Annotated in this window: 54 protein-coding genes, 3 tRNA genes, 1 rRNA gene and 3 pseudogenes (1 of these 61 running past the window's edge); 22 read left to right on the plus strand and 39 right to left on the minus strand. The window is 49.7% G+C overall.

The window, feature by feature from the left end:
• The 4 genes from ecpC to ACJHYW_RS15970 form a co-directional block, all read left to right on the plus strand.
• Nucleotides 1-1352: the 3' portion of a fimbrial usher EcpC gene (gene ecpC, locus ACJHYW_RS15955; protein WP_061092847.1), read on the plus strand. 1174 nt of this gene lie to the left of the window's left edge; the window shows 1352 of its 2526 coding nt (coding positions 1175-2526); its start codon lies beyond the left edge, outside the window; its stop codon occupies nt 1350-1352.
• Nucleotides 1342-2985 (plus strand): fimbrial adhesin EcpD, encoded by a 1644-nt coding sequence (gene ecpD / locus ACJHYW_RS15960; protein WP_001265646.1) that lies wholly within the window; start codon nt 1342-1344, stop codon nt 2983-2985. The genes ecpC and ecpD overlap by 11 nt, the downstream gene beginning before the upstream one ends.
• Nucleotides 2954-3664 (plus strand): fimbrial chaperone EcpE, encoded by a 711-nt coding sequence (gene ecpE / locus ACJHYW_RS15965; RefSeq protein ID WP_001361803.1) that lies wholly within the window; start codon nt 2954-2956, stop codon nt 3662-3664. Before ecpD ends, ecpE begins: the two co-directional genes overlap by 32 nt.
• A gap of 312 nt (nt 3665-3976) precedes the next feature.
• On the plus strand, nt 3977-4306 hold the full coding sequence (locus ACJHYW_RS15970) for a YkgJ family cysteine cluster protein (RefSeq protein ID WP_001303809.1): 330 nt from the start codon (nt 3977-3979) through the stop codon (nt 4304-4306).
• 249 nt (nt 4307-4555) lie between these two features.
• Here ACJHYW_RS15970 and ACJHYW_RS15975 read toward each other — a convergent pair whose 3' ends face one another.
• Together ACJHYW_RS15975 and ACJHYW_RS15980 are read right to left on the minus strand one after the other, a co-directional pair.
• Complete coding sequence (locus ACJHYW_RS15975) at nt 4556-5170, minus strand: YagU family protein (RefSeq protein WP_001019920.1); 615 nt, start codon at nt 5168-5170, stop codon at nt 4556-4558.
• A 214-nt stretch (nt 5171-5384) separates the two neighbouring features.
• Nucleotides 5385-5570 carry a hypothetical protein gene (locus ACJHYW_RS15980; RefSeq protein ID WP_061092846.1) on the minus strand — a complete coding sequence of 62 codons (186 nt, stop codon included), beginning with the start codon at nt 5568-5570 and terminating at the stop codon, nt 5385-5387.
• 23 nt (nt 5571-5593) lie between these two features.
• Between ACJHYW_RS15980 and ACJHYW_RS15985 the strand changes: the two are divergent.
• Together ACJHYW_RS15985 and ACJHYW_RS15990 are read left to right on the plus strand one after the other, a co-directional pair.
• Nucleotides 5594-5705: pseudogene (locus tag ACJHYW_RS15985) on the plus strand (integrase); the annotation flags it as partial.
• A gap of 208 nt (nt 5706-5913) precedes the next feature.
• The gene (locus ACJHYW_RS15990; protein WP_061092844.1) at nt 5914-7119 is read left to right on the plus strand and encodes a site-specific integrase; all 1206 of its coding nucleotides are present in this window, start codon (nt 5914-5916) and stop codon (nt 7117-7119) included.
• On the opposite strand, the gene ACJHYW_RS15995 is transcribed toward ACJHYW_RS15990, so the two are convergent.
• From ACJHYW_RS15995 to ACJHYW_RS16045, 11 genes are all read right to left on the minus strand, one after another.
• Nucleotides 7100-7678 (minus strand): GNAT family N-acetyltransferase, encoded by a 579-nt coding sequence (locus ACJHYW_RS15995; protein WP_061092843.1) that lies wholly within the window; start codon nt 7676-7678, stop codon nt 7100-7102. The two genes, ACJHYW_RS15990 and ACJHYW_RS15995, sit on opposite strands and share 20 nt — an antisense overlap.
• A 30-nt stretch (nt 7679-7708) precedes the next feature.
• Complete coding sequence (locus ACJHYW_RS16000) at nt 7709-7867, minus strand: hypothetical protein (protein WP_163444586.1); 159 nt, start codon at nt 7865-7867, stop codon at nt 7709-7711.
• 159 nt (nt 7868-8026) lie between these two features.
• Nucleotides 8027-8230 (minus strand): hypothetical protein, encoded by a 204-nt coding sequence (locus ACJHYW_RS16005; RefSeq protein ID WP_061092842.1) that lies wholly within the window; start codon nt 8228-8230, stop codon nt 8027-8029.
• Between the two features lie 81 nt (nt 8231-8311).
• Nucleotides 8312-9346, minus strand: coding sequence for a major capsid protein (locus ACJHYW_RS16010; RefSeq protein ID WP_061092841.1), 1035 nt, complete (start codon nt 9344-9346; stop codon nt 8312-8314).
• Between the two features lie 18 nt (nt 9347-9364).
• Nucleotides 9365-9706 carry a hypothetical protein gene (locus ACJHYW_RS16015; RefSeq protein ID WP_061092840.1) on the minus strand — a complete coding sequence of 114 codons (342 nt, stop codon included), beginning with the start codon at nt 9704-9706 and terminating at the stop codon, nt 9365-9367.
• Nucleotides 9707-10274: 568 nt separating this feature from the next.
• Entirely contained in the window at nt 10275-12422 is a 2148-nt protein-coding gene (locus ACJHYW_RS16020) for a hypothetical protein (protein ID WP_061092839.1), read from the minus strand.
• Nucleotides 12422-12754: a hypothetical protein gene (locus ACJHYW_RS16025; protein ID WP_061092838.1), complete on the minus strand. Its 333-nt coding sequence runs from the start codon at nt 12752-12754 to the stop codon at nt 12422-12424. Before ACJHYW_RS16025 ends, ACJHYW_RS16020 begins: the two co-directional genes overlap by 1 nt.
• A 165-nt stretch (nt 12755-12919) precedes the next feature.
• Nucleotides 12920-13285 carry a hypothetical protein gene (locus tag ACJHYW_RS16030; RefSeq protein ID WP_124053570.1) on the minus strand — a complete coding sequence of 122 codons (366 nt, stop codon included), beginning with the start codon at nt 13283-13285 and terminating at the stop codon, nt 12920-12922.
• A 123-nt stretch (nt 13286-13408) separates the two neighbouring features.
• The gene (locus ACJHYW_RS16035) at nt 13409-14209 is read right to left on the minus strand and encodes a DUF6945 domain-containing protein (RefSeq protein ID WP_061092837.1); all 801 of its coding nucleotides are present in this window, start codon (nt 14207-14209) and stop codon (nt 13409-13411) included.
• Nucleotides 14184-14375 carry a hypothetical protein gene (locus tag ACJHYW_RS16040; RefSeq protein WP_047719264.1) on the minus strand — a complete coding sequence of 64 codons (192 nt, stop codon included), beginning with the start codon at nt 14373-14375 and terminating at the stop codon, nt 14184-14186. Before ACJHYW_RS16040 ends, ACJHYW_RS16035 begins: the two co-directional genes overlap by 26 nt.
• Nucleotides 14376-14504: 129 nt before the next feature.
• Nucleotides 14505-14933 (minus strand): hypothetical protein, encoded by a 429-nt coding sequence (locus tag ACJHYW_RS16045; RefSeq protein WP_023300778.1) that lies wholly within the window; start codon nt 14931-14933, stop codon nt 14505-14507.
• Nucleotides 14934-15683: 750 nt separating this feature from the next.
• On the opposite strand from ACJHYW_RS16045, the gene ACJHYW_RS16050 reads away from it, so the two are divergent.
• From ACJHYW_RS16050 to ACJHYW_RS16060, 3 genes are all read left to right on the plus strand, one after another.
• Complete coding sequence (locus ACJHYW_RS16050) at nt 15684-16055, plus strand: hypothetical protein (RefSeq protein ID WP_061092836.1); 372 nt, start codon at nt 15684-15686, stop codon at nt 16053-16055.
• A 980-nt stretch (nt 16056-17035) separates the two neighbouring features.
• Nucleotides 17036-17245 (plus strand): hypothetical protein, encoded by a 210-nt coding sequence (locus tag ACJHYW_RS16055; protein WP_061092835.1) that lies wholly within the window; start codon nt 17036-17038, stop codon nt 17243-17245.
• A gap of 53 nt (nt 17246-17298) precedes the next feature.
• On the plus strand, nt 17299-18087 hold the full coding sequence (locus tag ACJHYW_RS16060) for a hypothetical protein (RefSeq protein ID WP_061092834.1): 789 nt from the start codon (nt 17299-17301) through the stop codon (nt 18085-18087).
• Nucleotides 18088-18112: 25 nt separating this feature from the next.
• On the opposite strand, the gene ACJHYW_RS16065 is transcribed toward ACJHYW_RS16060, so the two are convergent.
• The 4 genes from ACJHYW_RS16065 to proB form a co-directional block, all read right to left on the minus strand.
• On the minus strand, nt 18113-18748 hold the full coding sequence (locus ACJHYW_RS16065; protein ID WP_061092833.1) for a DUF4145 domain-containing protein: 636 nt from the start codon (nt 18746-18748) through the stop codon (nt 18113-18115).
• 595 nt (nt 18749-19343) lie between these two features.
• A tRNA-Thr gene (locus ACJHYW_RS16070) sits at nt 19344-19416 on the minus strand.
• Between the two features lie 114 nt (nt 19417-19530).
• A complete protein-coding gene (gene proA, locus ACJHYW_RS16075) occupies nt 19531-20784 on the minus strand; it encodes a glutamate-5-semialdehyde dehydrogenase (protein ID WP_000893289.1) in 1254 nt (417 codons plus the stop codon).
• Nucleotides 20785-20795: 11 nt separating this feature from the next.
• Nucleotides 20796-21899, minus strand: a complete 1104-nt coding sequence (gene proB, locus ACJHYW_RS16080) for a glutamate 5-kinase (RefSeq protein ID WP_022645229.1) — start codon at nt 21897-21899, stop codon at nt 20796-20798.
• Nucleotides 21900-22186: 287 nt separating this feature from the next.
• Between proB and phoE the strand changes: the two genes are divergently transcribed.
• Nucleotides 22187-23242 (plus strand): phosphoporin PhoE, encoded by a 1056-nt coding sequence (phoE, locus tag ACJHYW_RS16085; protein WP_022645228.1) that lies wholly within the window; start codon nt 22187-22189, stop codon nt 23240-23242.
• A gap of 38 nt (nt 23243-23280) precedes the next feature.
• Here the strand turns inward: phoE and crl are convergent, their stop codons facing one another.
• From crl to gpt, 3 genes are all read right to left on the minus strand, one after another.
• The gene (crl, locus tag ACJHYW_RS16090) at nt 23281-23682 is read right to left on the minus strand and encodes a sigma factor-binding protein Crl (RefSeq protein ID WP_000174682.1); all 402 of its coding nucleotides are present in this window, start codon (nt 23680-23682) and stop codon (nt 23281-23283) included.
• 57 nt (nt 23683-23739) lie between these two features.
• Nucleotides 23740-24984: an esterase FrsA gene (gene frsA / locus ACJHYW_RS16095; protein ID WP_000189541.1), complete on the minus strand. Its 1245-nt coding sequence runs from the start codon at nt 24982-24984 to the stop codon at nt 23740-23742.
• A 91-nt stretch (nt 24985-25075) separates the two neighbouring features.
• On the minus strand, nt 25076-25534 hold the full coding sequence (gene gpt / locus ACJHYW_RS16100) for a xanthine phosphoribosyltransferase (protein WP_001291990.1): 459 nt from the start codon (nt 25532-25534) through the stop codon (nt 25076-25078).
• 260 nt (nt 25535-25794) lie between these two features.
• Between gpt and pepD the strand changes: the two genes are divergently transcribed.
• Both pepD and ACJHYW_RS16110 read left to right on the plus strand, forming a co-directional pair.
• Nucleotides 25795-27252, plus strand: coding sequence for a cytosol nonspecific dipeptidase (gene pepD, locus ACJHYW_RS16105; protein ID WP_001293009.1), 1458 nt, complete (start codon nt 25795-25797; stop codon nt 27250-27252).
• A 47-nt stretch (nt 27253-27299) separates the two neighbouring features.
• Nucleotides 27300-27542, plus strand: a complete 243-nt coding sequence (locus tag ACJHYW_RS16110; RefSeq protein WP_001029361.1) for a hypothetical protein — start codon at nt 27300-27302, stop codon at nt 27540-27542.
• A gap of 16 nt (nt 27543-27558) precedes the next feature.
• Here ACJHYW_RS16110 and ACJHYW_RS16115 read toward each other — a convergent pair whose 3' ends face one another.
• From ACJHYW_RS16115 to lafU, 6 genes are all read right to left on the minus strand, one after another.
• Nucleotides 27559-28068 carry a metal-dependent hydrolase gene (locus ACJHYW_RS16115; RefSeq protein WP_001361775.1) on the minus strand — a complete coding sequence of 170 codons (510 nt, stop codon included), beginning with the start codon at nt 28066-28068 and terminating at the stop codon, nt 27559-27561.
• A gap of 61 nt (nt 28069-28129) precedes the next feature.
• A complete protein-coding gene (gene prfH, locus ACJHYW_RS16120) occupies nt 28130-28744 on the minus strand; it encodes a peptide chain release factor H (RefSeq protein WP_000602130.1) in 615 nt (204 codons plus the stop codon).
• On the minus strand, nt 28741-29880 hold the full coding sequence (locus ACJHYW_RS16125) for an RNA ligase RtcB family protein (RefSeq protein ID WP_000521546.1): 1140 nt from the start codon (nt 29878-29880) through the stop codon (nt 28741-28743). The genes prfH and ACJHYW_RS16125 overlap by 4 nt, the downstream gene beginning before the upstream one ends.
• Nucleotides 29881-30070: 190 nt before the next feature.
• Nucleotides 30071-30523, minus strand: coding sequence for a GNAT family N-acetyltransferase (locus tag ACJHYW_RS16130; protein WP_001059893.1), 453 nt, complete (start codon nt 30521-30523; stop codon nt 30071-30073).
• Entirely contained in the window at nt 30520-31575 is a 1056-nt protein-coding gene (gene dinB, locus ACJHYW_RS16135; protein WP_001226167.1) for a DNA polymerase IV, read from the minus strand. Before dinB ends, ACJHYW_RS16130 begins: the two co-directional genes overlap by 4 nt.
• 70 nt (nt 31576-31645) lie before the next feature.
• Entirely contained in the window at nt 31646-32431 is a 786-nt protein-coding gene (gene lafU, locus ACJHYW_RS16140) for a putative lateral flagellar export/assembly protein LafU (RefSeq protein ID WP_072275300.1), read from the minus strand.
• Here lafU and ACJHYW_RS16145 point away from each other — a divergent pair.
• Nucleotides 32397-34115 (plus strand): annotated as a pseudogene (locus ACJHYW_RS16145) (flagellar biosynthesis protein FlhA); the annotation flags it as partial. The gene lafU and the pseudogene ACJHYW_RS16145 overlap by 35 nt on opposite strands.
• A 111-nt stretch (nt 34116-34226) precedes the next feature.
• Here ACJHYW_RS16145 and ACJHYW_RS16150 read toward each other — a convergent pair.
• Entirely contained in the window at nt 34227-34724 is a 498-nt protein-coding gene (locus ACJHYW_RS16150) for an REP-associated tyrosine transposase (RefSeq protein WP_000006244.1), read from the minus strand.
• 175 nt (nt 34725-34899) lie between these two features.
• A complete protein-coding gene (locus ACJHYW_RS16155; protein ID WP_010349174.1) occupies nt 34900-35649 on the minus strand; it encodes a C40 family peptidase in 750 nt (249 codons plus the stop codon).
• Between the two features lie 209 nt (nt 35650-35858).
• Between ACJHYW_RS16155 and dinJ the strand changes: the two genes are divergently transcribed.
• The 3 genes and pseudogenes from dinJ (at nt 35859) to dpaA (ending at nt 37295) form a co-directional block, all read left to right on the plus strand.
• On the plus strand, nt 35859-36119 hold the full coding sequence (gene dinJ / locus ACJHYW_RS16160) for a type II toxin-antitoxin system antitoxin DinJ (protein ID WP_000729708.1): 261 nt from the start codon (nt 35859-35861) through the stop codon (nt 36117-36119).
• 2 nt (nt 36120-36121) lie between these two features.
• A pseudogene (gene yafQ, locus ACJHYW_RS16165) lies at nt 36122-36399 on the plus strand (type II toxin-antitoxin system mRNA interferase toxin YafQ).
• Between the two features lie 155 nt (nt 36400-36554).
• The gene (dpaA, locus tag ACJHYW_RS16170) at nt 36555-37295 is read left to right on the plus strand and encodes a peptidoglycan meso-diaminopimelic acid protein amidase (protein ID WP_001225679.1); all 741 of its coding nucleotides are present in this window, start codon (nt 36555-36557) and stop codon (nt 37293-37295) included.
• Here the strand turns inward: dpaA and ACJHYW_RS16175 are convergent.
• Nucleotides 37266-38033 (minus strand): class II glutamine amidotransferase, encoded by a 768-nt coding sequence (locus ACJHYW_RS16175; RefSeq protein WP_000333380.1) that lies wholly within the window; start codon nt 38031-38033, stop codon nt 37266-37268. The two genes, dpaA and ACJHYW_RS16175, sit on opposite strands and share 30 nt — an antisense overlap.
• A 115-nt stretch (nt 38034-38148) precedes the next feature.
• Nucleotides 38149-38727, minus strand: coding sequence for a D-sedoheptulose 7-phosphate isomerase (gene lpcA, locus ACJHYW_RS16180; protein WP_001361926.1), 579 nt, complete (start codon nt 38725-38727; stop codon nt 38149-38151).
• Between the two features lie 239 nt (nt 38728-38966).
• On the opposite strand from lpcA, the gene fadE reads away from it, so the two are divergent.
• Entirely contained in the window at nt 38967-41411 is a 2445-nt protein-coding gene (gene fadE, locus ACJHYW_RS16185) for an acyl-CoA dehydrogenase FadE (protein ID WP_000973084.1), read from the plus strand.
• Nucleotides 41412-41453: 42 nt separating this feature from the next.
• Here fadE and ivy read toward each other — a convergent pair whose 3' ends face one another.
• A complete protein-coding gene (gene ivy, locus ACJHYW_RS16190; protein ID WP_001308392.1) occupies nt 41454-41900 on the minus strand; it encodes an Ivy family C-type lysozyme inhibitor in 447 nt (148 codons plus the stop codon).
• 180 nt (nt 41901-42080) lie between these two features.
• Here ivy and yafV point away from each other — a divergent pair, with 180 nt between their 5' ends.
• Nucleotides 42081-42851 (plus strand): 2-oxoglutaramate amidase, encoded by a 771-nt coding sequence (yafV, locus tag ACJHYW_RS16195; RefSeq protein WP_001118056.1) that lies wholly within the window; start codon nt 42081-42083, stop codon nt 42849-42851.
• A 98-nt stretch (nt 42852-42949) separates the two neighbouring features.
• Here the strand turns inward: yafV and ACJHYW_RS16200 are convergent.
• Both ACJHYW_RS16200 and dnaQ read right to left on the minus strand, forming a co-directional pair.
• Nucleotides 42950-43026: transfer RNA gene (locus ACJHYW_RS16200), tRNA-Asp, on the minus strand.
• Nucleotides 43027-43158: 132 nt separating this feature from the next.
• Nucleotides 43159-43890: a DNA polymerase III subunit epsilon gene (dnaQ, locus tag ACJHYW_RS16205; protein ID WP_001366128.1), complete on the minus strand. Its 732-nt coding sequence runs from the start codon at nt 43888-43890 to the stop codon at nt 43159-43161.
• A 64-nt stretch (nt 43891-43954) separates the two neighbouring features.
• Here dnaQ and rnhA point away from each other — a divergent pair, with 64 nt between their 5' ends.
• Nucleotides 43955-44422: a ribonuclease HI gene (gene rnhA / locus ACJHYW_RS16210; RefSeq protein WP_000917883.1), complete on the plus strand. Its 468-nt coding sequence runs from the start codon at nt 43955-43957 to the stop codon at nt 44420-44422.
• Here the strand turns inward: rnhA and ACJHYW_RS16215 are convergent.
• Complete coding sequence (locus ACJHYW_RS16215; protein WP_001295200.1) at nt 44419-45141, minus strand: class I SAM-dependent methyltransferase; 723 nt, start codon at nt 45139-45141, stop codon at nt 44419-44421. The genes rnhA and ACJHYW_RS16215 overlap by 4 nt on opposite strands.
• Nucleotides 45142-45174: 33 nt before the next feature.
• On the opposite strand from ACJHYW_RS16215, the gene gloB reads away from it, so the two are divergent.
• Both gloB and mltD read left to right on the plus strand, forming a co-directional pair.
• On the plus strand, nt 45175-45930 hold the full coding sequence (gloB, locus tag ACJHYW_RS16220) for a hydroxyacylglutathione hydrolase (RefSeq protein WP_001052707.1): 756 nt from the start codon (nt 45175-45177) through the stop codon (nt 45928-45930).
• A 71-nt stretch (nt 45931-46001) separates the two neighbouring features.
• On the plus strand, nt 46002-47360 hold the full coding sequence (gene mltD / locus ACJHYW_RS16225) for a murein transglycosylase D (RefSeq protein ID WP_000644685.1): 1359 nt from the start codon (nt 46002-46004) through the stop codon (nt 47358-47360).
• 47 nt (nt 47361-47407) lie between these two features.
• Here the strand turns inward: mltD and ACJHYW_RS16230 are convergent, their stop codons facing one another.
• Both ACJHYW_RS16230 and ACJHYW_RS16235 read right to left on the minus strand, forming a co-directional pair.
• Nucleotides 47408-48178: a class I SAM-dependent methyltransferase gene (locus tag ACJHYW_RS16230; RefSeq protein WP_000211702.1), complete on the minus strand. Its 771-nt coding sequence runs from the start codon at nt 48176-48178 to the stop codon at nt 47408-47410.
• Between the two features lie 76 nt (nt 48179-48254).
• Entirely contained in the window at nt 48255-49055 is an 801-nt protein-coding gene (locus tag ACJHYW_RS16235; protein WP_001230983.1) for an endonuclease/exonuclease/phosphatase family protein, read from the minus strand.
• Nucleotides 49056-49295: 240 nt separating this feature from the next.
• Between ACJHYW_RS16235 and yafC the strand changes: the two genes are divergently transcribed.
• Nucleotides 49296-50210: a DNA-binding transcriptional regulator YafC gene (gene yafC / locus ACJHYW_RS16240; RefSeq protein WP_000648568.1), complete on the plus strand. Its 915-nt coding sequence runs from the start codon at nt 49296-49298 to the stop codon at nt 50208-50210.
• On the opposite strand, the gene dkgB is transcribed toward yafC, so the two are convergent.
• The 3 genes from dkgB to rrf form a co-directional block, all read right to left on the minus strand.
• Nucleotides 50207-51010 carry a 2,5-didehydrogluconate reductase DkgB gene (dkgB, locus tag ACJHYW_RS16245; protein WP_000997062.1) on the minus strand — a complete coding sequence of 268 codons (804 nt, stop codon included), beginning with the start codon at nt 51008-51010 and terminating at the stop codon, nt 50207-50209. The two genes, yafC and dkgB, sit on opposite strands and share 4 nt — an antisense overlap.
• Nucleotides 51011-51172: 162 nt before the next feature.
• A tRNA-Asp gene (locus ACJHYW_RS16250) sits at nt 51173-51249 on the minus strand.
• A gap of 54 nt (nt 51250-51303) precedes the next feature.
• Nucleotides 51304-51400: ribosomal RNA gene (gene rrf / locus ACJHYW_RS16255) — 5S ribosomal RNA — on the minus strand; the annotation flags it as partial.

A 51400-nucleotide genomic window follows, 5' to 3' on the forward strand; every position in this document is an offset into this window, starting at 1 on the left:
CAGGTGCCTCGACCTCCGGCTCACTGAGTACGTTTAGCTGGGCGGCAACGGGATATGGATACGATAATCAGGCGGTGGGTGAAACCCGTCTGACGCTGCCGCTTGGGGGGGCGATCAACGTTAACCTGCAAAACATGCTGGCCAGTGACAGCTCATGGAGCAACATCGCCAGCATCAGCGCCACTCTACCTGGAGGCTTCAGTTCGCTGTGGGTTAACCAGGAAAAAACCCGCATTGGCAATCAATTGCGACGTAGCGATGCCGACAACCGTGCAATCGGCGGCACACTCAACCTGAACTCACTGTGGTCGAAGCTGGGTACGTTCAGCATCAGCTACAATGATGACCGCCGCTACAACAGCCATTATTACACGGCAGATTACTATCAAAGTGTCTACAGCGGTACCTTTGGTTCGCTTGGCCTGCGGGCCGGTATTCAGCGCTATAACAACGGCGACAGCAGCGCCAATACAGGGAAATATATCGCTCTCGATCTCTCGCTACCACTGGGCAACTGGTTTAGCGCAGGGATGACCCATCAAAACGGCTACACCATGGCAAACCTGTCAGCACGCAAACAGTTTGATGAAGGAACCATTCGCACTGTTGGTGCCAATCTGTCACGAGCCATCTCCGGCGATACCGGTGATGACAAAACCCTCAGCGGTGGGGCGTATGCACAGTTCGACGCTCGTTACGCCAGCGGAACGCTGAACGTCAATAGCGCGGCGGACGGCTACATCAATACTAATTTGACCGCCAACGGCAGCGTCGGCTGGCAGGGTAAAAACATCGCTGCCAGCGGGCGGACCGATGGCAACGCTGGGGTGATATTCGACACTGGCCTGGAGAACGATGGTCAGATCAGCGCCAAAATCAACGGGCGGATTTTCCCGCTTAACGGCAAGCGTAACTATCTCCCGCTCTCTCCCTATGGAAGATATGAGGTGGAGTTGCAGAACAGCAAAAACTCACTCGACAGTTACGATATCGTCAGCGGTCGCAAAAGTCATCTGACTCTCTATCCAGGCAATGTCGCTGTCATTGAGCCAGAGGTGAAGCAGATGGTTACCGTCTCCGGTCGTATCCGTGCGGAAGACGGCACACTGCTGGCTAACGCACGGATTAACAACCATATCGGCCGAACCCGAACCGATGAAAACGGCGAGTTTGTCATGGACGTGGATAAGAAATACCCCACTATCGATTTTCGCTACAGTGGCAATAAAACCTGCGAAGTGGCACTGGAACTCAACCAGGCGCGCGGTGCCGTCTGGGTCGGTGATGTGGTCTGCAGCGGCCTCTCATCGTGGGCGGCGGTGACGCAGACAGGAGAAGAGAATGAGAGTTAACCTACTGATAGCGATGATAATCTTTGCGCTAATCTGGCCTGCAACCGCGCTCAGAGCGGCAGTGAGCAAAACAACCTGGGCGGATGCTCCGGCACGCGAGTTTGTGTTTGTCGAAAACAACTCAGACGACAACTTTTTCGTCACTCCTGGCGGGGCGCTGGATCCGCGCCTGACCGGTGCCAACCGCTGGACCGGTTTAAAATACAATGGTTCAGGAACCATCTATCAGCAAAGCCTCGGCTACATTGATAACGGTTACAACACCGGCCTTTATACCAACTGGAAGTTTGATATGTGGCTGGAAAATTCACCAGTTTCATCTCCTTTAACTGGCTTGCGCTGCATCAACTGGTACGCAGGGTGTAATATGACCACCAGTCTTATCCTGCCGCAAACCACCGACGCCAGTGGATTTTATGGCGCGACGGTGACCAGCGGCGGCGCGAAATGGATGCACGGCATGTTGTCAGACGCGTTTTACCAGTATCTGCAACAAATGCCCGTCGGCAGCAGCTTTACAATGACCATCAATGCCTGCCAGACCTCTGTGAACTATGACGCCAGCAGCGGCGCACGCTGTAAGGATCAGGCCTCCGGCAACTGGTATGTTCGCAACGTCACCCATACGAAAGCAGCAAATCTACGGTTGATAAATACCCACTCGCTGGCGGAAGTATTTATCAACAGCGACGGAGTACCGACTCTGGGCGAAGGGAACGCCGACTGCCGGACGCAAACCATCGGCAGCCGTTCAGGATTAAGTTGTAAGATGGTTAACTATACCCTGCAAACAAACGGACTCAGCAACACCTCAATCCATATATTCCCTGCGATCGCCAACTCGTCGTTAGCCTCGGCCGTCGGGGCGTACGATATGCAGTTCAGTCTGAATGGCAGTTCATGGAAACCGGTGAGCAATACCGCCTATTACTACACCTTCAACGAGATGAAGAGCGCAGACTCGATCTATGTTTTCTTCTCGAGCAATTTCTTTAAGCAGATGGTGAACCTCGGGATCAGCGATATCAATACCAAAGATCTGTTCAACTTTCGCTTTCAGAACACCACATCACCGGAGTCTGGCTGGTATGAATTTTCTACCTCCAACACGCTGATTATCAAACCCCGTGATTTCAGCATCAGTATTATCTCCGATGAATATACTCAGACACCGTCGCGGGAGGGATATGTTGGCAGCGGCGAGTCGGCACTCGATTTCGGCTATATCGTAACCACCAGCGGTAAAACAGCTGCTGACGAAGTGCTGATCAAGGTGACCGGACCCGCGCAGGTGATTGGCGGGCGCTCCTATTGTGTCTTCAGCTCCGATGACGGTAAGGCGAAAGTACCGTTCCCGGCGACGCTTTCCTTTATTACCCGCAACGGAGCTACAAAAACCTACGATGCCGGGTGCGATGATAGCTGGCGGGATATGACCGATGCGCTGTGGCTGACTACACCGTGGACTGATATCTCTGGCGAAGTGGGGCAGATGGATAAGACCACAGTCAAATTTTCGATTCCAATGGATAACGCCATTTCGCTGCGTACGGTAGATGATAACGGCTGGTTTGGCGAAGTCAGCGCTTCAGGAGAGATTCATGTTCAGGCGACGTGGCGTAACATTAACTAAGGCCCTGCTGACAGTGGTCTGTATGCTGGCGGCACCTTTGACACAGGCGATTTCGGTCGGCAATCTGACATTTTCGCTGCCGTCCGAGACTGACTTTGTCAGCAAACGTGTAGTGAATAACAACAAAAGCGCGCGGATATACCGTATTGCCATCAGTGCTATCGATAGCCCGGGCAGCAGTGAATTGCGCACTCGACCGGTGGATGGTGAACTGCTTTTCGCCCCCCGCCAGCTGGCGTTGCAGGCTGGTGAGAGCGAGTATTTTAAATTTTACTATCATGGTCCACAGGATAACCGCGAGCGCTACTACCGGGTCTCATTTCGCGAGGTCCCCACTCGCAACCAGACAAGACGTAGCCCAACCGGCGGCGAGGTCAGCACAGAGCCGGTGGTGGTGATGGATACCATTCTGGTAGTACGACCACGTCAGGTTCAGTTTAAATGGTCCTTCGACCAGGTGACAGGAACGGTAAGTAACACCGGCAACACGTGGTTTAAGCTACTGATTAAACCAGGATGTGATTCGACCGAAGAGGAAGGCGACGCCTGGTATCTACGTCCGGGAGACGTGGTTCATCAGCCTGAGTTACGTCAGCCGGGGAATCACTATCTGGTCTATAACGACAAATTCATTAAGATTAGCGATTCCTGTCCGGCTAAGCCCCCTTCGGCGGACTAAGACTTATCCATCAGACGAGGGAAGAATTCCACCTCAGAGACTCAAAAATCGTTTAAATGATGTGGAAGCGATCGTCAATGTCACCTGTAACGATGAGCTTTCTCATATGCACACCACAGTGTTCAGGAGACACGGAAAGGTACCAGGCGGCCTGCTAACGAGTGGTTTCTTCACGAATTAGGACGTAAAATCGGTAACGGCTGGAAATCATTCAATACTCACACTATCGAAAGTACACCAGCCAACCGCGATACGTCCCTGCATACGACGTACCGCAGTTCTCTTTACGATTTATAGCTGTACTGGTGAATTATGAGCAATCTGAATCCATGCATGACGTGTGGTGCCTGTTGTGCATTTTTCCGCGTCTCTTTTTACTGGGCCGAAGCCGACGATGCTGGCGGTACCATTCCCGCCAGGCTCACTGAACAAATATCCCCTTTTCACCGATGCATGAGCGGTACCAATCAGAAAAACCCCCGATGTATTGCCCTTGCAGGAACACCGGGCAAAAATGCCTGCTGCACGATATATAAAAATCGATCTTCCACGTGCAGAGAATTCGCCATGTCTGGTGAGAACGGAGTCGTCAATGAGGCTTGCAATCGTGCAAGAGCTAAATACGGGCTGACACCGTTATAAATATGCAATAATTAATTGCACTGCCCCGCCAGCTATAATCGCGGGGCTTCGTTTTTCAGGGATAACAAAACCCGAAACTTCTTCCATCTGCCAGCAACAATGCCTCTTCCTCTATAGTGTTCTCCGGATCTACAGCATCCTGAAGTAGCGCGATGTACTCACTGGCTATCTGCCATCAGAAAGTTAAAAACAATGTTTTTAACCTATAAAAATGGCGCTGTATTTGCGCCATTTTTATCATTCAATGCATTATCTGTTTGAGCCTAAAGGGATCTCAGGGTCTGGCTCATGAGTAATTCTGTTTCGTAAATCTCTGCGAATAATTTCAATGGACCAGAACCAGACTAAATGTCCAAAAATTTCAGAAACATTCTCATACCACGGGAGATCAAACAGAGGTGGCGTCAGTCCCATGAGAGGGAATGAAATCATATGAACAAAAAGTTGGGCTAAAGCACCTGCCAGTAAGCCCTGCCAGAGTTTAATTTTTGGAAATACTTCAGCGACCACACAATAACCGACAGCAAACACTATCGAAAAGATAATGTGCGTAACACCAACCCAGTTAAAGACATGCCCGGCAAAGGTATAAACAGCCGCATTGGGATCTGTCAGCCCCAGCCAGTCTCGAAGAAAAATATACGGAGGATTGAGAAAATTACGGGAGCAATCAATTTGCCCAGCAGCCCTGATTAATGATTCCGGACCACACGCTGCATTAAACATATCCACCGGGCTACGTGGCGGCAATGGAACTTCAGCCCCCCACTTCACAAATGCGGAAACAACGCCAGCAATCAGCCCAATGAATGCAGCAAGACCATAACGTCTGCGGTTCGGTGGAGTTTGTTCAAATATATTCATATTTACCCTGTTTGTTTAATTATGTTGTACACCTCTTCAGGAGTATTCATAAAACAAGACAAATGTAAAGAACTGTATTGTTTTGTATAACCACATGGTTACCTAATCGCCAATTAATATAAGCTCCATTATTTCTCCATATTTTTATGTTAGAAGTGACAAGGAGAAATGTAATGTTTCTCTCAGAGAATATAAATCATTCCTTTTGCCCACCTTAATGGTGGGCTTTTTTATGCAAAACCTGAACGTCCTGTGGTATTCCTCTGGCATAATGATTTTCGCGATTAACCAACAACCAGACCAGCAAAGACGCCACCACAAGCACAGCAACATCCTTCAGGCTTGCCACACCCCATACGTGCGGCTCAAAGCCGCCATGGCATATTAATCCGCTTGCCATTTTCGAACAGCTGATTGGTTTAGTCCGGTGTTTCCCTGCTTGCACTTAAAAATGAGCGGATGGGAAACTCTCGAAATGGTTCGTCGATATGCTCACCTTTCAGTCAGGCATTTCACCGCGCACGCGAGCAAAATCAAAGGCACAAGAGGAGAACGTAGTTTACTGAAATGTGAGGTAACTTATTGATTTAAATGGTGCCGATAATAGGAGTCGAACCTACGACCTTCGATTCCAATGACGTGTTTCACAAGTCATTGATTCTTCGAACCGTATGCGCTGCTCCTGAAAGGCAAAACTGACACAACTGATCACAGTTGCCCCTGAATATTAGATCGGGGGAAAGATGAAATACAAGCCTAATGCGTACCTTGTTAAAGAAAACTCTTCGGTGTACTCCGTCAAGGTCACTATTCCGCCTTATATGCGTTCCCTTTTTGGGAATCGAACAGCATTCATGCGTACAACTGGCACGGCAGATATCAGGGAAGCCCGAATCATTCGTGACAAAGTCATGCACGAATTTTTTGCTATCAGAGACCGACTCAAGCCAAAACCCCAACGTAACAGTGTCGATCGCGTCCTGGTGGAACTGCGCTCTATCAACCAGCATGTAAGCCAAAATAATGGGATAGACTTCGCCACGGCTCGTGTGTGTCCCTCCCTTGTTCAACTGCGGGATGAATTTATTGTCCAACACAGTGACAGGCGCAAGCTGTCTACCCTGAGCAAGTACATTAAGGCGGTGGAGGTCTTCACGGCTCATTTCCGGCGTAAGGATTTCCAGTTGCAGGAAATCAACAGGACTATGGTCACCGATTGGTTAGACAGCGCCAAGCAGGAGAAAGCCAGCCAGACACTGGCGAATTATCTTGGCTGTCTGTCCCAACTAGTGGCACAAGCCCAAAACCGCTATCACGACGCACCGAAAGCCAATGTATTCACGGGCCACAAACTGGACGTGCGCCATGATCGAGAAAGCTACGAACCCTTTAGCGGTGACGAACTGGCTAAGGTGTATGCGATGCTTGATGAAGAGATGAAAGCCGTTGCGATAGTGGGAATGTATAGCGGTATGCGCCTTAACGAAATCTGCTCTCTGCAAATCAGCAATATCAAAACCGTTGAGGGGGTATGGTGTTTCGATGTGACGGAGGGTAAGACACGCAATGCGGCTCGCCTGGTTCCAATTCATAGCCGATTGACGAAACTGATTAAAAACCTCATCCAGAACAACCACAACGGCTTTCTGTTCTACCATGCCAGCATCACCGAACGTGCAGACGGCAAGCGCTCAACGTGGCATACACAGCGATTTACACGGGCTAAACGTAAAGCGTTGGGTGAGAAAGGCACGGAGCGGAAGGTGTTTCATAGTCTGCGAGGAATGTTTATCAGCCAGCTTGATCGGCATGGTGTACCAGAAGACAGGATCGCCCTAATCGTGGGCCATGAGCGAGGCAAAACGGAGAGTTTCAGAACGTACAGCGCTGGCGCGGGGATGAGGGAGCTATCGGGGTATGTGGAGATGATCAGTTTTCAAGTAATGTGAAAAGATCGATGAACATTATGGGGTGGTCAGCCTCTTGATTTTCTTGCGTATCAAGAAGCTCCATCCCTTTTTTATAATAAAAATCCATGGCACTTCTCTTAGCATCGGTTATCAAGAACCTGCACCCAACCATAGGGCGAATATCATCCAATGACATTAATAAGGCGTATTCGAACAGCATTGAACCGATCCCGCCAGTCCGACACTTTGCATCCACAGCTAAACGGGCAATCTTGACGGCAGGTAAGTACTCATACGTATTTGCACGAACACAGTCCCCTAAGTCATATTCTTTAAGGTTAACTTGGCTGCAAGTCAGCGTTATATAACCTAATACTTTATGAGGGAATGTTTCGAGAGGCTCTTCTTTATCCTTCCGCATGTTGTCATCAACAACAACATAAGTTTGAGCTATACAACCATCTTGAAATAATAAAGCATCTTTCTGAAGAAAAGATTTAAGAGGTTGGAATTCTTCTGAACCACTGCTGAAACGTTTGTGGTTATGGAAATGATTTAGGGGAAGAATCTGAAGGTCAGGTTGTAACACATCATCCATTTTCGTTTAACAACCTGCCCTTAGTTTTTATTATGCTTTTTTTGCCATTTTTTGGCGGAGCTGACGAGCATTTTCTAAAGAACGCTTAGCCTTATCGTTAGGCTTAGCGTTGCTCATCTGCTTGAGCATTTGTTCAGCATCCTTACCAGTCAGGATGGTGCGACCAAACATACTACTTGTGATAGCCATTTTACCTCCTCGGTTAAAGATGGGTTTCCGACAATACCTGAACACATCGCAGGCAATAGTTTTATGTGAAGGTTACGCAATCTACATCAGGGTGTCAAGTAAATGCGCGAAAAACAAACACAATGATTCTTTTGACAACAAACAACAACATATTGAATATTAACAATTTTTATTCTTTCTTAACTTCAGCAGGGCTTCACTGATTGCCTTTTCAAGCCCGTATTGCTCAACGTTCATCATGAACGAGGAGCGCGGAACCTTCAGGAACCGACACACGGCGCTAACGTTCAGAAAATCTAAAACGCGCTCGTCTGCAACAGTCAGCAACGGGAAACCGTTATTCGTCTGAAATTGAATTTTCATACTAATCACCTCTTCTTTGCCTCGCCTTTTCAGGCAATTCTTCACGGTGGGGCCAAATAGTCAGCCCCAAAATCCGCTGTCTTACGCTGCGTCGTTCGTCAGTCGTGTAGTGAAATCCGGGCGGTACACAACAGGCAAGATAGAGCTTTCCGCGAATAGCTCAACGTTCTTAAACTTGTCTTGTACGCTCCAGATACGGAAATCAACCGGATCAGCAAATGCCAGATCAAGATTGCGGCTGGTAGCCGTTGCCACATAACCGAAGGGCAGAGCAATATCCGAAGACAGCGGTTTGCTAAAGCGTGGAACCAGGAAGGATTCATCCGGACCAATTCCGTATAGTGCCTGATCCGTGACCTCCACCACTCGAACATTTTCAATGATGAATGTTGAGAATGCCGGAAGCACTTCTTTATTAAACAGAACATCCCGATCAAGCACACCGAACTGAACATTCTGACGAACATCAGGGTGATACTTAATGCCGCGATAAACATTGCTACCTGCAAACAGGATAAATCCATCAAGCTGACCAGCCAGGCCCCCCATGCGCACTTTAGCAGCGGTTACTGCATCATCGAGGCTGCGAAGTGGGTCACCAGAGCTAACGCTGGTTTTGATTGTCCCGGTTGCCTGTTGGTATCCAAATTCATCTTCCCAGGAAATGATTGGCTGCTGGGTGTAGGTCGCTTCGACGGTATTACGAAAAAGCGCATCAGCAAAAATCCGCTCACGGGTACGCATGTACTTATCGTGCATTGCGACAGCAGAAGAAGTGACCGCATCCATTACAGACATTTGCAGGTCGGAACCTGGTTTGCGGTATGGTTGCACGTCTGCCGCTGTAATACGGTCCTGATAAGCATAAAGCGGAGCTTCGATAAGGTGATTGCTAGAGCTACGCTTAGGAATGCTGGACCACTCAGAGCCGTAACGATTAACAGAGCTTGCCACCTTCTGGGCTACTTCATCAATGATATCAAGGCTGACCTTTGGACTAGCCGAAGTCTGTCGATCATTGAAAACATTAAGCGTGGACAGCAAAGTGTTCTTTGCATCCATGTTAACAAAGGTATTGGTGTAATCCGCGTAGCTGAAATTGGTTGATAGTCCCATGTTGTCTTCTCCTTATTATTATTCTGCGTCCGGTGCGCTGGTACGGATTGCGCCCGTTTTGGTGAGTGCGGCAATAGCATTAGCGCCAGCGGTAGCGCCCATAACAGCGACGATGGTGTCTTGTTTGATGTAAATCCCGCGATCAGCAACGATGATATGAGCAGCATCTTCGGCCCTGTGGTGGCTCAGAACCAGCAGGCAGTCATCACCAGAGACATAAGCAGCCCCAGCGCTGGTAATGCAACTACCCGGCTGGACTTCTACAGCCAGATCGACGGTAATAGTCTTGCGGTCAAAATTCGGATCGATTGCATACGCGATCGCGTCATTGTAAGAACGTTCAGTTGTTCCCATTTTCATATTATTAACTCCCGTTAAATTTCACATAGCTATGTAAACAAAAGGCCAGCGCCTGCTTGAGCCGTAAACGGCAACAGGGCCAGCCTTTCGAATTGTTCCGATGAAAAAAGTGACCCGACGGAGAGTCGTCCGGAGTCAATTTCACTGGTAGGAATGAGAAGGTGATCAGCGCCATCCAAGAGGTAAGGAGCCTCAAACGCTGAACACCTGAGCCAGTTTGCATCATGGCTGATGACCGGAGGAGAGCCGGATTTAATGGCAAATCCAGACCAGAGGCCCAGACTTTGTACGCCCTAGGGCGAATCTTTTGTGATGTACCGCCCGTTGGCAAACGTCCAGTGAGAGGCTGGAAGCGACACATCACAAAAGAGGCTCCACGGTGTCACAGAGCCTGCTTTATAGAAGGGAATGACATTTGGCTGTTGTAATTCACCTTGTATATTATTTTAACACGAATGATTATTATTTACAATAAATTTCACGAAAAGTATTTGATTTGTCGCTAAATTTGATACATACGCATTGCGGTGTTGAGATAGGGGCGACGAATTCGCCACCCTCTGTTTCATCATTGAGCAATACCAAGGATCATGTTGTTCTGTGCCTGCTCATAGCTCCTCAGTTTTGTATCAATCAAACCGTTAATAGCGCCGTCATTCACGTTAATATCAAGCGGTGAGAGTTTAATCTCAGCTTCGCCAGTGACCGCAACAGGAATCGGCTGTCGCTGAACTATGCTATCAATTGTCGGAACCGTAAACGTTGGTTGCTGGGGTGTTTGATAGTTTAGACCTGGAACATTCAACGCTAGCGCTGGATCGTTATACGCTGTGCCTGAGCCGATATTGCTTGGTGCTGAACTATCTAGCCACGGGTAAATCTGCTTAAGCGTCTGACCGATGCTACGTGGATCAAAGCCGGTCTTTTCCTTAATCCAATCGGCAGCACCGTTTGCGGAATCATCCACAACGGTGTTGTAGACTGCATCCGGAAGTGTTGCACCCTCGTTAACACGTTGGCCCACCCGTCCGGCAAATAACAACATATCAGCAGTCACCTGGCCTACAGCCTTCCCCAAACTATCCATAATAGGAACGAGGCCAGCCATACCTTTGCTAAAGCTGGAAGTGTTCTTGCCAACCTCTCCCAACCCATCAGCAAAACCTGAGCTGAAAATATCACTCAACGAATCGTTGATCCTTGAATATTCAACAGAGAGAGCGCTTAGGCGGTTTAGCTGTTCCTGTTGTGCTTCGCTCAGGGCGTAACCATTCCGGGCGAGGTCATCCATACGTTTCTGAACAGCTTCACCACCATCAGCAAATGCCGGAAGGATCTTGCTTGCGTCGTTGATCGCTTCTGCAAAAGCGGCTGTTTCTTTATCCGTGAACTTAAAAGTCTTCTGCAATTGCTTGAGGTACACAAGGAAGAGATTAAAGTCGATACCCTGGAGTTCTTTAACAACGCGCTTTGCCGTGGCAACGTTGGATTTGCCTGCAATAGCGTTGATAAGGTCACCAAGTTCACCACCACCGGACAACGTTGATTGACCGTTTTTGTTGGTCTTCCATGTTCCGTTAGCCGTCAACTGGCCCACTTTGTCGTTATAGTCAGCAGAAAAATCAAGGGCTTTGTCTGGAGAAATATTAAAGCCGGTTTTGTTGGCGACAACATCGCGCACAGCTTCATATTCAAGACGTGAGATGCCTTGAGACTGTAAAGCCTTCATCTGTTGGTTGCGTTCAACACTGCCCTGTAGTGTCTGACCAACACGAGCAACCCCCATTGAGCCAATCAGGGAACCACCTGCAATTACACCAGTAGCAGCGAGGCCACCATAACCACGTTCGCTACGTTCACTGGTCAGACGTTGAGCATTGATGCGCCCTGCTCGCTTGGCTTTCGCTTTATCTTTAACAATCTGGCGGTTAATACGTGCCTGCCGCCTGGTTTCCAGAGTCGCTTTAGCAAGTTCATGGCGCATTTCTGCGATGGTGTAACGCTGCTCGGAGTATCCCTTGGTAGCCTCTTTGATTGCCTGCACAGCTTTCATCTTGTCAGCCAGGCTAGCGCCTTCGATATGACTGATAGTTAAACTGGCACGGCGCAGAGTATCGTATGCAGTGCTCTGGCGTTTAAGACTGGCCTCTTTCTCACGCTGGCGCTTTTCTTCTAAGGCCATAGCCCTTTTAGTGGCTGCAATGTCGGCAGCAACAGCGCCGTGACCACGGTTCATTGCGTCAGTCTGGCGGGAAACAAGACCAGGATCGTAATGTTGACCGCCCATGTTTGGGTTGTAGGTCATCGCTCGTGATCTGGCTGCGGCCTGCACTTTTGCAGAAATCGCTGCTAAACGGGCATTCTGCCGTGCTGCCTGCTCCTGCTGAGATAACTGGCGAGCCTGTAATGAGGTCATTTTATTGGCGTGGGCGATTGCGTCCCGCTCCATTTTGGCTTGTATCTGAGCTTGTTTCTGTTGCTGTTTTGACAATTGTTCAGCCTGGCGGAGCTTCGCTGTCTGAGCCTTAGCCGATGCTAGTGAAGCCTTGCCTTCCATCTGAGCGGTCCTCTTCTGGGCCTTCTCCAGCGCTTTAGCGGGCTTCTCGTGAGCAGCTTTGATGGATTTAACAGCCTTTAAGGCTTTGCCGTAACTTGTCTGATCGACATCCCAGACCACTCGGTTTGTTAGGGTGCTAACTATAATATTACCAGACATCACACCCCCTGATTGATATCGTAACCCAGACGCTCAAGCGCGGCGCGTTGTTCAGGTGTTAGCTCATCAAGACTTGCCTTCATCATGAGACTTACCGGACGCAGATTAGCGCTATAACCTTGGGCCTGGTGGCACAGAGCGATCCCTTTTTCCTTTATGGTCTTTGCTTTCGGGGCTGATTTGCTGGCTGTTGCAGTCGAAGCGGTCAGATATCCCTCGATGGCATCAGCCAACACCTGCTCGGCGCTTTTATTCAGATCTCCGCTCTCCGGTTCGGCAGCGGCCTGCATTGCGGCGAGAATATCGGCGCGGATGTCGTTTACGTTTTTCATTTTTATGGAGTCTCCAAAGTAGGATATTTGTCGCAAGGCGATGACGGGCAACGTCACTGCTTCGCAGCAAGAGGATCAGCCCATCATAGACGCAGCGATACGCCAGCCAGACAACGGGCAGGTAAGAAAAGATTGCTTCAAAGTTCATTGGCTCCCGATGTGGGATTATTTGGATTTACGCTTAGTGCGCTTCTTCTTCACTGTCGGCAACTTGCAGATATTCGCGAACACGTCTGGGTAGTAACCCAACATTTCAGCGTCAGTGATCCCGGCGTTATGCAGGTAATATCGAAGGCTTACGTATGACAGACCATCGCAACGCTTGCGGATCTGTTCCGGGTGCATCCGATGTGACCACATTTCACGGACAAATTCTGTCCGGGCTGTCGGTGTCATCATCGCCCAGGTCACCGCTTGTTTTTGACGTGCGAGCCGCCAGACTTCAGCAAACGGAAGATCTAGTGTATTTGCGACAATTTGCAGTGAAAACCCACGATTCAATAGCAAACGGGCTTTACGTTGTGTTTCCAAGTCGGATGGTTTGGACCGGGATTTATATGTCGGATTCTCCAAGACGGAGAAAAGGCGAGATAGCTTTTGTTCTTCATCTGCGGTCAGTACACCGCTTACGTGTTCACACAATTCATTCCTCCATCACATAAGAGCTACCGCAGCGTCAATTTCTTCCGGCGTTGGTTCGTGGCAAACATCTGGCTCAATAAAGGTTTCCTGCTCCTGATGGATTTCCTCGTGGTCGTCATCATCTGGGGCTACAAATTTAAAACTGGGTTTGGGTCTACAATTTCGCGGGAACTCAACGACATTTCTCCCATTTGAATCACTCAGTGATGGATCATCACTACCGGATAAATCAACATCGACAGGAATATCCACAGCAGGTATGCCGTCTGGTTTTCCAGCAGCAGGCGCGGCAGATCCCACCATGAAAGATTCCACATCACGTTTCTGCTCACTCTTACCGCTCTCTTCGGTTTTTGGCTGATGATTTTTTACGTTCCTACGTCCCTGAGATGCATAAAGGCGTTTAAGCGTCTCTTCATGGTCGTATGACGGCTTGCCGTTCAACAATTTCGGATAGCTGAAAATCAAGTTGTGTTCCTGGCTGACTACTGACCGCACCGTGTAAGAGTGGCTCTTCTGGCTCTCATCAATGATAAGTAGACCAAGTGCTTGAAGAACTTTCAGCCACTTGCCAAGAGTTTTTGGTGTGCATTTACATTTAGTCGCGATATCGCGCTGATCTTCGTAGAAACTCTTACCATCAGCCTGGTAGCTGTTGTATTGATCCACCATATAGGTATGGATCTTTGCAAGTTTATCCTCGACTTTGAAACATTCACCAGTGGACTTAATTGTGATTGCATCTGCATAGAAAAGGCGGCGATCTTCTTCAATCCATAGTTCTGGTTTATTTTGCGACGCTCTTTTGTTCATTATTATCTCCATTAATATTCCCCAAGGCGGGTAAAGGTTCACCGTTATCAAAAAGATGGGCGGCGATTTCTAGCACTTCGCGTGCAAGGTTTGGAACAGTTGTTCCCCGGCGCTTCGCTTCTTCTAAAAGTCCGGCGTATACGTGCTGTTGAATCTTCAAATTCATATCAAGTTCCCCCCGAATGCATAATAGTTATCGCTCCTGCTATCGCGGATGGCGATCAGGAGTAAGAAGCCGTGTTTGCGGCGATTTCGTTTGGTGGCGTTGCTGCCAACGGTGTAAAGCAGAGAATGGTTATTCGGTTGTGGTCAGTTCTGGAATGGGTTTTCCGGTAATGCCTTCGAGTTCACCGCCAGACTCAATCATCTTAAGCAGAAGGATCTGTTCATTCATCAAGCCGATGCCATGAGAAGCGTAATAGACACGCCAGGCAGAGAGTACTGGTTCAATGATTTCCATAACATCACGGCCTTTTGCCAACTCTGCTGAGTATGGTTTAAGAATATCCCGGATGATTTTTGCGTCTTTCGCTTGCTGACGCAGGCGTTTAATGATGTTCAGTGCTTCGCGAGTAGCTGGATAGAGCTTATCGGCCTTCTTGGCACCGCCCATACGAGTGCGGAAGGCGTGCAGATTTTGAGCTGTGGTAATTTTTGCATCGATTGCAGCGACAATCTCTGAGGCAGTGGCGTTCGAGAAATCGAACAGAACAGGTTTCCCCATGCATCTCTCCTATTTAAGTTATTGTTTATTCATAAAATCATCTCAGTTGATAATATATAGTTTATTATAAATTAGTTTCTTTGTCAACCGATTTCTCACTTAAAGAATAAAGAAATGGAAGTGTTTTATGTCAATACCCCGCAACTTTATACATATACCTTTTCTTTGTCAATCCCTTTATCACAAAACGCTCTCAGACGCTTAAGATTCAACGCCCTAAGCGAAGCGGTACAAATACCAGCAACAGGAGAAAGACGCTCTGAACGCGACAGGGAGCGTTACAGGACCGCTGTGCCTCATGGCATCGCCACAGAATCAGAGGGCCGTTATCGCCTTGCGAGATTGAGGGGGGACCGCCGCCCCTCCAAGGGGGGAGTTACGTCGCGTTTAAAGCTCCTCTGCGCCGTGCTCGATCCACATTTGACTGACGCGCCTCGCGGCTTGTCTTCCACACATATCTGAAGTGGCAGAGCCATTCAGAGCAGAGCGATACAGAAGCATCACTCCTTAACACCAACTAGTGAACACCAGTTCACCCTGCCTTTGACCTTAAGGTTTTAAAGATCTTAATGGTTTTTATTTGATCTTAATATATTGATCTTATTGGTGCGTAACCGTTACTGATGACCCATCTGTAACCATTACCGATGAAAACTTCTTTTCATATGTATTCGTTACCGATGACTTCTGACTGGTACTTCCTGCCGTAACTGAGTAACCTCGTTCAATCAGTGAACAAAAGGAAACATTATGGAATTCGTCCAAGGCAAAGACAGCTTTAACGAGATGGCAACTGGAATCCTGGTGAAACTGTTTGCGGACTATCCGGCTTACTCATCTTTCGATTTTTCAGACTTCGGCTGGAAGCCCAGAGGAGACAGAACTCAGATTGACCTGCTGTGCAACACACTCCAGGCTCTCAGCGATATGGGTTACACGGAGATAATCTCTTCAACCGACATGGACACCGCCGCCAAGTTAACACCTCGTGGTTTGAATTTACTTCAACAGCAGGCACCTGGTGCAGGCGATGCAGTTATTAACATTCTCAAAGGAGCAGCAGGTGAGACCCGCTCTGCGGTAATCGGTGCCATCATCGGTTGGATTTTCGGCGGGAAATAATAGAGCTTTAATACCTGTTAATTGATAGAAAATCCTGTCTGTTGTCACTGGCTCGCCTGTGGGATGTAGTGATTGTTATGTCGTGATCTACACAACGAAGCCGCGCCAGTGCTGGGTGCGTTAAATATGTTGGTGGATATGAGGCTAAACACAACCACCTATCTGAACCATTTTTCCATAAAAAATAAAACATCATACAAAAAACCAAAACCACCCCCCTCTGGAGGCTCCTCTATCGCGCTATGGGAAGTCGTGGATCATGGCGTTGTCAGTTCACGATTGTGTGGAGATAACGCCGTAGAGCAGCGCTGAGAGCGTATGCTGGGCTATTGATGTGGCTGTTTACATTGTTGTGGGAAATGGTACGAAACAGTGGCGGCCTGGCTCGGTGAATATCACCAGGTGATGGCAGACCTTCAACCCGTTGTGGTAACGTCGCCGTAGTAGCTCTTTTTCTGCTGGCAAATAGGAAATTGTACTTTCAGCAGGTTTGACACGCTGGCAGCTTCAAAGGCCTGAAACCTGAAATTGTCTGATGACCAGGCAAACTCATCCAAAATCCTTGAACAAGAGAACTCACCTCGAATCCTCCTGAATGCTTTCCTTCTGTTGGTGAAATCGCTGTTGTGTACCCCGCTTCGCATCAACGCTCCGAAAAGCAATACCTGACCATTCCAGTCAAGTACATGCAAGATACAATATGTTAAATGACTGTACAATTAGTGAACAGAGGCACTTCAAAACATCAAGTTATCTCCCTTGCCTCAGCCCAAAGCAGCATTGTGTAACTGCACTGCTTGTTGCAGTGAGGCGTGTCGCTGAAGGCATCACGTAGCGATATTTGGCGAAGAAAAGCGCTTTTCACCGAGGGTCTGGGCTGACGGTCTAGCAGATCACCAACAGAGCCGGGGATATTTTCAACAGGAGAATGTAAACTTGGAGGATAAAGAGCCGGGACACCTACAGGGCAGGTTGTGGAAATGAAGAAAATTTTACTATTTGTTGTGGCACTGCTGCCGCTGGCGGCTCATGCAGGAAAAATCACCATGAGCAACCCCGACGAACAAGAGTTACAGGGCGGAAAACGGCTTTGCACTTACGAAAGCAACATTTATCTGTTCACGCTGGTGACGCGCTCACAGTCCTGCCCTCACTCCAAGACGTTTGAGGCATCAGAGAACGAAAAATAGTTACTTACTTTACTTCATATTGGATCAAATTTAATCGTAATGGTGACAGTGATATGCTAAAAAATAAATGGATAAAGAATTTTTTGTTTTTCATTGCATTGCTACTTATAGGCGCTGGTGTAATTGTAACTCTGACAATAGGAGCAACTGAAGGGACTGTTGTCATTGTAACAGGCTTCGGGTTGATGGTGCTTACTCAATTTGAATGGCATGAAATAAAGCTCTTAGGCATGGAGGCAAAATTAAGAGATACTATTAACGATGCTGAAAAAGTTTTAGAGAGTTTAAGAAAAGTTTCCTTACCTATTTCTGAAGTAGCTATTTCATTAGCCTCCAGAACCGGACGCCTAGATACAGCAACATCAAACAAAGATCTTTATAAATTAGTATCTTCAATTTCGAGTGAACTTGAACAAATAGGGGTTAAGAAAGATGAATTAACCGCAATCAAACACGATTGGTTTTACTTTACTACTTTTGACATGTGCTCGTTACTCTCAAAGACAATAATAACAATTCTTCGGGGTCATCATGAAGAAGCTAGCCAAATCTATCATCAGTGGGTTGGAAATAAACCTATTACCGATACAGAAAAACAGCTTGAACTTCTAACACCCGTTCGGGATGCAAGTGCTGAAATTGAAGAATTTCGTAATGCCTTCTGGAAAAAACCCTATAAAGATATCCCTGCTATTCTCAAGAAGTTAATAGATGATAGTAAAGTCCTTACAATGAATGAAAAACAAAAATTCTGGGAAGAAAATGAAGAAGTCTGGAAAGATATTCTGTTTTTTATTGAGAATAAGGAGTTTAGAAGGCCAGAAATTTGGTTTTCTGAATAAGCTAAAGGGGCTTAAGCCCCTCATTTTAAGTTTTAGGTTTATCTCTGTTTTCAATACCCTTCAACGCCCTTTCAGGCATACTATTGAACATCTCTTCAACCTCTTTGGGTCTGGTAATCTGCTCAGTGACAATAATGTTCAGCAGCTTAAAGAGACCATGTGCCAACTGCGGGTCATCATCAAGGCTAATTTCTCCGGGATGGACCGCCTGATTGCCGACAATACGGCAGATGTCTGCTGCCTGCTGGATACGTACAGGTAGTCCTTTCTGAACGAGTGACCGGATGTCAGCGTTAATGTTATTCCCCGGTTCGCCTAAGTGGACCATTAACTTCTGAAGGCATAGACGAAGTAGTGCAGCGGCCCCTTTAGGAGACAGATTAATGATGCTTCTGGCTTCCATGTAGTCGGACTTACAGTCATCGGGCATATCTGGATTTGGGAGTTCAACATTGCCAGTCGCAGGGATCAACATGTTGCCCTGATACCAAAAAGCGTCTTCATCACAATGAGCGCACGATGACATTCGGAACTCAGATCCTCTTGAAGGGAGCGCATTTGAAGAGCCATACATCCTACGCCAGAATTGTCGGGCATAAACACCACAGTGAGGACAGTTAAAAGCCTCTGCTTCAAACACCGCTGGATAATACTCAGCCATTCACATCAGTCCCTTAAAAATCCCATTAATGTTGTAATGATACTGCCCTCAAGCAATACGAGTAAACCGCTCAACACTTAAATTATCTTTAGTTTATTTCCTTGCAACTATCTAATTTAAGTCAATAGAAGCCATAAAGCCCCGTTAGTGGTACAAGCAACAAGCGGAGCGTAGCGACATCATCAGATTGTCAGATGGATCACACCTTATCAGGGTGCTCGTGTACCGTCAGGAGCGTGAGCGAAGCGCTGGCAGAGCCTGCATATCGTGTGCAGGTACGTTTACCACTATTCACCTGTTTACGCAGCCACAAGGCCGCACATCGGGCTTAAATGCGTATGATCAATCTGTTTCGGGAGGATTTAGAGACGTTGGCAGCGTCATCAGCTTCGAGTTGATAGCGGTTCGTGGGGACTGTTCACGCTTTGTACCTGTTCGAGCTTTACAACTACAGGCCGCTACGTGCTAACATCCCTGAGTAGCCACTGTTAACCATAGCGGCAACTGTTGGTCATAGAATCCCTTAAAAAAAGATTGTATCTTGAGAGCGATAATCGCATTAAGATATTGTTTTTAAAGGATTTTGTTGTGTGAGTGCCGATAATAGGAGTCGAACCTACGACCTTCGCATTACGAATGCGCTGCTCTACCAACTGAGCTATATCGGCCCTGAAAGGACATATTCACGAACGTGAATCACGGTGGACAAGGTTAAAACTAACCGGGCGATGCGTCAATGGCCTTGTGAATCAAATGGCTACTTTTGCATCACCCGGTTTTATTTACGCACGAATGGTGTAATCACCGATGCCGATCCACTTGTAAGTGGTCAGTGCTTCCAGGCCCATCGGGCCACGCGCGTGGAGTTTTTGTGTGCTTACCGCCACTTCCGCTCCCAGACCAAACTGGCCGCCGTCGGTAAAACGCGTAGAGGCGTTAACGTAAACAGCGGACGAATCCACTTCGTTAACAAAACGCTGGGCGTTGCGCATATCGCGGGTCAGGATCGCATCGGAGTGTTGCGTGCCGTGTTCACGAATATGGGCGATGGCATCGTCAAGATCGCTGACGATTTTGACGTTCAAATCTAATGACAGAAACTCATCGTCATACTCTTCGGCTTTAACCGCCACCACCTTCGCGGGGCCTGTCTGCAACTGCGCCAGCGCAGCAGCATCTGCGTGTAACGTCACGCCGCTTTCCGCCATTTGCTTGCTTAATGCGGGCAGGAAGCTATCGGCGATGTTTTTATTTACCAGCAAGGTTTCTACCGTATTACATGTGCTCGGTCGCTGAGTTTTCGCGTTGACGATCACTTTTAATGCTTCAGCGATCTCTGCGCTTTCATCAACGTAAATATGGCATACGCCTATACCACCAGTGATCACCGGGATTGTCGACTGTTCGCGGCACAGTTTATGCAAACCAGCCCCGCCGCGCGGGATCAGCATGTCGATGTATTTATCCATACGCAGCATTTCACTGACCAGCGCACGGTCAGGATTATCAATCGCCTGCACGGCACCCGCCGGTAAGCCACAGGATTTCAGGGCGTCCTGAATCACTGCCACCGTTGCCGCGTTAGTGCGACACGTTTCTTTGCCGCCGCGCAGGATCACTGCGTTACCTGTTTTCAGGCACAGCGAAGCGACATCAACCGTCACGTTCGGGCGCGCTTCATAAATCACGCCAATAACCCCCAGCGGTACGCGACGACGCTCCAGACGCAGGCCACTGTCCAGTACGCCGCCATCGATTACCCGCCCCACCGGATCGGCGAGATTGCACACCTGGCGCACATCGTCGGCAATGCCTTTCAGCCGTGCGGGCGTCAGTGCCAGACGGTCAAGCATCGCTTCGCTAAGGCCATTGGCACGCGCGTCAGCAACATCCTGGGCGTTAGCGTTGAGGATGATTTCGCTTTGTGCTTCCAGTTCATCGGCGATTTTTTCCAGCACGCGATTTTTTTCGCGGCTGGAGAGTTGCGCTAATTTATAAGAGGCTTGCTTCGCGGCAATGCCCATTTGTTCCAGCATCAGCCTGCTCCTTAACGGGTAATCATGTCATCACGGTGAACGGCAACCGGGCCGTATTCATATCCCAGTATTGCATCAATTTCTTGCGAGTGGTGTCCGGCAATACGGCGTAATGCATCGCTGTTGTAACGACTGACGCCGTGAGCGATATCGCGACCTTCGAGGTTGCAAATGCGGATGACTTCACCACGCGAGAAGTTGCCAGTCACGCTTTTAATGCCTTTCGGCAACAGGGAGCTGCCGCGTTCGAGAATGGCGGCGGTTGCCCCTTCATCTACCGTGATTTCACCCGCCGGCGGCGCACCGAAAATCCAGCGTTTGCGGTTTTCAAGCGGAGTCGCCTGGGCATGGAACAACGTACCGACGGAGATGCCTTCCATCACATCACCAATAACGCCCGGCTTGCTGCCCGCGGCAATAATGGTGTCGATACCCGCACGGCAAGCCACGTCTGCGGCCTGCAATTTGGTACTCATGCCGCCAGTTCCGAGGCCTGAAACGCTGTCACCGGCAATCGCGCGCAGTGCGTCATCAATGCCGTAAACATCTTTAATCAGTTCTGCCTGCGGATTGCTGCGCGGGTCAGCGGTATACAAACCTTTTTGATCGGTCAGCAGCAACAGTTTATCGGCACCCGCCAGAATCGCCGCCAGCGCAGAAAGGTTATCGTTATCGCCGACCTTAATCTCTGCAGTCGCGACAGCATCGTTCTCATTGATTACCGGAACGATATTGTTATCGAGCAACGCACGCATGGTGTCGCGGGCGTTCAGGAAGCGTTCACGGTCTTCCATATCAGCACGGGTCAGCAACATCTGCCCGACATGAATGCCGTAAATTGAAAACAGCTGTTCCCACAGTTGAATCAGTCGACTCTGCCCTACCGCCGCCAGCAGTTGTTTCGAGGCGATAGTCGCTGGCAGTTCCGGGTAACCCAGGTGCTCACGTCCGGCGGCGATCGCGCCCGACGTCACAATAACAATCCGATGCCCGGCGGCATGTAACTGCGCGCACTGGCGAACAAGTTCAACGATATGGGCACGGTTCAGGCGGCGCGATCCGCCTGTTAGCACACTGGTGCCGAGTTTTACCACCAGCGTCTGGCTGTCACTCATGATTCTCTGCCATTCAATTTTAGGAAAAATGATATCAAACGAACGTTTTAGCAGGACTGTCGTCGGTTGCCAACCATCTGCAAGCAAAGCATGGCGTTTTGTTGCGCGGGATCAGCAAGCGTAGCGGCAGTTGTTTACGCTTTTATTACAGATTTAATAAATTACCACATTTTAAGAATATCATTAATCTGTAATATATCTTTAACAATCTCAGGTTAAAAACTTTCCTGTTTTCAACGGGGCTCTCCCGCTGAATATTCGCGCGTTAATTAAAATCAGGAATGAAAATGAAAAAGAGCACTCTGGCATTAGTGGTGATGGGCATTGTGGCATCTGCGTCCGTAAAGGCCGCAGAAATATATAACAAAGACGGTAATAAACTGGATGTCTATGGCAAAGTTAAAGCCATGCATTATATGAGTGATAACGACAGTAAAGATGGCGACCAGAGTTATATCCGTTTTGGTTTTAAAGGCGAAACACAAATTAACGATCAACTGACGGGTTATGGTCGTTGGGAAGCAGAGTTTGCCGGTAATAAAGCGGAGAGTGATACTGCACAGCAAAAAACACGTCTCGCTTTTGCCGGGTTGAAATATAAAGATTTGGGTTCTTTCGATTATGGTCGTAACCTGGGCGCGCTGTATGACGTGGAAGCCTGGACCGATATGTTCCCGGAGTTTGGTGGCGACTCCTCCGCACAGACCGACAACTTTATGACCAAACGTGCCAGCGGTCTGGCGACGTATAGGAACACCGACTTCTTCGGCGTTATCGATGGTCTGAACTTAACCCTGCAATATCAAGGGAAAAACGAAAACCGCGACGTTAAAAAGCAAAACGGCGATGGCTTCGGCACGTCATTGACATATGACTTTGGTGGCAGCGATTTCGCCATCAGTGGAGCCTATACCAACTCTGATCGCACCAACGAGCAGAACCTGCAAAGCCGTGGTACAGGCAAGCGTGCAGAAGCATGGGCAACAGGTCTGAAATACGATGCCAATAATATTTATCTGGCAACTTTCTATTCTGAAACACGCAAAATGACGCCAATAACTGGCGGCTTTGCCAATAAGACACAGAACTTTGAAGCGGTCGCCCAATACCAGTTTGACTTTGGTCTGCGTCCGTCGCTGGGTTATGTCTTATCGAAAGGGAAAGATATTGAAGGAATCGGTGATGAAGATCTGGTCAATTATATCGATGTTGGTGCTACGTATTATTTCAACAAAAATATGTCGGCATTTGTTGATTATAAAATAAACCAACTGGATAGCGATAATAAGCTGAACATCAATAATGATGATATTGTCGCGGTTGGCATGACCTATCAGTTTTAATGGATATTGCCGGATGTGATGCATCCGGCACATTTCACTCACGCCGTTAACTTCACCGGTTCATCACGAAAATCATCCGCCGGTTCCAGCTTCAGATTCAGCGTCGCCAGCAGCTCACGCAGCTTCTCATGAAACTCACGCAGGGTGTGCTCCAGTCGTTCAACCACTTCAGTGTCTTTTACCGGAACACTCGTCCAGTCGCCTGCTTTATCGAACAGACCAAACTGGTAACTGTAGGTAAAACGGGATTCCTGCGCTTCCAGTTCCATCCACCAGCCCCAGAACTCACGCACTTCCGGTGCCGGTTTCACGTTGACGCATACAGCCAGACAATCGAAAAAGAATCGATTATCTTCGCACTTACCTTCACGAATATACGGGCCTAGTGCGGTAAATTTTTTGATCAATCTGCTCTTCGGGTGTCCACTCGGTAACGTCATTGCAATCTCCTGTTGTGATGCAACTGTTTTACCAAATTGGTAAAATTTAGCAAATTTTTAACACAATCGTTTTTCGATCCAGTCGGTGATTTCCTGAAGACCTTTGTCAAAATTCCGATACACCGGGTTAAATGGGATCTCTAACAATTTACCGTCAGCAGATGATGAGGTGATTAAGCGTGAGTCCTCTTCCGGGCTGAACGGATCGTTCTTCCAGTAGCCTGATAACATTGGCGTTGGGCAGCGACGTCCCAGCAATCCTTGCACTTTTAATGAATAGCGATTCAGCTCCACGCGCAACGCTTCGTCGGAAGCATCATGCATCCCCAAACGGCTCGCCAGAACGTCAAGATACATTTCCGGCACCTGTTGCTGGCACTTAAAATCACTCAACAGGGTATGAACTACCGGACCAAGACAGGCAACCGCTTTCAGACGCGGCGATTCAAGGTATGCCAGACGCACGGCAACGTTAGCGCCGAAACGGAAACCAAAGGCCGCGACGCGAGTGTGATCTACCCACGGTACGTTAGGCAGCGCCTTTAAGACGTGCTGATGCAACAGGCTGGAGTCCTGGGTGAGCTTCCATTTTGAAGAAAAGCCCACCGACGGCATATCAATAGTCAGCATCGCAATGCCGCGCGGCGCAAAATAACGTTCATACAGGCTGTAATAGTCCGTCTGCATCGCATCCAGACCACCACACATTAATACTGTCGGGAACGGGCCATCACCTTTCGGCATATGCAAAAAGCCGGTGATGGGCGCACCGCCGGGTACGGTAAACTCCATCTGCCGCATCGTGCCCGGCAGACGCTGAGCGGCCTCTTCATAGGCGCGGTTTGACAAAGCCTGCGCTTGCTCGGCCAGGTCATCTCCTTTCAGATGAGGATAGGCAGCAATGTTGTACAACGTAGCCGCATGCAGCCAGTGTCGACCGCTGAGTTGCGGATCTTCTTCCGCACAGGCTTTTTGTTGCCACACCATCGCCTGGGTAGCCCACTCATAAATCCAGTTGCCGCCGCGGTAGCCAATCACCGTATCGTATAAATCATCGTCGGTACGTTCGGCATCGCTCATCACAATACGCGCCTGGACGTCGAGGATTTCACGTGGGTCAATGCCGCGCCAGATCCACATCAGACGGTTAATCATGCGATACCAGTGAGGGATGGTTTTACCATCAAGGGCCGACTGCACAGGCGGTTGTGCGCCGTGATTAAAGCGGCGGACTAGCGTCGAGGTTTCAGGATGTTTAAAGCGGGGTTTGAACAGGGTTTCGCTCAGGTTTGCCTGTGTCATGGATGCAGCCTCCAGAATACTTACTGGAAACTATTGTAACCCGCCTGAAGTTAAAAAGAACAACGCCCGGCAGTGCCAGGCGTTGAAAAGATTAGCGACCGGAGATTGGCGGGACGAATACGACGCCCATATCCCACGGCTGTTCAATCCAGGTATCTTGCGGGATATCAACAACATAGTCATCAACCAGCGGACGACCAGCCGGTTTTGCGAAGATGGTGACAAAGTGCGCTTTTGGATACATTTCACGAATCGCAACCGCAGTACCACCGGTATCCACCAGGTCATCAATAACGATGAAGCCTTCGCCATCGCCTTCTGCGCGTTTCAGCACTTTAAGCTCGCGCTGGTTGTCGTGATCGTAGCTGGAAATACAAACGGTATCGACATGACGAATACCCAGTTCACGCGCCAGTAACGCACCCGGTACCAGACCGCCACGGCTTACGGCAATAATGCCTTTCCATTGTTCAGAAGGCATCAGTCGGCTTGCGAGTTTACGTGCATGGATCTGCAACATGTCCCAGGTGACGATGTATTTTTCGCTCATGTGAAGTGTCCCAGCCTGTTTATCTACGGCTTAAAAAGTGTTCGAGGGGAAAATAGGTTGCGCGAGATTATAGAGATCTGGCGCACTAAAAACCAGTATTTCACATGAGTCCGCGTCTTTTTACGCACTGCCTCTCCCTGACGCGGGATAAAGTGGTATTCTCAAACATATCTCGCAAGCCTGTCTTGTGTTGACAACATTTTCTGCTAACCCTGTGACCTGCAATACTGTTTTGCGGGTGATCGACAAGGAGACTTAACGTGTCTGAACTGTCTCAATTATCTCCACAGCCGCTGTGGGATATTTTTGCCAAAATCTGTTCTATTCCTCACCCGTCCTATCATGAAGAGCAACTCGCTGAATACATTGTTGGTTGGGCAAAAGAGAAAGGTTTCCATGTCGAACGCGATCAGGTAGGTAATATCCTGATTCGTAAACCTGCTACCGCAGGTATGGAAAATCGTAAACCGGTCGTCTTGCAGGCCCACCTCGATATGGTGCCGCAGAAAAATAACGACACCGTGCATGACTTCACTAAAGATCCTATCCAGCCTTATATTGATGGCGAATGGGTTAAAGCGCGCGGCACCACGCTGGGTGCGGATAACGGCATTGGTATGGCCTCTGCACTGGCGGTTCTGGCTGACGAAAACGTGGTTCACGGCCCGCTGGAAGTGCTGCTGACCATGACCGAAGAAGCCGGTATGGACGGTGCTTTTGGCTTACAGAGCAACTGGTTGCAGGCTGATATTCTGATTAACACCGACTCCGAAGAAGAAGGTGAAATCTACATGGGTTGTGCGGGGGGTATCGACTTCACCTCCAACCTGCATTTAGATCGTGAAGCGGTTCCAGCTGGTTTTGAAACCTTCAAGTTAACCTTAAAAGGTCTGAAAGGCGGTCACTCCGGCGGTGAAATCCACGTTGGCCTGGGTAATGCCAACAAACTGCTGGTGCGCTTCCTGGCGGGTCATGCGGAAGAGCTGGACCTGCGCCTTATCGATTTCAACGGTGGCACACTGCGTAACGCCATCCCGCGTGAAGCCTTTGCGACGATTGCTGTCGCAGCTGATAAAGTCGACGCACTGAAATCTCTGGTGAATACCTATCAGGAGATCCTGAAAAACGAGCTGGCAGAGAAAGAGAAAAATCTGGCATTGCTGCTGGACTCTGTTGCGAACGATAAAGCTGCCCTGATTGCGAAATCTCGCGATACCTTTATTCGTCTGCTGAACGCCACCCCGAACGGTGTGATCCGCAACTCCGACGTGGCAAAAGGCGTGGTCGAAACCTCCCTGAACGTCGGTGTGGTGACCATGACTGACAATAACGTAGAAATTCACTGCCTGATCCGTTCTCTGATCGACAGCGGTAAAGACTACGTGGTGAGCATGCTGGATTCTCTGGGTAAACTGGCTGGCGCGAAAACCGAAGCGAAAGGCGCATATCCTGGCTGGCAGCCGGACGCTAATTCTCCGGTGATGCATCTGGTACGTGAAACCTATCAGCGTCTGTTCAACAAGACGCCGAACATCCAGATTATCCACGCGGGCCTGGAATGTGGTCTGTTCAAAAAACCGTATCCGGAAATGGACATGGTTTCTATCGGGCCAACCATTACCGGTCCACACTCTCCGGATGAGCAGGTTCATATCGAAAGCGTTGGTCATTACTGGACACTGCTGACTGAACTGCTGAAAGAAATTCCGGCGAAGTAATAACGATAACGTCCACGCCTGCGGGCGTGGACTTCTGTTTGAAGCCAATGGCTATCTATATCGAAATAACAAAACATTATGAAACTCATGAAAAGGTCGCATATTTATATAGCTGCGACCATATTTCATGGGGGGAGTTTCTGATCACCAAAGAAAGTTTTGCGCTGGAATCCGTGAAAGAACTTAAGGGTGAAAAGCAGAATTTTTATATGTTCAGAGCCTGGGGCAAAGTCAGGAAAACATACTTAGCCACGGGAGAATTTCCCCAGGAAACATGTTACGCCGCTTAAAGTCAGAATTATTTTTTCATGCATTTACCATTTTGGCATTACGCCTGTACCACATGGCAATGGCGGCAACCACTAATGCCAGTTCAAGTAAAAACGACCAGTGTAATAAAAAATTGAGCCACCACGGATGATGTACCGCCGTAATATGAAAGAGTGCAAAGGGTTGGTTAACGAAAGGCATCAACCACCAGATATCACCGACCAGCGTATCGAGTAATAAATGCACGATACCATTCAGGCAAAACACCACGCCCAACCACGCCGGAAGTTTATTCTTCGCAATTGCGGCCCAAACTAATGTCGCCGCCAGCAGAGCAAACCATAATAATGGCCAATGAGACGGGTAAAGATGATGATGGCGTTGCCCGTTATCAACCAGATAGCACCAGAAAAGATCAAAATCGGGCGCAATGGCCCCAACTAAGCCAATAACCATCGCCCAGCGCGCATGACGAGCAATCAGTGGCAAGCGTTTCACTAAAGTACAAGTTATTAAATAACCAGCCGGAAGATGACCGATAAACATGACGATTCCTTTCGTTTTGCCCGCCGCTTTCATATAGAAAACGGCGGGAGACATTCCTCAATTACACAGCAACAAAAGCCATCCCTGTAAATGTCCGTCGCGGGTTGCCACGTTCAATCTGGTGATGGAACATTCGCCGCTGCGATTTCAGCACCGCGCTATTTTCCTGTTGCTGTTGTTCCAGCTTCCATGCAATCAGCAATCGCGCCAGCCGCTTGTTAGCATGCTGACTACGCTCTGACTGAACCTTCACGCTAATTCCGGTAGCCAAATGCGTGGCGCGTACCGCCGAGTCGGTTTTATTGACATGTTGACCGCCCGGCCCCGACGAACGCAGCGTCTCATAACGGATCGCGTCGGATTGCTCCTGCTCATCAGCGGTAAAACGCCCAATGCCCAGAAACCAGTTTTTGCGCCTATGATGAGGCCGATACGGACTCGGACAAATCCACTGAATAGTGCCGCACCAACTTTCGCTTAATGCCCATGCGTTATCGCCATCCAGAGAAACCAGCGCTGAACGCAGCGTGTCAGAGTAGCGGCCCGTTTCTGTTTCCAGCACCGTTACCGCGACGTCTTGTCGGGTAGCTTCTTTAATCAGCCTGTCCAGCGCCTTTTTCACTGCCAGGCAACATTCTTCCGGCCCCTGAGCTGAGGAGAGTTGTAGCAAGATCATCCTTTTTTCCCTCCACTGTTTTTGAGCGTTAGCACCGGACGCAGTCGCGCGACAGGAATAATTAACCCAGCCTGCACCAGACATTGCACCACGCTTTCAGCCGATTTATAAGCTTGTGGCGCTTCTTCAAAGATGAGTTGTTTATCGCGACAAATTACCCGGCTGCCAAGTTCAGTACGTGAGAGCTGCGTCGCTGTGTATTTCGCTGCCAGACGCCCTTTACACTCAGTACGTCCCCATTTGCGCCCTGCCCCATGCGCCAGCGAGTGGAGCGTTTTTTCGTTCGCAACAGGTTTAACCAGCCAGGAGTAATCGCCGCGTGAACCGGGAATAATCACCAGACCGTTGTCATCCGGCGTGGCGCCTTTACGATGCAACCAGCCCTGTTGATCGCCGATTTGGCACGCGCTAACAAAGTTATGCGCCACATCCAGAACCGGACTTCCGGTGGCCTTAACTTGTTGCATTATGCGCAAAGCGATCAGCTGGCGATTAATACGCGCAAACGCCAGCGCATCATCATGTTCCACAATATAACTTAGCGCGTCGTCACTGCCTTCAGGCAAACCATGATGCGAAAACGAGGCAATATGCCGCTGTAAAATAGACTGGCCCAAACCCCGCGAGCCGCTATGAACCAGCAGTTGCAGATGCTGCGCATCCAGACCTGTCAGTGCAAACAGTTCAGCGTCGATAATTTGATCAACTTGTTGCAGTTCTGCGAAGTGGTTTCCGCCACCGATGGAACCCAGCGAGCTGCGCCACGGATGCTGTGCTAACGCTGACGGCAGGTTTTCCTCCAGCCAGCTTTCTTCAGCAACGTCATCCAGCGCAGATAATCGCTTTTCAAACTTATCGGCGTTGTATTTGCGCGCGAAAATATCTGTTTGCCATAGCGCCATACCGCAGCCGATATCATTGCCGACCAGTGCCGGGTAAAAACGGCCTACGGAGAAGAACGCTGCGCCAATCGGATAGCCGCGTCCGGGGTGTAAATCTGGCATCCCTACTACGCGTTGCATGTCGGGTAAATTTGCCGTGGTGTGTAATTGTTGGATCGCTAAACTCTCGATCCACAGGTCATCAGATGCGATGGTAAATACCGCATCGGATAAGGGACGAATATATTTGCCCATGTACCATTCCATTTATGAATAAAAATCAGGAAATGGCAGACGAATCCAGGGCAAGAAAAAAAGAATTAATCCTGGAAAGGTCTGCAAAGAGTCATTGATAAAGGATTTGTCATGATTTACCTCCTTGCAGTTTGTGGAATAAGAAAACGCGCACATACTAGGCGGGCGTTATTTTCTTTGCAAGCTGGATTTAATGTTGCGGTTTATATCGCATATAAAAATTAGTAAACCACGCTCCCCGGCATTCAACGCGCTGCTGCTTAACTGTCTGAAAACCATAACGTTCAAAAAAGGGTTTTGCGGTTATGCTGGCATCTACCGTTAGTTCGGATTCAGACTTAATCAAAGGTTTTAACAAAGCGCTGGCAACCCCACGGCGGGTGTATTCAGGGTCAACAAATAACATATCGATATAGTGTTCAACGCAGGTAATAAAGCCGACCAGTTTTGCATTAATGACTGCAACCCGCACTTGTGATTTCGCGAGTTTCTCCTTCCAGCGAGATTCGTCAATCTGCGCCCAGGCGGCAATTTGTTGTGGTGAATAATGCTGACTGGCGGTCATCGTAACCGCTCTAAGGAAAATAGCGCATAGTTGCTGAAAATCGCCAGGCTGATAGTTTCTTATTTGTATGTTATTCATAATCCCAGCACCAGTTGTCTTTCCATTTGAGGGTCAAGTAACGTCACATGCAGCCCCACCAGACGCACACCGCGCCCGCCACGGCGTTCATTCCAGGTTTTACGCGCGGTGGCGATTAAGTCAGCTTTATTCAGCCGCGGCCAGACGTGCTCCTGAGTGGTTTGCTGAAAATCATCAAACTTTAATTTCACCCCCTGGCGAGCAATCAGTAAATCAGGTTTTACCTTTGCCAGACGGCGTTCAAGTTCAGGATACAGCCGCTCAATAATCGCTTCACATTCAGACCAGTGATGAATATCTTCCGCCATCGTGCGTTCCACGCCGACGGATTTTCGCAACCGTTCGCTGTTAACGTCGCGCTCGTCAATCCCCTGACTACGCTCCCACAAAATGCGTCCAAATTTGCCAAAACGTTTGAGCAGAGTCACCAGATCACACTTTTGCACATCACCGCAGGTCCGCAGCCCCATCGCTTCCAGTTTTGCCGCCGAGACTTTGCCGACGCCGGGAATTTTTGCCAGCGGTAAGGTTTGCAGAAATGCCGGAACTTCTGCCGGCGTAATCACAAACTGACCGTTGGGTTTATTCATGTCGGAAGCAATTTTGGCGAGAAACTTTACCGGCGCAACGCCCGCAGATGCCGTCAGTTGCAGCTCGTTAAAGATCGTCTGGCGGATTTCCTGGGCGATGAGGGTCGCGGAGCCGTGGCAATGCACACTATCGGTGACGTCGAGATAGGCTTCATCCAGTGATAACGGTTCAATGCGCGAGGTATAGCGCGAGAAAATTTCGCGGATATGATTTGAGGCTTCTTTGTAGGCGTCAAAGCGCCCTGGAAGCAGCGTGAGATGTGGGCATAATTTGAGCGCCATCCCTGTCGGCATAGCGCTGCGTACGCCAAATTTACGCGCGGGATAATTGGCGGTGCTGATCACCCCCCGACGTTCGCGGCTGCCGCCAATAGCAATAGGGATATCGCGCAGGGCAGGATTGTCGCGCATCTCCACCGCTGCGAAAAAGCAGTCCATATCCACATGAATGATTTTACGCATTGCTCACCTCTCAACACTGGTAAAGTATACAGTGATTTCAGGGCTTGAGAAATGCGTAAAGATTCAGCATTTAACGCGTTCGCTGTGAAAGCACCTGCTGCTTATCCAGCTTTTGCACCAGCGGCTGCACCACTTTATCCCCATGCTGACCAAAGTATTGATACAGCGTATCGGACGCGCTTTTAGTCAGCACCATAATCTCAATGCGCCGGTTGCCCGCGCTTTGCGGATTTTTCGCGTCCAGCAGCATCTGGTCCGCCATTGCGCTCACCTGCATCACTTTATCTTCCGGCATTCCTGCCTCTTCCAGCACCCGACGAGCCGAAAGCGCGCGGTCACCCGAAAGGTTCCAGTTGTTGTAGATATTGTTTTTGTAGGCCATCGCATCGGTATGCCCGGTAATAATAATTTTGTTATCGAGCGAGTCGAACACTGGCGCGAGCTCCACCAGCAGCGTTTTAAAGAACGGCATAATCTGCGCGCTGCCACGTTCGAACATATTGCGATTCTGGTCGTCTTTAATCAGCACGCGTAATCCCTGCGGGACAATCTCCATCTCCAGATTCGCTTCCATATGCGCATCACGGGCAATGGTGTTGATACTGGTTGCCAGCTCACCAAGCTCGGTGGCGGATTTCTTCTTCAGCAGCGCCGTTTTCTCGTTGACGTCGCGCGCTTTTTTCTCCGTTTCTTCCGGCACCGCCACGGTGGCAGGTTTTGACGGATGAGACGGGCTGATTTTATTTAACGGCGACAGCCCACCACCGTTAAAAATCGACTGCCCGTGCAGCGCGGCGATAATGCTTTCACGCTCGGATTTACTGACGCTGTTGACAATCAACTTTATCGTCGTCACCAAAGGGGCCGAGCGTATTTCCGAGGTTTCTGCCCGCTTTACCCTGGACGCGATGCCCGGCAAGCAGATGGCGATTGACGCCGATCTTAACGCCGGGTTGATCAATCAGGCGCAGGCGCAGACCCGGCGTAAAGATGTTGCCAGCGAGGCCGATTTCTACGGCGCGATGGACGGGGCATCGAAGTTTGTGCGCGGGGATGCCATCGCCGGGATGATGATTCTGGCGATCAACCTGATCGGCGGCGTCTGTATCGGGATCTTCAAATACAACCTGAGCGCCGACGCCGCCTTCCAGCAGTATGTGCTGATGACCATCGGCGACGGGCTGGTGGCGCAGATCCCTTCCCTGCTGCTCTCCACCGCGGCGGCGATTATCGTCACCCGCGTCAGCGACAACGGCGATATCGCCCATGACGTGCGCCACCAGCTGCTGGCAAGCCCGTCGGTGCTCTACACCGCCACCGGGATCATGTTTGTGCTGGCGGTGGTGCCGGGGATGCCGCATCTGCCATTTTTGCTGTTCAGCGCCCTGCTTGGCTTTACCGGCTGGCGGATGAGCAAACGCCCGCAGGCGGCGGAGGCGGAAGAGAAAAGCCTCGAAACACTGACCCGCACCATCACCGAAACCAGCGAGCAACAGGTCAGTTGGGAAACCATTCCGCTGATCGAGCCTATCAGCTTAAGTCTCGGCTACAAGCTGGTGGCGCTGGTGGACAAAGCGCAGGGGAACCCGCTCACCCAGCGGATTCGCGGCGTGCGGCAGGTGATATCCGACGGCAACGGCGTGCTGCTACCGGAGATCCGCATTCGGGAAAACTTCCGCCTCAAGCCCAGCCAGTACGCCATTTTCATCAACGGCATTAAGGCTGATGAAGCGGATATTCCGGCGGATAAACTGATGGCCCTGCCCTCCAGTGAAACCTACGGTGAGATTGACGGCGTGCTGGGGAACGACCCGGCGTATGGGATGCCGGTCACCTGGATCCAGCCCGCGCAGAAGGCGAAGGCGCTGAATATGGGGTATCAGGTGATCGACAGCGCCAGCGTAATTGCCACACATGTGAATAAGATTGTGCGCAGCTATATTCCTGACCTCTTTAACTATGACGATATTACGCAGTTGCATAACCGCCTGTCGTCGATGGCACCGCGCCTGGCGGAGGATTTGAGCGCGGCGCTCAATTACAGTCAGTTGCTGAAAGTGTACCGGGCGCTGCTGACCGAAGGCGTTTCCCTGCGCGATATCGTCACCATCGCCACCGTGCTGGTTGCCAGTAGCGCGGTGACCAAAGATCATATTCTGCTGGCGGCTGATGTGCGCCTGGCGCTGCGGCGCAGCATTACCCATCCGTTCGTTCGCAAACAGGAGCTGACGGTGTATACGCTGAATAATGAGCTGGAAAATCTGCTGACCAACGTAGTGAATCAGGCGCAACAGGGCGGCAAAGTGATGCTCGACAGCGTGCCGGTGGACCCGAATATGCTTAACCAGTTCCAGAACACGATGCCGCAGGTGAAGGAGCAGATGAAAGCGGCGGGGAAAGACCCTGTGCTGCTGGTGCCTCCGCAGTTGCGCCCTTTGCTGGCGCGCTACGCAAGGTTGTTTGCGCCGGGGCTGCATGTGCTGTCGTATAACGAAGTGCCGGACGAGCTGGAGTTGAAGATTATGGGGGCGTTGATGTAGGTATCCGGCATCTGCGCACAACCGCCGGATGCGGCGTGAACGCCTTATCCGGCCTACCGTTCAGGCACGATTCGTAGGCTAAGCGTAAGCGCATCCGGCATCGGCGCGCAATTATACAATGATACGCTCCCCGGCACTAAAATCCGTTACGTCCCCCGCCCAATCGATGGGATATAACCCCTTCGCGACATCGCGATGAAACGTTGAGAATGGCCAATCACTCACTTGCTTTACCCAGCCATGTTTTACTGGATTTATATAAATATAATCAACATGATGGCGATAGTCTTTGGTATTGCGGATGGCGTGCTCCCAAAAACGCGGTTGCCAGATATTTTGCAATCCACAAGCATGGGTGAACTGTTTTTTAATCTCCCGCCAGCGAGAGGAAAAATCATCATCGCTTTCGGGTAATGTCCAGATACAGTGCATATGCTCCGGCAAAACTACCCAGGCGTTAATTTCAAAAGGTCTGGCTCGCTTAACGTTAATAATGACTTTACGGAGCATCTGGAACTGAGCGGTCAGAAGATGGCTTCGACGATTTCGTAGGTTAACCGTGAAAAACCAGGTTCCCCCTTTGATGTAATAACGACGATATTCAGACATGGCGACTCCTTTTTCTCAACGGTAAGAAGAAAAGGAAAGGTCGGCAATGAGGTGATGGAATAACGGGAAAGCGGCTCGCATAAACGCACAGATTTGTAGGCATGATAAGACGCGCCAGCGTCGCATCAGGCATCGGTGCACAATTGCCGAATCCGGCGTGAACGCCCTCTCCGTCCTACAAAATCGTCTCTTCCGTCAAAATCCGCCGCGCGCCTAAAAAATGATCCTGCCAGAAAGGTTCAGCTAACCGGCTTATCCGAATGGTTTCGCCGGTACGTGGTGACTCGATAAACTGACCGTCTCCCAGATACACCCCCATATGATCGGCTATCTCGCGGCTGTGAATATGGAAAAACAGCAAATCTCCCCGGCGCAGGTCGTTGTTCGCCACAATCGTTGCCCGATGGTAGTGATACATCTCATTGGCTGTGCGCGGGAGCTTCGCCTCAAGGATCTTGTTGTAGGCATAAAAAACCAACCCGCTACAGTCGAAGCCTTTATCGGGCCGCGTGCCGCCCCAGACATAAGGCTTGCCAAGCTGCTGCTCCAGGCGGTGAATCGCCACTTCGGTGATGTTATGCAGGTGATCGCTGCTTAAAAAGTGGTTGTTTTCCGCCAGCGCCTGCCAGCGTCTGTCACTCGCCTTGAGCGGCGCAGGAAACCATTCTGGATGCTGTTTTATCTGCTCCCGGTTGTGCTGGCGTAGCGCCCTTCTGCTTTCGGCATTGCCTTCCACAATATAGCTGGCCTGTTTTTTCAGATGGGTTTGGTACTGTTTTAATAAACGCGCACGGTTTTGCATCCGCTGGCGGGCGGCGTAGCTGAAAGAGATATGTGATGTGGTGGCGCTGGCAAATGAAGAAAACGGCAAGCAAAGCAACAGTAATCCCGACAACACAAAAGAGGGAATCGACGGCAAAGACATTCTCAATAATGGCTGGTCATGCATTGATGTTGCAGTGTATCCCGGCCCGTACCTGAACAAACTTAATAAACCATTATTATAAAATTAATAAATATATTTCAGTTAATTATGTAAAAACATCCGTTTATTAAATTACTCATGGATTGTCGCTGTTGCTCATTTGAGCTACAATTCAAGCTGAATAAATATACAGCACAGGAGATATCCCAATGGCTGCTAACGCGTTTGTTCGCGCCCGAATCGATGAAGATCTGAAGAATCAGGCGGCGGACGTACTGGCCGGGATGGGGCTGACCATCTCTGACCTGGTTCGCATAACCCTCACAAAGGTCGCGCGTGAAAAGGCATTGCCGTTTGATTTACGCGAGCCTAATCAATTAACTATTCAATCAATCAAAAACAGCGAAGCTGGCGTTGGTATTCATAAGGCCAAAGACGCCGATGATTTATTTGATAAATTAGGAATTTAAATATGATTCAAAGGGATATTGAATACTCGGGACAATTTTCAAAGGATGTAAAACTTGCACAAAAGCGTCATAAGGATATGAATAAATTGAAATATCTTATGACGCTCTTATCAATAATACTTTACTGCTTCCAGCTGTTTATAAAGACCACCCGCTGCAAGGTTCATGGAAAGGTTATCGCGATGCTCATGTCGAACCGGACTGGATCCTGATTTACAAACTTACCGATAAACTTTTACGATTTGAGAGAACTGGAACTCACGCGGCGCTATTTGGGTAAAGCCCGCTGCCGATGAAATTTGTAAACCCTGCGCCGACAGGCTTGCGTAAAACTCTTTTGGTGATAATGTGAGCCTTCCAAATCCAGACTATTCCGATTTGGGATCCATTTTGCCGTCCTGGCGTGTGTAACCGTTTTATCAAGGAATAAGCAGTATGCGTAAAATCGCATTAATTCTTGCGATGTTGTTGATCCCGTGCGTTTCGTTTGCCGGTTTGCTGGGCAGCAGTAGCTCGACCACGCCAGTGAGCAAAGAGTATAAGCAGCAGTTGATGGGATCCCCTGTCTACATCCAGATCTTCAAGGAAGAACGTACGCTCGATCTCTACGTCAAAATGGGCGAGCAATATCAACTGCTCGACAGCTATAAAATCTGTAAATATTCCGGCGGCTTAGGGCCAAAACAGCGTCAGGGCGATTTCAAAAGCCCGGAAGGGTTTTATAGCGTCCAGCGTAATCAGTTAAAACCAGACAGCCGTTACTACAAAGCGATTAATATTGGATTCCCCAATGCCTATGACCGTGCGCATGGTTATGAAGGGAAATATCTGATGATCCACGGCGATTGTGTTTCCATCGGCTGCTACGCGATGACCAATCAGGGTATTGATGAGATCTTCCAGTTCGTTACTGGTGCGCTGGTGTTTGGTCAGCCGAGCGTGCAAGTGAGTATTTACCCGTTCCGCATGACCGACGCCAATATGAAGCGCCATAAATATTCCAACTTTAAGGACTTCTGGGAGCAACTGAAGCCGGGCTACGACTACTTTGAGCAAACCCGTAAGCCACCGACCGTTTCTGTGGTCAATGGCCGTTACGTGGTCAGCAAGCCGTTAAGCCACGAAGTTGTGCAGCCACAGCTGGCATCAAACTACACGCTCCCCGAGGCAAAATAAGCGCCATTCGCCTGGCATAATCTTTTGCCAGGTTTCATTGCCCGTCAGCGGCTGTGTTGCAATCACCGTGACCACATCATTCGGTGTGGTCTGCGAGCTGAAGTCGATTTCCACATCCTGATCCAGCAACGTTGCCACGCCAAACGGCGCGCGGCGGGTGATCCAGTGTAAATTAGTCGAGCAATACGCCATTACATAGCGTCCGTCAGAAAGCAGCATGTTGAAAACGCCCTTCTGCCGCAGTTCATCCGCCAGTGAGGCGATATATTTAAACACTGCCGCCATATTGCCCGGTGTGCGCGGGTAACGCTGCGTTAATTTATGCAGGAGCCAGCAGAAGGCTTTTTCGCTGTCGGTTTCACCGACCGGGCGGAAGTTGCCGGTTTCCAGTGATTTGTACCCCGTCAGTTGCCCGTTATGGGCATAAGTCCAGTTACGTCCCCATAACTCGCGGGTAAACGGGTGAGTATTTTCCAGCGCCACCTCGCCCCGATTGGCCTGGCGAATATGAGCCACAACCGAACAGGATTTTATCGGGTAGTCCTGGACAAGTTTGGCGATGGGGGAATTAAAGCTGGGTTGTGGATCTTTAAATGTGCGACAGCCTTTACCTTCGTAAAAGGTGATGCCCCAGCCATCTTTATGTGGCCCGGTTCCACCACCACGCTGTACAAGCCCGGTGAAACTAAAGCAGATATCAGTAGGGACGTTGGCGCTCATCCCGAGCAATTCGCACATGGGTAACCTCCACAACAGCGGGAGCGCATGGCCCCCGGCGAAGATTGATTAAAAAGTACAAAGGTGCAGGCTGTTACCCTCACCCCGGCCCTCTCCCTGAAAGGGAGAAAAGACCTTACTTAACCATCTCTTTTTCAATTAACTGGATCAGGATATGGATCACTTTAATGTGGATCTCCTGAATGCGGTCGGCATAACCAAAGTGCGGAACGCGAATTTCAATATCCGCCGTGCCAGCCATTTTGCCGCCATCTTTACCGGTCAGGGTGATCACTTTCATCCCCTTCTCACGCGCCGCTGCGATCGCTTTGATCACGTTTGCAGAGTTACCGGAGGTAGAGATCCCCAGCAGTACATCGCCTTCGCGACCTACCGCTTCAACGTAACGGGAGAAAATATCATTGAAACCAAAATCGTTACCGACGCAGGAAATATGACTAACGTCAGAAATGGCAATCGCCGGGTAGCCCGGACGGTTTTCACGGTAGCGCCCCGTCAACTCTTCAGCAAAGTGCATAGCGTCGCAATGGGAGCCGCCGTTGCCGCAAGAAAGCACTTTGCCACCGCCTTTAAAGCTGTCTGCTAACAGGACCGCCGCGCGCTGAATGGCGTGAATATTGGCGTCATCTTTTAAAAAATTAGCCAGCGTTTCCGCCGCTTCGTTCAGTTCGTTACAAATAAGATCCTGGTACATGAGGATATCCTTCAGCATAAATGTAATAGACAAAATGCAGTGTACCGGATACCGCCAAAAGCGAGAAGTACGGGCAGATGCTATGACCAGGACTTTTTGACCTGAAGTGCGGATAAAAACAGCAACAATGTGAGCTTCGTTGTAATTATATTGTAAACACATTGCTAAATGTTTTTACATCCACTACAACCATATCATCACAAGTGGTCAGACCTCCTACAAGTAAGGGGCTTTTCGTTATGATGATTTTGAGTATTCTCGCTACGGTTGTCCTGCTCGGCGCGTTGTTCTATCACCGCGTGAGCTTATTTATCAGCAGTCTGATTTTGCTCGCCTGGACAGCCGCACTCGGCGTTGCTGGTCTGTGGTCGGCGTGGGTACTGGTGCCTCTGGCCATTATCCTCGTGCCATTTAACTTTGCGCCTATGCGTAAGTCGATGATTTCCGCGCCGGTATTTCGCGGTTTCCGTAAGGTAATGCCGCCGATGTCGCGCACTGAGAAAGAAGCGATTGATGCGGGCACCACCTGGTGGGAGGGCGACTTGTTCCAGGGCAAGCCGGACTGGAAAAAGCTGCATAACTATCCGCAGCCGCGCCTGACCGCTGAAGAGCAAGCGTTTCTCGACGGTCCGGTAGAAGAAGCCTGCCGGATGGCGAATGATTTCCAGATTACCCATGAGCTGGCGGATTTGCCGCCGGAGCTGTGGGCGTATCTTAAAGAGCATCGCTTCTTCGCGATGATCATCAAAAAAGAGTACGGCGGGCTGGAGTTCTCGGCTTATGCCCAGTCTCGCGTGCTGCAAAAACTCTCCGGCGTGAGCGGGATCCTGGCGATTACCGTCGGCGTGCCAAACTCATTAGGCCCGGGTGAGCTACTGCAACATTACGGCACTGACGAGCAGAAAGATCACTATCTGCCGCGTCTGGCGCGTGGTCAGGAGATCCCTTGCTTTGCACTGACCAGCCCCGAAGCGGGTTCCGATGCGGGCGCGATTCCGGATACCGGGATTGTTTGCATGGGCGAGTGGCAGGGCCAGCAGGTGCTGGGGATGCGACTGACCTGGAACAAACGTTACATTACGCTGGCACCGATTGCGACCGTGCTTGGTCTGGCGTTTAAACTCTCCGACCCGGAAAAACTGCTGGGTGGCGCAGAAGATTTAGGTATTACCTGTGCGCTGATCCCGACCACCACGCCGGGCGTGGAAATTGGTCGTCGCCACTTCCCGCTGAACGTACCGTTCCAGAACGGACCGACGCGCGGTAAAGATGTCTTCGTGCCGATCGATTACATCATCGGCGGGCCGAAAATGGCCGGGCAAGGCTGGCGGATGCTGGTGGAGTGCCTCTCGGTAGGCCGCGGTATCACCCTGCCTTCCAACTCAACCGGCGGCGTGAAATCGGTAGCGCTGGCAACGGGTGCGTATGCGCACATCCGCCGTCAGTTCAAAATCTCTATTGGTAAGATGGAAGGGATTGAAGAGCCGCTGGCGCGTATTGCCGGAAACGCTTATGTAATGGATGCTGCGGCATCGCTGATTACCTACGGCATTATGCTCGGTGAAAAACCTGCCGTGCTGTCGGCTATCGTTAAGTATCACTGTACCCACCGTGGGCAGCAGTCGATTATTGATGCGATGGATATCACTGGTGGCAAAGGCATTATGCTCGGGCAAAGCAACTTCCTGGCCCGTGCTTACCAGGGCGCACCGATTGCCATCACCGTTGAAGGGGCTAACATTCTGACCCGCAGCATGATGATCTTCGGACAAGGAGCGATTCGTTGCCATCCGTACGTGCTGGAAGAGATGGAAGCGGCGAAGAACAATGACGTAAATGCGTTCGATAAACTGCTGTTCAAACATATCGGTCACGTCGGTAGCAACAAAGTTCGCAGCTTCTGGCTGGGCCTGACGCGCGGTTTAACCAGCAGCACGCCAACCGGCGATGCCACTAAACGCTACTATCAGCACCTGAACCGCCTGAGCGCCAACCTCGCCCTGCTTTCTGATGTCTCGATGGCGGTGCTGGGCGGCAGCCTGAAACGTCGCGAGCGTATCTCGGCCCGTCTGGGGGATATTTTAAGTCAGCTTTACCTCGCCTCTGCCGTTCTGAAGCGTTATGACGACGAAGGCCGTAATGAAGCCGACCTGCCGCTGGTGCACTGGGGCGTACAGGATGCGCTGTATCAGGCTGAACAGGCGATGGATGATTTACTGCAAAACTTCCCGAGCCGCGTGGTTGCCGGGCTGCTGAATGTGGTGATCTTCCCGACCGGACGTCATTATCTGGCACCTTCTGATAAGCTGGATCATAAGGTGGCGAAGATTTTACAAGTGCCGAACGCCACCCGTTCACGTATTGGTCGCGGTCAGTACCTGACGCCGAGCGAGCATAACCCGGTTGGTTTACTGGAAGAGGCGCTGGTGGATGTGATTGCCGCCGACCCAATTCATCAGCGGATCTGTAAAGAGCTGGGTAAAAACCTGCCGTTTACCCGTCTGGATGAACTGGCGCATAACGCGCTGGCGAAGGGGCTGATTGATAAAGATGAAGCCGCTATTCTTGTGAAAGCTGAAGAAAGCCGTCTGCGCAGTATTAATGTTGATGACTTTGATCCGGAAGAGCTTGCGACGAAGCCGGTAAAGTTGCCGGAGAAAGTGCGAAAAGTTGAAGCCGCGTAATTGAATAACGGAGCCGAAAGGCTCCGTTTCTTTATCCGCTAATTATTTAAAATTAAAGCCATCCGGATGGTTTTCCAGGCTGCCGGTCAACGCCGCGAACAGCACCGTTTTACCATCAATAGAAAGCGCATCGTTCACATTCAACCAGGTGAGTTTCTCTTGCGACGTTTTCTCATCAATGGTCGAGAACAGCCCCGTCATCTGATTAGATTTCTCGGACCACATCACAGCGATACGTTGCGAGCCACAGTCATGCGGTTTGCACGCGCTCATCACCTGATACGTCTCATCTCCCAACGTTACGGTTTGTGCAGGGGTATAAGTACCGCCTTTCATCACCCAGGCAGGCAGCTTATGCCCTTGCACCATCTGATTAAACGCAGCTTTGGTGGTTTCGCCCTTTGCAAGGCTGCTAATGGTTAAATCATCCTGCGCCATTGCACTGGTGGCGATGACCAGAGCGGCGACTGTCGTTATTGCCTTAAACATCATTCCTCCCGAGCTTATCCTGCCCATGTTATTAACCTCCTAAAGCCTGGCGATAACACGATAATTTGCAAATCAGATATTTCCAATATCAGCATTTGTTATCAATTTATTCTGCGCTAAGGCAACTGCCTGATAAGGTGTTAGAGTTATAAAACCCTTCGCATAAAGGAGTTGTACACCGTGCCTGGTTTGAAGATTACGCTTTTGCAGCAACCACTGGTGTGGATGGATGGCCCTGCCAACCTGCGCCATTTTGATCGTCAACTGGAAGGTATTACCGGGCGCGATGTGATCGTTCTACCGGAGATGTTTACCAGCGGCTTTGCCATGGAAGCGGCAGCTTCGTCGCTAGCACAAAATGACGTAGTGAACTGGATGACAGCTAAGGCGCAGCAGTGCAATGCGCTGATTGCAGGCAGTGTTGCATTACAAACGGAGTCTGGTTCGGTTAACCGCTTTTTGCTGGTTGAGCCGGGCGGCACGGTACATTTTTATGATAAGCGTCATCTGTTCCGCATGGCAGATGAGCATCTGCATTATAAAGCGGGCAATGCGCGAGTGATTGTGGAATGGCGCGGCTGGCGTATTTTGCCGCTGGTGTGCTACGACTTACGTTTTCCTGTGTGGTCGCGCAATCTCAACGATTATGACCTCGCCCTGTACGTCGCCAACTGGCCTGCTCCGCGCTCTCTGCACTGGCAGGCATTGCTGACAGCCCGCGCGATTGAGAATCAGGCGTATGTGGCGGGATGCAATCGCGTCGGCAGCGATGGCAACGGCTGCCATTATCGTGGTGACAGCAGGGTGATTAATCCACAGGGCGAGATTATCGCTACTGCCGACGCGCATCAGGCAACGCGCATTGATGCGGAGCTGTCGATGGTGGCATTGCGGGAATATAGAGAAAAGTTTCCGGCATGGCGGGATGCGGATGAATTCACATTTCGTTAGAGGGTGAATATGGCTACGAGATAAGTTTCGTGGCTATTTTTCTCTGGAACTTAAACGACGAAAGCCCGAATCAGTAATGATTCGGGCTTTCTGAATATTGGCGGAACGGACGGGACTCGAACCCGCGACCCCCTGCGTGACAGGCAGGTATTCTAACCGACTGAACTACCGCTCCGCGTTGTGTTCCGTTGGGAACGAGGCGAATATTACGGATTGCCTCACCCTTCGTCAACGGTTTTTCTCATCTTTTGAATCGTTTGCTGCAAAAATCGCCCAAGTCGCTATTTTTAGCGCCTTTTACAGGTATTTATGCCCGCCAGAGGCAGCTTCCGCCTTTCTTCTGCACCAGATCGAGACGGGCTTCATGTGCCGCAAGCTCTTCATCTGTCGCAAAAACAACGCGTAACTTACTTGCCTGACGCACAATGCGCTGAATTGTTGCTTCACCTTGTTGCTGTTGTGTCTCTCCTTCCATCGCAAAAGCCATCGACGTTTGACCACCGGTCATCGCCAGATAAACTTCCGCAAGGATCTGTGCATCGAGTAATGCCCCGTGTAGCGTTCGTTTACTGTTATCTATTTCGTAGCGGGCACATAACGCATCGAGGCTGTTGCGCTTACCAGGAAACATTTTCCTCGCCACCGCAAGGCTATCGGTGACCTTACAGAAGGTATTGGTCTTCGGAATATCGCGCTTAAGCAACGAAAACTCGTAGTCCATAAAGCCGATATCGAACGCTGCGTTATGGATCACCAACTCCGCGCCGCGGATATAGTCCATGAACTCATCGGCTACCTCGGCAAACGTGGGCTTATCGAGCAAAAATTCATCGGCAATACCATGTACGCCAAAGGCTTCCGGATCCACCAGCCGATCGGGTTTGAGATAAACATGGAAGTTATTGCCCGTCAGGCGACGGTTCACCACTTCAACGGCACCAATCTCAATGATCTTGTGGCCTTCATAGTGCGCACCAATCTGGTTCATACCGGTGGTTTCGGTATCGAGAACGATCTGGCGTGTAATTGCAGTGCTCATAGCGGTCATTTATGTCAGACTTGTCGTTTTACAGTTCGATTCAATTACAGGAAGTCTACCAGAGATGCTTAAACAGGTAGAAATTTTCACCGATGGTTCGTGTCTGGGTAATCCTGGACCTGGGGGTTACGGCGCTATTTTACGCTATCGCGGACGCGAGAAAACCTTTAGCGCAGGCTACACCCGCACCACCAACAACCGTATGGAGTTGATGGCCGCTATTGTCGCGCTGGAGGCGTTAAAAGAACATTGCGAAGTCATTTTGAGTACCGACAGCCAGTATGTCCGCCAGGGGATCACTCAGTGGATCCATAACTGGAAAAAACGTGGCTGGAAAACAGCAGACAAAAAACCAGTAAAAAATGTCGATCTCTGGCAACGTCTTGATGCTGCATTGGGGCAGCATCAAATCAAATGGGAATGGGTTAAAGGCCATGCCGGACACCCGGAAAACGAACGTTGCGATGAACTGGCTCGTGCCGCAGCGATGAATCCCACACTGGAAGATACGGGCTATCAAGTCGAAGTTTAAGCCTGTGGTTTACGACATTGCCGGGTGGCTCCAACCGCCTGGCGAATTCGTGGCTTGTTTTTACTCTGTTTCATCGGGTTTAGCGTTAAAGGAATAGTCCGTTTCCGGGCAACAATAAGTTGTAAGCAACCAAGCGCAGGAATATGCGCATTCAATAGTTTTCCTCCGTGTTTGTTCCACGGGAGAACGTGGAAACGGCTGGCGTGCAGCACTTCAAAATTCAACAAAGAGAGCCAGTCCAGTTGCCGCATCAGAGTAAACATCCGGCTGTTATAGGGCGAGGTTTTTCGCAATACCGGCACAAGTTTGCGTAATCCCATTAAACTGATGGGATTGAAGCCACTAATCACCAGCCAGCCATCATCAATCAGTACCCGATCGGCTTCACGCAATAAACGATGCGGATCGGTGCACCACGGCAAGGTATGTGCCAGTAGACAAACATCAACGGATTTATCGGCAAAAGGAAGATGAAGTGGATCTGCCTGCACCTGGACGGGCATTCCTTGCGCAGAAACATTCACTTGATGAGAAACCGCGCACGCTTCGCAATTGATTTCTGCGCTTAAATTGCCAATCTTAAGCAGATGAAAACCATACATTTTAGTGAACCACGGGTTGAGCTGGCGCTCCAGCGCCTTGCGATAAAGCTCTCCCCAGGGCAAATCGCCCCAGCAATCAGGAGCCACGACAGTTTGAGGGACTCTTGCCGGTTTCATCACAACCTTCCGTTTCACACTGAGAGGTAATCTATGAATCTTAACAGTATTCCCGCCTTTGATGACAATTACATCTGGGTTTTGAATGATGAAGCAGGTCGCTGCCTGATTGTCGATCCCGGAGACGCAGAGCCGGTATTAAAAGCCATTGCCGCCAATAACTGGCAACCAGAGGCCATATTTCTCACCCACCATCACCACGATCACGTTGGCGGCGTAAAAGAACTGGTGGAAAAGTTTCCGCAAATTGTGGTGTATGGTCCACCAGAGACACAAGATAAGGGAACAACACAGGTAGTCAAAGATGGCGAAACTGCCTTCGTTTTGGGGCATGAATTTAGTGTAATTGCCACGCCGGGTCACACTTTAGGACATATCTGTTACTTCAGTAAACCTTATCTATTTTGCGGCGACACGCTGTTTTCTGGTGGGTGTGGTCGGTTGTTTGAAGGGACAGCATCACAAATGTATCAATCACTTAAAAAGTTAAGTGCGTTACCTGACGATACATTGGTATGTTGTGCTCATGAATATACGTTATCAAATATGAAGTTTGCTTTGAGTATTCTTCCGCACGATTTGTCCATAAATGATTATTATCGTAAAGTTAAGGAGTTACGGGCAAAAAATCAAATAACACTACCCGTAATTCTGAAAAATGAGCGGCAAATTAATGTTTTTTTAAGAACGGAAGATATTGATTTAATTAATGTAATTAATGAAGAAACATTATTGCAACAACCTGAAGAGCGTTTTGCATGGTTAAGGTCAAAGAAAGATAGGTTCTGATAAAACTTTCTTGTCATCGGCTCCGTTCGCCGTTATGATCGGTCGTCTTTTAAGCAACTATTGACACACACATGAAGGCAAAAGCGATATTACTCGCCTCTGTCCTGCTCGTGGGTTGCCAGAGTACCGGCAACGTTCAACAGCACGCACAGAGCCTTTCTGCAGCTGGTCAAGGGGAAGCAGCAAAGTTTACAAGTCAGGCACGATGGATGGACGATGGGACGTCTATCGCGCCAGATGGTGACTTGTGGGCTTTCATTGGCGACGAGCTAAAGATGGGAATTCCGGAAAATGACCGGATTCGCGAACAGAAACAGAAATATTTACGCAATAAGAGCTATCTCCACGATGTAACTTTACGGGCAGAGCCGTATATGTACTGGATAGCAGGGCAAGTTAAAAAACGTAACATGCCTATGGAACTGGTACTACTACCCATAGTGGAGAGCGCTTTTGATCCTCACGCAACGTCTGGCGCCAATGCCGCAGGCATCTGGCAGATCATTCCGAGCACGGGGCGCAATTATGGTTTGAAACAGACCCGCAATTATGACGCGCGTCGCGATGTTGTTGCTTCAACAACTGCCGCGCTGAATATGATGCAGCGTCTGAACAAAATGTTTGACGGCGACTGGCTTCTGACCGTAGCGGCTTATAACAGCGGCGAAGGTCGGGTCATGAAGGCAATTAAAACGAACAAAGCGCGTGGGAAATCCACGGACTTCTGGTCGTTACCGTTGCCGCAGGAAACGAAGCAGTACGTGCCTAAAATGCTGGCATTGAGTGATATTCTCAAAAACAGCAAGCGTTATGGCGTACGTCTGCCAACGACCGATGAAAGCCGTGCTCTGGCGCGTGTGCACCTGAGTAGCCCGGTTGAAATGGCGAAGGTTGCAGATATGGCGGGGATTTCCGTCAGCAAGCTGAAGACATTCAACGCTGGCGTGAAAGGCTCCACGCTGGGCGCAAGTGGGCCGCAGTACGTGATGGTGCCAAAGAAGCATGCAGATCAACTGCGTGAATCTCTGGCTTCAGGCGAAATTGCTGCTGTACAGTCGACGCTGGTTGCCGACAATACGCCGCTTAACAGCCGTGTTTACACCGTACGCTCTGGCGACACGCTTTCAAGTATCGCTTCACGTCTCGGCGTAAGCACCAAAGATTTGCAGCAGTGGAACAAACTGCGCGGATCTAAGCTGAAGCCAGGCCAAAGTTTGACGATTGGCGCAGGCAGTAGCGCACAGCGACTGGCAAACAACAGCGATAGCATTACTTATCGTGTGCGCAAAGGCGATTCGCTTTCAAGCATTGCTAAACGCCACGGCGTGAACATCAAAGATGTGATGCGCTGGAACAGCGACACTGCGAATCTGCAACCAGGCGATAAGCTGACGTTGTTTGTGAAAAACAACAACATGCCAGATTCCTGACAAATCAGATAATCAAAAGGCACCGATTCCCCCGGTGCCTTTTTTATTTATGCCGCTTTATGTGCTTCTACCATGATGATATCACTGGTGAAAGAGCCGTCATTCTGCAAGGCAAAATACGTTCTCACCTCTGTCGATGCGCTCTGTTGGTAAATGCGAATAGCGTCTACTAACGCTTCTGGCGTACGCATTCTCGCGACCCATGAAGAAAATTCCAGCGGTAACTTATCTGTAATTAAATTATCAACTATCAGATTGGCTTCATTGATTAACGTCAACCACTCACCGCTGGCGTAGTTTCGTACGTGAGAGGTATCGCGTAATGCTTCTACCGTCTGTAACCAGACGTCGCGCACTGGGTGACCCGGAGACATTACGTCCATCACAATCAGCCTACCGCCAGGTTTCAATATCCTATTCACTTCTCGCAGTGCTGCACCAACATCATGCCAGTGATGGGCAGAATAACGGCTGATAACAATATCAAATGCGTTATCGGCAAATGGCAGACTTTCGGCATATCCCTGGCGGGTGGCGATATTTTTCAGGTGCCCGGCTTCGGCAGCTTGTGCCACGACATCCAGCATTTGGGCAGATAAGTCATACGCCACCACCGCGCTCACGTTTTGCGCAGCGACAAAGCTGGCATGCCCTGCTCCGCAGCCCATATCAAGTACGCTTGCATCAGGATAATCAGCCAGACGCACCGCCAGGCGCTGTAAATCTCGCCCGGATGCATGTACGGTACTGGTTAAATACTCACTGGCCTGCGAGCTAAACTGCTTTTCTACGTGGTCATGGTGGGATTGTGTTGTCATTGCGCTGTCCTTTTATTGTTTGATTAAAAAGGGCAGCGCCAAACGTTGGTCTGCCCTGTGGCAGACTTGACATACCTTATTTATCAGGCTTGCCGGGACTGAATTCAACGAGTAGCGGATTGTGATCGGAAGCGCGCGTAACCAGTACAGAAGCTTCGCTGACGTTCAGACCACGGTAGAAAACAAAATCGAGCGGGCGACCAAACGCCCGACGGCGCTGATCATCGGTAAAACGCACCTGGCGCAGCGACATTTCCCGCGCAAAGCGATATAACGCGTTCATCCTTCTACGGCTCCAGGCATTGAAATCTCCCGCCATAATGACCGGGCCGCTGTGGTGAGCTATCTGATCGCCAATAGGAAGTAACTGCTTACTATAGACATCCACGCCCAAACTGAAATTGACGGCGTGTATATTAACCACCATCAACAGGCGGGTGTCAGGCAATGGATAGACCGTCACCAGTGCCGACTTCGCCAGACGCAAAATGGGTTCTCGTTCACGTAACGGGCAGCAATACACTGGATGTGCCGCCGAAAGGGTCATTACGCCAGAAGGATGTTGTGGCAGCACGAAAGCGGGTACCTGATCGGCGGCAAGATAGTTAGCAGTCGCAAACTGTACTAACTCTGGCGTTGTCTGCGCTTCCTGCAATAACACCAGATGTGCATCTTTGCCGTAGTTCTTTAATACCGACAACCATTCAGCGCGTTGCTGTTTGTATATGTTCCACACCAGGATCCGAATACGCTCTTCGGTACTTAACGGTTCTCCAGGTGGTAATGCCTGGCCGATGCTCGCAAAAGACCCCGGCGGTAAGATCCTTTCCGCAGGTTGTCCGGCAACATAGCGCATGGCATAGGTGTTTTTTCGCACTTTTGACTTTGAAACCTCTATTACGTCAACTCTTCCGCACTCGGGAGGGTTCTACTGTTATAGGGATTTTAGCTCACTCTTTCAACGAGCAATTGTATATTGCTATGTAAGCAAGTGCTTACACCGGTCAGAAATTTGCTCATTATTGAGAACATTAAATCGGATGACATATCTCGCATCCTGATGGTTTAATGACAATTAAATTCAAAATATCTCTTCTATTTTGCAACAGGAGCAAAAATGAAAGCCACGTCGGAAGAACTCGCCATTTTTGTTTCAGTCGTCGAAAGCGGCAGCTTTAGCCGGGCAGCGGAACAATTAGGGCAAGCAAACTCAGCGGTAAGCCGGGCGGTGAAAAAGCTGGAGATGAAACTTGGCGTTAGCCTGCTTAATCGGACCACGCGGCAACTTAGCCTGACGGAAGAAGGCGAGCGTTATTTTCGTCGCGTACAGTCAATTTTGCAGGAGATGGCAGCGGCAGAATCAGAAATTATGGAGACGCGTAATACACCGCGTGGACTGTTACGGATCGATGCCGCAACTCCAGTGGTGCTGCACTTTCTGATGCCGTTGATTAAGCCTTTTCGTGAACGCTATCCGGAAGTCACTTTATCGCTAGTCTCCTCCGAAACGATTATTAATTTGATCGAAAGAAAAGTGGATGTCGCGATACGCGCCGGTACGTTAACGGATTCCAGCTTACGTGCCAGGCCGTTATTTAACAGTTATCGAAAAATTATCGCCTCCCCCGATTATATTTCCCGCTACGGGAAGCCAGAAACGATCGACGATTTAAAGCAACATATTTGCCTGGGATTCACTGAACCCGCTTCCCTCAATACCTGGCCGATAGCCTGTAGCGATGGACAATTACATGAGGTGAAGTACGGTTTGTCATCCAATAGTGGGGAAACACTGAAACAGCTTTGCCTGAGTGGCAACGGGATTGCGTGTTTGTCCGACTACATGATCGACAGAGAAATCGCTCGCGGAGAATTGGTGGAGTTAATGGCAGATAAAGTATTGCCAGTGGAAATGCCATTCAGTGCCGTATATTACAGCGACCGTGCGGTAAGTACACGCATCCGGGCTTTTATCGATTTCCTTAGCGAGCATGTAAAAACAGCTCCCGGAGGAGCTGTCAGAGAGGCTTAATCCCATTCAGGAGCCAGACCTTCCGGGCTAACCAGGCGGTCGTTGCAATCCAGTGCGGCGATCGCTTTTTTATCTTCGGCATCAAGCTGTAAATTTTGTGCCTTAAGATTACTTTCCAGGTTTTTACGTTTAGTAGAAGAAGGAATTACGGAGTAACCTTCCCCCATAGCCCACGCCAGAATCACTTGTGCCGGAGTCGCATTGTGTTTAGCTGCGATACGAGCAATAACCTCATCTTTCAGGGCCTTACCATACGCCAGCGTCATATAGGAAGTAATATGGATGCCGTGCTGTTTAGCCCAGGCGACCACTTTACGGTTTTGCAGATAAGGTGAGAGTTCAATCTGGTTAGTAGCGATGTTTTCAGCGCCAACAGCAGCAATCGCCTTTTCCATCAATGGGATCGTGAAGTTGGAAATACCGATCTCACGCGTCAGCCCTTGTTTTTTGGCTTCCAGCAGCGCCTGCATAAACTCTTCAACAGAGACTTCATCGTTTGGTGACGGCCAGTGGATTAGCGTCAGATCAACATAATCGATACGCAATTTTTGCAGGCTCTCTTTCAGACTCGGGATCAATTTGTCTTTGCTGAGATTTTCAATCCAGATTTTAGTGGTGATGTAGAGTTCATGACGTGGCACGCCACTTTCTGCAATCGCCTGACCTACTGCGGCTTCGTTATCATAGATTTGTGCGGTATCAATTACGCGATAACCAAGTTCAAGCGCCGTTTTCACAGATGAAATAACAACGTCGTCTTTCAGACGGAAAGTACCTAAACCAAATGCAGGGATAGCCATAATATGCCTCTTTTAATGCTATTTTCGTTAACTGAAGTGATTATGGGCTTTAGAATGTTGCGGAAAAAGGGCGTAAAACGCAGAGGATTTTTGCGATTTAAGCAATAATAGAAATATAGACGAAAAAAAACCTCGAGCGTTAACTCGAGGCTTCTTAATAAGTGGCGGAACGGACGGGACTCGAACCCGCGACCCCCTGCGTGACAGGCAGGTATTCTAACCGACTGAACTACCGCTCCACCGAATTCTTTTACAACCACCGGTTTTATGACCGGCTTACTGCTTAATTTGATGCCTGGCAGTTCCCTACTCTCGCATGGGGAGACCCCACACTACCATCGGCGCTACGGCGTTTCACTTCTGAGTTCGGCATGGGGTCAGGTGGGACCA

It is taken from the genome of Escherichia sp. WS3063, from assembly GCF_046486595.1.
In the GTDB taxonomy this organism is placed as follows: Bacteria; Pseudomonadota; Gammaproteobacteria; order Enterobacterales; family Enterobacteriaceae; genus Escherichia; species Escherichia coli.

Coding starts and splice junctions, on each gene's coding strand:
- ACJHYW_RS16040 (WP_047719264.1), bottom strand. CDS start 14,375: ATGAATTTGAAGATTCAACAGCACGTATACGCCGGACTTTTAGAAGAA.
- ACJHYW_RS15980 (WP_061092846.1), bottom strand. CDS start 5,570: ATGGCAAGCGGATTAATATGCCATGGCGGCTTTGAGCCGCACGTATGG.
- ACJHYW_RS16175 (WP_000333380.1), bottom strand. CDS start 38,033: ATGTGCGAATTGCTCGGGATGAGCGCCAACGTCCCTACTGATATCTGC.
- gpt (WP_001291990.1), bottom strand. CDS start 25,534: ATGAGCGAAAAATACATCGTCACCTGGGACATGTTGCAGATCCATGCA.
- ACJHYW_RS16125 (WP_000521546.1), bottom strand. CDS start 29,880: ATGGGCAAATATATTCGTCCCTTATCCGATGCGGTATTTACCATCGCA.
- frsA (WP_000189541.1), bottom strand. CDS start 24,984: ATGACACAGGCAAACCTGAGCGAAACCCTGTTCAAACCCCGCTTTAAA.
- dkgB (WP_000997062.1), bottom strand. CDS start 51,010: ATGGCTATCCCTGCATTTGGTTTAGGTACTTTCCGTCTGAAAGACGAC.
- ACJHYW_RS15995 (WP_061092843.1), bottom strand. CDS start 7,678: ATGGATGATGTGTTACAACCTGACCTTCAGATTCTTCCCCTAAATCAT.
- ACJHYW_RS16130 (WP_001059893.1), bottom strand. CDS start 30,523: ATGAATAACATACAAATAAGAAACTATCAGCCTGGCGATTTTCAGCAA.
- ACJHYW_RS15970 (WP_001303809.1), top strand. CDS start 3,977: ATGAGCAATCTGAATCCATGCATGACGTGTGGTGCCTGTTGTGCATTT.
- fadE (WP_000973084.1), top strand. CDS start 38,967: ATGATGATTTTGAGTATTCTCGCTACGGTTGTCCTGCTCGGCGCGTTG.
- ACJHYW_RS16110 (WP_001029361.1), top strand. CDS start 27,300: ATGGCTATCTATATCGAAATAACAAAACATTATGAAACTCATGAAAAG.
- ACJHYW_RS16035 (WP_061092837.1), bottom strand. CDS start 14,209: ATGAACAAAAGAGCGTCGCAAAATAAACCAGAACTATGGATTGAAGAA.
- ACJHYW_RS15990 (WP_061092844.1), top strand. CDS start 5,914: ATGAAATACAAGCCTAATGCGTACCTTGTTAAAGAAAACTCTTCGGTG.
- ACJHYW_RS16015 (WP_061092840.1), bottom strand. CDS start 9,706: ATGAAAATGGGAACAACTGAACGTTCTTACAATGACGCGATCGCGTAT.
- prfH (WP_000602130.1), bottom strand. CDS start 28,744: ATGATCTTGCTACAACTCTCCTCAGCTCAGGGGCCGGAAGAATGTTGC.
- rnhA (WP_000917883.1), top strand. CDS start 43,955: ATGCTTAAACAGGTAGAAATTTTCACCGATGGTTCGTGTCTGGGTAAT.
- ACJHYW_RS16150 (WP_000006244.1), bottom strand. CDS start 34,724: ATGTCTGAATATCGTCGTTATTACATCAAAGGGGGAACCTGGTTTTTC.
- yafC (WP_000648568.1), top strand. CDS start 49,296: ATGAAAGCCACGTCGGAAGAACTCGCCATTTTTGTTTCAGTCGTCGAA.
- ACJHYW_RS16230 (WP_000211702.1), bottom strand. CDS start 48,178: ATGACAACACAATCCCACCATGACCACGTAGAAAAGCAGTTTAGCTCG.
- ACJHYW_RS16005 (WP_061092842.1), bottom strand. CDS start 8,230: ATGAAAATTCAATTTCAGACGAATAACGGTTTCCCGTTGCTGACTGTT.
- mltD (WP_000644685.1), top strand. CDS start 46,002: ATGAAGGCAAAAGCGATATTACTCGCCTCTGTCCTGCTCGTGGGTTGC.
- ACJHYW_RS16115 (WP_001361775.1), bottom strand. CDS start 28,068: ATGTTTATCGGTCATCTTCCGGCTGGTTATTTAATAACTTGTACTTTA.
- ACJHYW_RS16020 (WP_061092839.1), bottom strand. CDS start 12,422: ATGTCTGGTAATATTATAGTTAGCACCCTAACAAACCGAGTGGTCTGG.
- ACJHYW_RS16060 (WP_061092834.1), top strand. CDS start 17,299: ATGCTAAAAAATAAATGGATAAAGAATTTTTTGTTTTTCATTGCATTG.
- dpaA (WP_001225679.1), top strand. CDS start 36,555: ATGCGTAAAATCGCATTAATTCTTGCGATGTTGTTGATCCCGTGCGTT.
- ACJHYW_RS16045 (WP_023300778.1), bottom strand. CDS start 14,933: ATGGGGAAACCTGTTCTGTTCGATTTCTCGAACGCCACTGCCTCAGAG.
- ACJHYW_RS16055 (WP_061092835.1), top strand. CDS start 17,036: ATGAAGAAAATTTTACTATTTGTTGTGGCACTGCTGCCGCTGGCGGCT.
- ACJHYW_RS16215 (WP_001295200.1), bottom strand. CDS start 45,141: ATGAAACCGGCAAGAGTCCCTCAAACTGTCGTGGCTCCTGATTGCTGG.
- ACJHYW_RS16065 (WP_061092833.1), bottom strand. CDS start 18,748: ATGGCTGAGTATTATCCAGCGGTGTTTGAAGCAGAGGCTTTTAACTGT.
- proB (WP_022645229.1), bottom strand. CDS start 21,899: ATGAGTGACAGCCAGACGCTGGTGGTAAAACTCGGCACCAGTGTGCTA.
- ACJHYW_RS16050 (WP_061092836.1), top strand. CDS start 15,684: ATGGAATTCGTCCAAGGCAAAGACAGCTTTAACGAGATGGCAACTGGA.
- dnaQ (WP_001366128.1), bottom strand. CDS start 43,890: ATGAGCACTGCAATTACACGCCAGATCGTTCTCGATACCGAAACCACC.
- ACJHYW_RS15975 (WP_001019920.1), bottom strand. CDS start 5,170: ATGAATATATTTGAACAAACTCCACCGAACCGCAGACGTTATGGTCTT.
- ACJHYW_RS16000 (WP_163444586.1), bottom strand. CDS start 7,867: ATGGCTATCACAAGTAGTATGTTTGGTCGCACCATCCTGACTGGTAAG.
- lpcA (WP_001361926.1), bottom strand. CDS start 38,727: ATGTACCAGGATCTTATTTGTAACGAACTGAACGAAGCGGCGGAAACG.
- dinJ (WP_000729708.1), top strand. CDS start 35,859: ATGGCTGCTAACGCGTTTGTTCGCGCCCGAATCGATGAAGATCTGAAG.
- gloB (WP_001052707.1), top strand. CDS start 45,175: ATGAATCTTAACAGTATTCCCGCCTTTGATGACAATTACATCTGGGTT.
- ACJHYW_RS16155 (WP_010349174.1), bottom strand. CDS start 35,649: ATGTCTTTGCCGTCGATTCCCTCTTTTGTGTTGTCGGGATTACTGTTG.
- crl (WP_000174682.1), bottom strand. CDS start 23,682: ATGACGTTACCGAGTGGACACCCGAAGAGCAGATTGATCAAAAAATTT.
- ecpD (WP_001265646.1), top strand. CDS start 1,342: ATGAGAGTTAACCTACTGATAGCGATGATAATCTTTGCGCTAATCTGG.
- ACJHYW_RS16025 (WP_061092838.1), bottom strand. CDS start 12,754: ATGAAAAACGTAAACGACATCCGCGCCGATATTCTCGCCGCAATGCAG.
- ecpE (WP_001361803.1), top strand. CDS start 2,954: ATGTTCAGGCGACGTGGCGTAACATTAACTAAGGCCCTGCTGACAGTG.
- phoE (WP_022645228.1), top strand. CDS start 22,187: ATGAAAAAGAGCACTCTGGCATTAGTGGTGATGGGCATTGTGGCATCT.
- ACJHYW_RS16010 (WP_061092841.1), bottom strand. CDS start 9,346: ATGGGACTATCAACCAATTTCAGCTACGCGGATTACACCAATACCTTT.
- dinB (WP_001226167.1), bottom strand. CDS start 31,575: ATGCGTAAAATCATTCATGTGGATATGGACTGCTTTTTCGCAGCGGTG.
- ivy (WP_001308392.1), bottom strand. CDS start 41,900: ATGTTTAAGGCAATAACGACAGTCGCCGCTCTGGTCATCGCCACCAGT.
- proA (WP_000893289.1), bottom strand. CDS start 20,784: ATGCTGGAACAAATGGGCATTGCCGCGAAGCAAGCCTCTTATAAATTA.